A 57671-nucleotide genomic window follows, 5' to 3' on the forward strand; every position below is an offset into this window, starting at 1 on the left:
GTACCGGTGCGACGGCCGGGCGGCTCCGACCGCTTCGGTGCGGAGGTCGACACCCGTGACGGGGACCGACCTCGGGGACCGGCTCCGCGCCGGGTTCTCGCGGGAGCGGCTCACCGCTCTCGGGACGCTCGTCGTCCTCGGCCTCGGCGCGGCGGTCCTCGCCCGGGGCCTCGACGCGGACGCGGTAGTCGCGGCGGTGACGTCGGCCGACCCGGCGCTTCTGACCGTCGCGCTCGGTATCTACCTGCTCTCGTGGCCGGTCAGGGGGCGGCGGTACGGCGACGTGCTCGCGGCCATGGGCCGCCGCTGCCGGACCGGCTTCCTCACCGCGACCGTCTTCGCCAGCCAGACCGCGAACCTCGTCGTCCCGGCCCGCGCCGGCGACGGGGTCCGCGCGTACCTGCTCAAGGACCGGCGGGACGTGCCGTATCCGACCGGCGTCGCCTCGCTCGCGGTCGAGCGCGCGTTCGACCTCGTCGCCATCGGCGCGCTCGGGGGCGTCGCGCTCGCGTTCCTGCTCCTGACCGGTCGGTCGCCCGAGTCGGGCGAGTCGGTGGGCGCCGTCGCGCCGTCGACCGCGCTCGCGGCCGCGGCCGGCATCGCCGCCGTCGCCGTCGTCCTCTCGGTCGCGACCGTCGCGGTCGCCCGGAGCGACCGGCGATTCGGACCCGGGCTCCGGGCTCGGGTCGCGGGCCTCGGGCCGGACCGCTCCCGACTCGCGCGAGTCGTCGACGCCGCCGTCCGGTTCGGCGCGTCCGTCAGGGTCGTCGCCGCCGATCCGCGTCGCCTCGGAGCGGTGTTCCTCTGGAGCGTCCTGATCTGGGCGCTCGACGTCCTCACCGCCGTGCTCGTGCTCGCCGCGCTCACGGGCGGGGTCGGGGGGGCCGTCCCGACTCCGACGCTGCTCGTCGTCGGGACGCTCGCGGTCAGCGTCGGCAACCTCGCGAAGGTGCTCCCGCTCTCGCAGGGCGGCATCGGGCTGTACGAGGCGGCGTTCACCGGCCTCGTCGTGAGCGCGACGGGGCTCCCGGTCGAGACGGCGCTCGCGGCGGCGATCCTCGACCACGCGCTGAAGAACGCCGTCACGCTCGCCGGCGGTGGGGTCGCCGCGCTCGCGCTCGGAGTTTCGCCGACCGCCGGTCCCGCGGGGGACGGCGAGTCGACTCCCCCGGTGCAGGCCGACGGGGGGAGCGTCGCCGGCGACGCCGGTGCGGGGGACGCGGCCGGCGATACGGCGCCGAACGCCGCCGGAGAGAGCGAGTCGTCGCACTCCGGACCGTCAGATTTTTAGGCCAACCTAAAAACGTTGGAGTATGGAAGAACGCCGCCCAGACGCCGCGAGCGAGGACATCTGCGTGATCGTCCCCACGATCCGCGAATACGAGTGCCTCCGCGAGTACGTCGCGAACGCCCGAGAACACGGGTTCGATGTCTCTCGGCTCCACTTCGTCCTCGTCACTGAGGACTTCTGTGACGTTGACGAGATGCGCGCCATGCTCGACGACCTCGACGTCTCCGGCGAGGTCTTCGACGGCACCCGCCGCGAGGAGTGGTACGAGGCCAACGGGGTCGCGGAGTACGGCCACGTCGTCCCAGCCGCGAGCCACGCCGAGACGAGCTTCGGACTGCTCTACATGTGGGCCGACGACACCTTCGAGTACGGCGTCTTCATCGACGACGACACGCTCCCCCACGACGAGGAGGACTACTTCGGCCGTCACATGGAGAACCTCGCGTTCGAGGGTTCGATCGAGCGCGTGCGCTCCGACGAGGACTGGGTGAACGTCCTCTACGACAACGCCGACGAGCACGGGCTCTACCCGCGCGGTTACCCCTACTCGGCGATGGACGAGACGGTCGAGACCGACGCGGTCGACGTCGAGGCCGGCGAGGTCGTCGCCTCGCAGGGGCTGTGGACGAACGTCCCGGACCTCGACGCGGTCCGGATCCTGATGGACGGCGACCTCGAAGGGCAGGCGCAGACCCGGACGACCGCCGACGACTTCGGCGAGGACTTCGTCGCCGCGCGCGGAAACTACCTCACCGTCTGCTCGATGAACCTCGCCTTCCGCCGCGAGGTGATCCCCGCGTTCTACCAGCTTCCGATGGACGACAACGAGTGGGACGTCGGGCGGTTCGACGACATCTGGTCGGGCCTCTTCCTCAAGCGCGCCTGCGACGTGCTCGGCAAGCGGATCTACAACGGCGACCCGCTGTGCGAGCACAACAAGGCCGCGCGCTCGACGTTCGACGACCTCGCGAACGAGGTGGCGGGATTGGAGCTGAACGAACACGTCTGGGAAGTCGTCGACGACGAGGCTGACGACGCCGACTCGTTCGCGGCGGCGTTCGCGGAGATGGCCGACGCGCTCGCGGAGGGCGACTTCTCCGAGTGGAACAACGGCGCGTTCCTCAACCACTGCGGCGAGTACATGCGCGACTGGCTCGACTGCCTCGACGCGATCCAGAGAACGCCGGCGCCGGCGGACGACTGAATCGACACGATTAAAAGTATTTAGGTAAGCCTAAAACACATGACTGAGCACGAATCCAACGGACGCGACGTTCGGCGACGGCGGTTCCTCGCGGCGACGGCCGCGGTCGGCGCGGCGGGCGTCGCCGGTTGCATGGGCGACGACGGAGAGGACGGCGGCGACGGCGACGACGGCGGACCGGCCGTCGGCCAGATCGGGTCCGGCCGCCAGGGTCGCGGGGCCCCCGGCGGGACGTCGATGGCCGAGATGCCGGCGCTGGAGGGCGAGCTCACCGTCTACTCCGGGCGGGGAGAGTTCCTCGTCGGCGAGCTCGTCGGCTACATCGACGACCTGTACGACGACCTCGACCTCACCGTGCGGTACGGCGGCTCGACCGACCTCGTGAACCAGATCACGAACGAGGGCGAGGGGTCGCCCGCGGACGTGTTCTACTCGGTCAACTCCGGCTCGCTCGGCGCGCTCGCGGACGAGGGGCGCACGCAGGCGCTCCCGTCCGAGGTGACCGACAAGGTGCGCGAGGAGTTCCGGACCGAGCAGTGGGTCGGCACCTCCGGGCGCGCCCGGACGGTCCCGTACAACACCGACGAATTCTCGGAGAGCGAGATGCCCGACGACATCATGGCGTACCCCGAGGAGTTCGAGGGCGACCTCGGGTGGGCGCCGTCGTACGGCTCCGCGCAGGCGTTCATCACCGCGATGCGGCTCATCGAGGGCGAGGAGGCCACCCGCGACTGGCTCGAGGCGATGGTCGAGCGCGGCGCCTCGACGTACCCCGACGAGTTCGTCACCTGCCAGGCGATCGCCGACGGCGAGATCGACGCCGCGTTCACGAACCACTACTACATCCAGCGCGTGCTCGACGGGAACCCGGGGGCGCCGATCGCCACCTCGTTCACCGAGGGCGACGCGGGCGCGGTGTTCAACGTCGCCGGCGCCGCGGTCGTCGACACCGCGTCCGACGCCGACCTCGCGTCAAACTTCGTCCGCCATCTGCTGTCGGCGGAGGCGCAGGACTACTTCGCGCGCTCCACCTTCGAGTACCCGCTGATCCCCGACGTCGAGCCGATCGGCGACCTGCCGTCGATCGACGAGCTCGACGTCCCGGACATCGACCTGACGCAGCTGTCGGACCTCGAACCGACGATCGACCTCATGCGCGAGGCCGGCGTCGAGATCTGAGGATCCCCGGCGCCCGTGGCAGACTTTCCCCCGTTCGTTCGTCCCCGTCGGCTCGCGACGCGCCTCCGTGAGCGGCTCGCGCGCGCAGATCGGGTGACGGTCGCGGCCGCGCTGGTCGCCGTCGCGGCCGGCGCCCTGACGTTCGCGATCGCCGCCACCGTCTTTTCGCACCACTCCGCCAACCACGACGAGGGCGTCTACCTCACGCAGGCCGCGCTCCTCCTCGGCGGCCAGCTGGAGTTCCACGCCGGGCCGCTCGCCGACGCCTTCCACCCGTGGTTCTTCATCGAGGACGGCGGGCGGCTCTACCCGAAGTACAACCCGGTCCCGGCGGCGACGTTCGCGGCCTCGATGTGGCTGTTCGGCGAGCCGCGCGTGACGCTCGCGGCGGTCGCCGCGGGCAACGCCGCCTTAGTGTACCTGCTCGGCTCGCAGACGTTCGGTCGGCGGGCGGGGCTCGCCGCGAGCGTCCTGTTCGCCGCGTCGCCGATGGCGATCGCGACGTCGTCGGCGTTCCTCCCGTACGCGCCCACGACGTTCTTCAACCTGGTCTTCGCGGTCGCGTACCTCCGGGGGATCCGCGACCGGTCGCTCGCGGCCGCCGGCGTCGCGGGCGTCGCGATCGGGATCGCCTTCTTCTCGAGGCCGTACACCGCGGTGCTGTTCGCCGCGCCGTTCATCGCTCACGCGCTGTGGCGGGTGGGGGCGGCGGTCCGCCGCTTCGGCGCCGAGACGGGGCGCTCGACGCCGCGCGCGTTCGCGGCTCTCGGCCGCCGCGCGCTCGCGCTCGACCGGTCCGGCGAGCTCCCCGGTCCGATCCGTCGCCAAGGGTTGACGGCGCTGTTCGGCGTCCTGTTCGTCGGGGTCACGCTCGCGTACAACGCCCGGATGACGGGGTCGCCGCTCGTGTTCCCGTACCAGGAGTTCGCGCCGATGGACGGCCCGGGCTTCGGCGAGCGGCGCATCCTCGGCCACTCGGTAGAGTACACGCTCGAGCTGGCGCTGGAGTCGAACGGCTACGCGCTCGCCGAGATCGCGACGCGGTGGTTCGTCGCCGGCCCGCTCGGCACCGCGCTGGCGGTCGGGGGCGTCGCGGCCGCGCTCTGGGGGTGGCTCGCGGACGGAGACGTGGGCGGGCTCGTCGGCCGGACGTCCGGCGGCGCCGCGCGGGTCGCCGACGGCGGCGACGTCGATGAGTCGTCGGGAGCGCCCGCCCCGTCCGACTCCTCCGCATTCCGTCGGACCGCGGCCGCGCTGCTCGCCGGCGTCGCGGGCTCCGTCGTCGTCGGGAACCTGTACTTCTGGGGGACCCACAACGCGCTCGCGGACCTCTCGGACCCGACCGACGGGCTCGCGTCGCTGTTCGGACCGTTCTACCACTTCGACCTGCTCGTTCCGCTGGCGGTGTTCGGCGGGCTGGGCGTCGCCGTCGGGTGGCGGGGGCTCGTCGCGGGCCGCGAGCGGCTCGCAGCCCGCGGCGTCTCGCCCGCGGTCACCCGCGTCGCGCTCGCCGTCGTCGTCGTGAGCGCGGTCGCCGTGGCGGGCGTCGCCGCCGTGGACGCCGCCTCCGAGCCGATCGACCGGAACGCCGCGGTCGGCGAGAAGCTCGAGGCCGCGTACGCGCCGATCGACGAGACGACGTTCGAGGACGGGCTCGTGTTCCTCCCCACGCCGTACGGCGAGTGGCAGAACCACCCGTTCCAGTACCTCCGGAACGGGCCGGGGCTCGACGGCGACGTCGTGTACGCGCTCGAACGCGATCCGGTGGAGAACTTCGCCGTGTTGGACGCTTACCCCGACCGGACGCTGTACCGCTACGCCTACCACGGCGTCTGGGGCGTGAGCCCGGAGGCGCACGTCGTCCCCAAGCTGGAGGCGCTCGACCGCCGATCCGGGTCGACGATCGACGCCGAGACGACCGTCGGCGTCCCCGACCGCGTCGTCCGCGCGCAGGTGCGCGTCGACCCGCGCCGGGGCGCACCGGGCGGCCCGGACCACGTCTCCTACACCGTGTCGGACCCCGGCGAGTCGCTCGCGGTCGACTGGGCGGTGACCCCTTCGGGCGCCCGGCTGCCCGGCGCGGAGCGCGCGGCCGACGGGGACGCGAGCGAGCCGGTCCCGTTCGACCCCGACGGCGACGTGATCGCCGTGACCGTGACGCTCGTCGACCCCGAGGGCGCGACGTACACCTACCGGCAGGAGGTGACGGTGCGGGTGACCGACGACGGCGAACGCGTCGAGGCCGTCTGGCCGCCCGAGCGTTCGACCTGCCGGCTCGTCACGGAGTGCGGCAACGAGGGAACCTACCTCCCCGACGAGCCCGACACCCACCCCGAGTGGGTCGTCTTCGAGACGGACGCCGAAGCGAGCGACTAATACGTCGACTTCTTATAAATAGTGCCCAGCAGATCGGTGGCGAACGCCTCCAAAGCCCCAGCCGCTCGGCTGTACATAATTAGCTCTCGAACAGCGGAGAACGCCTCCAAAGCCCCAGTCGCGAGGACGCCGGACGCTCGTTGCGCTCCTCGCTCAGTCACTCCGTTCCTTCGCTGCGGTGCTTACGTCGCCTCCGGCGTCCTCGCGGCTGCCCCTTTGAGCCCCGCCCCCGCACCGCTCCGCACAGCACCTCGCGCCTCCCCAGCCTCGTCAGTCGCCTCCGCTCCGCTCCGGCGACTGACTCCCTCGCGCGTGCGACTCACGCCCTGCGGGCGTTCGTCGGCACGCGCCACCGCCGCGTCCATTTATAAATGATTGGCGCTGTCGCTCACGAGTTTAAAAACGTCGCCGGCGGCGGTCCACTGTGCCCACAGTGTATCCGGACCGCCGTCCGACGACGGCGTCGAGGGCGAAGCGCCTTCAGAACCGTCGGAGCTGCTCTTCGAGACAGACTGTGACGATCGACTTCGCGATGGCGGCGCCGCCGCCGATCGGGTCGAGCTTCGTCTCGCCGAGGCGCTCGGCGTAGCGGATCGGGCGCTCGCGGACGTCGTAGCCGCGCATCAGCGGCCGGATCAGCAGTTCGGCGGAGAGGCCGGTGTTCTCCGTCCAGCCGATCTCCTCGACCACGTCGCGGCGGTACGCGCGCATCCCGGTGGTGGTGTCGTGGACGCGCTCGCCCATCAGGAGGCTCGCGACCGCCGCGAACGCGTGGTTCCCGAGACGGTTGAACGCCGGCATCGCGTCCGCACCGTGGTAGAGCCGGTCGCCGCTCACCACGTCCGCGCCGTCGTTGATCTCGGCGAGGAACTCCGGCAGCGCCTCCATCGGGTAGGTGTCGTCGCAGTCGGTGGTGACGACCACCGGGCGGTCGGGCGTCAGGACCGCCTCGCGCACGGCGACGCCGTACCCCTGCGGCTCCTGCTCGACGACGGTTGCTCCGTGCTCGCGGGCGATCTCCGGCGTTCGGTCCGAGGAGCCGTCGACGCAGACGACCTCCGCCTTCCCGTCGGTGACCTCGTCGATGTCCTCTAGCACCGTCGCGATGGCCTCCTCCTCGTTGTACGTTCCCATCACGACGCTCAGGTCGTCGAAGGTGTACTGCTCGTCCGCGTCGCCGGCGTCGTCGGCGGTCGTGTCGTCGATGGTCTCGTCGGTCGCGTCGTCGTCGACGACGGCCGCGGAGCCGTTCGCCGCGTGTGCTGAGTCGCTCATTACTCACGTCTCCGTTCGCACGCACTTGAGTTTTTAGGTTTACCTAAAATAATATTGAGGACATGTCACGTCTCGTCGCCGAGCCACTCGGCGACGTCGTCCCCGACGCGGAGCGCGAGCGCGGCGATGGTGAGCGTGGGGTTCATCGCCCCGCTCGTGGGGAACACCGAGCTGGAGGCGATCCAGCAGTTGTCGAGGTCGTGGGTCCGACAGCGCGCGTCGACGACGCCCGTCTCGGGGTCATCGCTCATGCGAGTCGTTCCCATGTGGTGGTAGGCGGGACCGGTCGCGTCCGGTCCGGCGACCCACTCGACGTCGGCGCCGAGCTCCTCTAAGATCTCGACTTGGATCTCGTTGGCGCGCTCGATCGTGTCGAGCGCGCGGTCGCCGACGGTCCACTCGATCCGCGGGACCGGGTTGCCGCGGTCGTCGGTGCGGTCGTCGGCGAGCGTCACGCGGCTGTCGGCGTCGGGGAGCTGCTCGACGAGCCCGCCCATCGCGACGTGGTTCCCGTACCCGTCGCGGAGCCGCTCGAGGAGCGTGTCGCCCCAGTCGTCGCCGGTCAGGGCCATCTCGACCGGCGATGGGCCGGCGTAGTTGAAGAACTCCAGCTTGAACGGCGCCTGCGACTCGTCGGCCTCGTCGTAGAACTGGTCACAGGCGCTCGTGTAGAAGCCGACGTGGTTCTGCCGCGTCGGCTCGTCGAGGGTCCCGCCCGCGCCGGCGAACAGGTGGTCCATGAAGAACTCCCCGACGTGGCCGCTCCGGTTCGCGAGCCCGTCCGGGTAGCGGTCCGAGGCGGACAAAAGGAGGAGTCGGGGCGTTTCCACGCCCCCGGCGGCGACGACGAACGCGTCCGCCTCCTGCCGGTGTCGCTCCCCGTCCGGCGTCGCGTACACCGCGGCCGTCACCCGGTCGTCGCCGTCGTGGTCGAGCCGCTCGACCGGTGCGCGGTCGATGACGGTCGCCCCCCGCTCCTCGGCGCGCTCGACGTGGACGGTTGCGTCGTACTTCGCGCCGCTCGGGCAGACGGGCTGGCAGGTGCCGTAGCCGACGCAGGGCGACCGGTCGTCGTACGGCTCCGAGTTGCGCGCGTTCGGCACGGAGTGCATGTCGATCCCGAGCGATTCGCAGGCCTCGGCGAACAGGGAGTCGCTGTAGGAGGGCTCGAACGCCGGCATCGGATGCGGCTCCTCGCGCGGCGGCGCGTACGGGTTGTCCGACGCGCCCGCGACGCCCAGCTCCTTCTCCGCCTCGGCGTAGTACGGCCGGAGGTCCGCGTAGTCGATGGGCCAGTCCGGGCCGACGCCCCGCTCCGTGCCGGAGCTGAAATCGTCCTCGTGGAGCCGCATCACCATCCCCTGCCAGTGGAGCGTCGACCCGCCCACCCCCTTCACGCGGGCGTGGTTCAGCGGGTAGAACCGGTCGCCGGCGTTCTCGTGGGCGTCGCGCGCGCCGCCGACGCCCCACACGTCCGGCCGGCCGTAGTGGGGGCGGATCGCCCGTTCCTGTCTGGCGAGGCGGTCGGCGGGGTCGAACCGCGGCCCCGCGTCGAGCACCACCACCTCGCGGTCGCCAGCGAGCCGGTCGGCGACGAGCGCGCCCGCGGGACCCGCGCCCACGATACAGACGTCCGCGTCGGGGACGGGCGTCCGGTCGACGTCGGTCCCTCCCGCTCGCTCGTCCCCGACGCTCCCCGCGCCGCTCATCGCGGTCCCTCCTGGTAGCTCTTCGCGCCGCCGCCGTACCCCTGCGGGTTCTCGATGCCGACGAGCTCGCCGCCCGTCGGCGACGAGTACAGCGCGAGCAGCAGCTCGTTGACGACGAAGAAGCGGACGCGTTCCGCAGTCGTCCCCGCGGGGTCCTCCTCGGCCGTGTCCGCGCCGAGCTCGCGCAGCAGGTCGTCGCGCTCGGCCGCCGAGAGCTCGGCGACGGGCGCGTCGTACCACGACCGGGCCGCCGACTCCACCTCGGTGACCGCGGCGCGGACCCCCTCCGCGTGCGCCGACCCGTCGAGACGCCCGTCGAGGACGCCGTCGACGAACGCGTCGATCCCGGAGACTTCCTCGGGGTAGAGCACCCGCGCCACCGCGGTCATCGCCTCGCGGACCGCCTCGTCGTCGGGGGAGCCCTCGCCGTCCCACGACGCGTCGGCATCGATCGGTCCGTCGTCGGTCGCCCGACGGACGCCGAGCGCGACCCCGCCGGTCGCGCCGATCGCGGCCAGCGCAGCCGCCGCGTCGCGTCGCGTCAGTTCCATGGAACTTTTTAGGCAGCCCTAAATTCATATATCCGTCGGAGTGCGCTCGCCGAGCGATCGGAACCCATAACGCGGGGCGCCCCCTCAATCGGACAGAGCGACTCCGTCTCCCGCATAATGACCCTGCGAACCCGGATCCGCGACCGGCTGACCGACGGCGACGACAGGCTTCCGCTCGGGCTGACGCTGCTTTGCGCGGCGATCGCCGCCACGCTCGTGTTCCCCCTGACGTGGCTCGTGATCAGAGCGGTCGCCGTCGAGCGGAAGCGGGCGATGGATCTCCTGTTCAGCGCCGGCACCGCCGAAGTGCTCGTCAACAGCCTCCTGTTGATGGCGGGGGTCACCGCCGCTTCGATCCTCATCGGCGTACCGCTCGCGTACCTCACGGCCCGGACCGATCTCCCCTTCCGGCGGTTCTGGTCCGTCGCGGCCGCGCTCCCGCTCGTCGTGCCGAGCTACGTCGGCGCTTTTTCGTTCGTCTCCGCGTTCGGCCCGCAGGGAGCGTTCCACGACATCCTCGCCCCGCTGGGCGTCGAGCGGGTGCCCAACATCTACGGCCTCTCCGGCACGATACTCGTGATCACGCTGTACACCTACCCCTACGTCTACCTGACCACCCGGGCCGCGCTGCTCTCTTTCGACACGACGATGATCGAGGCCGCCCGAACGCTCAACCACGGTCGGATCGCGGCGTTCCGTCGGGTTACGCTCCCGACGATCCGACCCGCGATCGCCGCCGGAGCGTTGCTCTCGGCGCTGTACGCCGTCTCCGACTTCGGGACACCCTCGATCATGCAGCTCCCCGTGTTCACCCGACAGATCTACGTGGAGTACAACTCGTTCGGCAGCGACTACGCCGCGCTGCTCTCCCTCCAGCTGCTCGTCGTGGTCGTCCTCGTGCTCGCCTTGGAGTGGGCCGTCCGCTCGAACCGGAACACGAGCGGCGACGACGCGGGGCAGACGGACGACCGGGTCTCGCTCGGCCGTCTGCGCTGGCCCGCGACGCTGCTGCCGGCCGCGGTGTCAGGGGCTGCGCTGCTCGTCCCCCTGTGGATCCTCGGACTGTGGCTGCTCCGGTCCGAGTCCGGGCGCCGCCCCTCGCTGGCGTTCGAGCCGATCATGGTGGTCAACTCAGTGTCAGTCTCCGCGGCGGCGGCCGTCGTCGCCGCGCTCGCCGCGATCCCGATCGCGTACTTCGCCGCGAACTACGATTCGCCGTTCGCGGTGATATTCGAGCGAGCGACGTACGTCGGCTTCGCGGTGCCAGGCATCGTACTGGCGCTCGCGCTGGTGTACTTCGGCTCCGGCTACGCGCCGTGGCTCTACCAGACGCTCCCGCTCCTGGTGTTCGCGTACGTCGTCCGCTTCCTCCCGCAGGTGGTCGGGTCGACGCGGACCTCCATCCTTCAGATCGACCGACGGCTCGTCGAAGCCGCGCGCACCCTCGGAGAGTCGTCGACCGGCGCGTTCAGGCGCGTGACGTTCCCGCTCACGCGCTCCGGCATCGTCGCCGGCGCCGCGCTCGTCTTCCTCACGACGATGAAGGAGCTCCCCGTCACGCTCGTGCTCCGCCCCACCGGGTTCGAAACGATCGTCACGCAGATCTGGCGCGCACAGAAGAGCGTGTTCTACCAGTACGCGGTCGTCCCCACGCTCATCCTGCTCCTCATCTCCGGACTCTCGATGGTCGTCCTCCTCACGCAGGAGGGCGGCGAAGAGGGGTTGTGAGGTTCACCGAGGGCTGAACCGAGCTGCAGCGGCGCGCGTGAGGTCGTCGGGCTTCGCCCGACCGCCAGGGGCACGTCGCGCCTCGCTGTCGCCGGCGCGACGCTCCGGCTGTCAGAGAATCGAAGACCGTCGCTGGAGTCGCTGGCGGCTGACGCCGCCAGCGACAAGGCCGGGGAGGTGTGAGGTACGGTGCCGTACGGGTGGGGCTTTGGAAGTAGTCGCGGTCGACCGCTCACGAGTGGGGGCGGGGTCACCGATCTCGTTCCAATTCCACACCTACTTACACGACTCCGCCTCACGGAGTCGTATGGACCTCACCGATTCGACCGCGCTGGTCACCGGCGGCGCGGGGCTCGTCGGGAGCCACCTCGCGGCCCGGCTCCTCGACCGCGGCGCGACGGTCCGCGTCGCCGACGACCTCTCGAAGGGCGACCGCGACCGCGTCCCCGACGGCGCCGACTTCATCGAGACCGACCTGACCGACTCCGACGACGTCGCCGAGGCGGTCACGGGCGACCTCGATATCGTCTTCCACTTCGCCGCGTACACCGACACGAACTACGACGACGACCGCGAGCTGTTCGAGGACAACACGGCGATGACGTACAACGTCTTGGAGCGTATGCACGAGGTCGGTGTCGACCGGCTCGCCTTCACCTCCTCCTCGACCGTCTACGGCGAGGCGCCGCGCCCGACGCCGGAGGACCACGGCCCGCTCGAACCCATCTCCATCTACGGCTCCTCGAAGCTCGCCGACGAGGCGCTGATCTCGACGCACGCCCACTCGTACGGGGTCCGGTCGTGGGTGTTCCGCTTCGCGAACATCGTCGGCCCCCACCAGCGCGGCAACGTGATCCCCGACTTCATCCAGAAGCTCGACGAGGACCCGACGAGGCTGGAGATCCTCGGCGACGGCCGGCAGGAGAAGTCGTACATGCACGTCTCGGAGTGCGTCGACGCCATCCAGTACGTCGTCGAGCACGCCGACGACGACCTGAACGTCTACAACCTCGGGACGCGCACGACCACCTCCGTGACGGCCATCGCCGACATCGTCGCCGACGAGCTGGGCGTCGCCCCCGAGTACGCCTACACCGGCGGCGACCGCGGCTGGACCGGCGACGTGCCGAAGATGCGCCTCTCCATCGAGCGGCTCGTCGACCTCGGCTGGGAGCCCGCGATCGAGAGCGACGAGGCCGTCCGGCGGAGCGCGAGCGAGCTGATCGACGAGATCGTGCAATAGAGTGTAGTCGATTCGGCTCTGTCGAACTAGTCGGTCGCAGATGGTCTGTCTGAGGTGACGCTGCATACGGGGCGCGGAACTCGCGTCTGCTTCCGCTTTCGAACCTTCAGCCGTGATCTCAGCGGCAATTCTTCTATTTGATATGGTCTCCCATACACATATCAGTGGCCGAGCCATCGTCCCACAGGAATGGCTGGCACGATTGACACGATCAACGTCCTCCACGTTGATGACGAACCGGAGTTCGCAGATCTCACCGCGACGTTCCTCGAACGTGAAGACGACCGATTCGAGGTCGAAACGGCGACCAGTGCCAGCGAAGCCCTTGCCGACTTTGCAATCTCGACGTTCGATTGTATCGTCTCCGATCACGATATGCCAAGCATGAACGGTATCGAGTTCCTCGAAGCGGTGCGCGAGGAACATCCGGATCTCCCGTTTATTCTATACACCGGCAAGGGGTCTGAGGAAGTCGCTTCGGACGCGATCACCGCGGGGGTCACTGATTACCTTCAAAAAGAGAGCGGAACGGACCACTACACGCTCTTAGCCAATCGCATCGAGAACGTCGTCGAATCACGCCGGTCTCAACAAAAACTGGCCGAACGAGACCGCGACCTCCGACGATACAAACACATGATCAACTCGATGTATGAATCCGCTTGCCTCTACGATGAACACGGCCGCTTCGAAATCGTGAACGAGTATCTGGCCAACTGGTACAACACGACCCGTGAGGCGCTCGAAGGCGAAGAGAGCAACCTTATCCGGATAATCCAAGAGGAGGCCGAAACCGGAGACCCCTATCAGGCCCTTCTCAACGGACGGCGCGACCAACTGTCGGGGGAACTCGAAGCGGAGTTTCCCAACCACGGATACGCGGTGTTAGAGTACCGACTGACCCCGCTCACGATCGACGGGACTGTTGAGGGTGTCGTCGGGGTCACCCGAGATATAACTGCACAGAAACAACACCAACGGGAACTCGAACAGACCAACGCACTGCTTTCGACGCTCTTCGATGCACTCCCGCAGGGAGTGCTGGTTGAAGACGAATCTCGGAACGTCTTGGCGGTCAACCAGCAGCTGTTCAGGCTCTTTGAGCTGCTGGGCTCGCCCGAGGGAGTCGCCGGTGCGGACTGTGAGCGTCTGGCCGAAGATCTCAGCGATATGTTCGCTGACTCTGAGCAGTTCGTCGAGCGAATCAACGAACTGATCACTGAACGCGAACAGGTAGACGAAGAGGAACTGACACTCGCCGACGGACGAACGTTCGAACGGACCCACCGACCGATCGAGCTCCCGGACGGCGGGGGGCATCTATGGGTGTATCGGGACGTGACCGCTCGCAAGGCCCGCGAACGGGAGATCGAAACGATCCAGCGACGGTTCGAAGCCGTCCTTGAGAACACGCCGACACCGATGTTTATGAAGGACGACGAGGGCGAGTACATCTTCGTCAATCAGGCATACCGCGACCTCTTCGACCTACGAGACGAGGAAATCGTCGGGCGGACGGACCACGAGATCCACCTCTCGGAGATGGCCACCGAAGTCCAAAAGAACGACCGGGCCGTCATCGAGCGTGGCGAACCGATCGAGGCCGAGGAACCGATCGTTGTGGACGGTGACGAGCGGATCTTCCTGACCACGAAGGTTCCCATCTACGATACGGGGGAACGGTCCGACCCGGATTCGCCCGTTGCCGTCTTCGGCGTTGCGACAGACATTACCGAGCGCACGGTCCGCGAGCAGCAGCTCGAAGCGTTGAATCAGGTTACTCAAGAGCTGATGCGTGCGGACACGCGGGATGAGGTCCTCGAAATCGGTATCGAGACGACCAGGGACCTGCTGGGAATCGAGCTCAACGCGATCCACCTCTACGACGAGGACGCAGCGGGGCTCGTCCCGGCCGCAGCCACCGACGCCGTATCCGATCTCATCGGCGATCCCCCGGTATTCACCGCCGAGGACAGCATCGCCTGGCGCGTCTACCAGCGAGGAGAGCCGCGCGCGGTCGACGATGTCCACGAAGACCCGGATCGGTACAACCCGGACACGCCGGTTCGGAGCGAACTCTACCTCCCGCTCGCGGACCACGGGATCCTGATCGCCGGGTCACCGTCACCGGAGACGTTCGACGACGAGGACAGACTCCTGAGTGAGATTCTGGCTGGCGGGTTAACGAGAGCACTCGAACAGGTCGAACGGACCGAGCAGCTCCGGGCTCGCGAGCGGGAGCTCACCGAGCAAAACGACCGGCTCGAAGAGTTCGCCAGTATCGTCTCTCACGACCTTCGGAACCCGATCAACGTGGCCGAAGGGCGCTTGGAACTGGCTGCGACGGAGTGCGATAGCGAGCACTTGGAACACGTGGGGCGCGCCCACGAGCGGATGCGGACGCTGATCGAGGACCTCCTGACGTTGGCCCGCGAGGGCGAGACGGTCACGGACTTCGAGGCGGTCGCGTTGACCGCACTTGTCGAGAGGTGCTGGGCGAACGTCGAAACGGACGAGGCCACGCTAGTCACCGACACTGAACGGACCGTACAGGCCGACAAGAGCCGTCTGAAACAGCTGTTCGAGAACCTGATTCGGAACGCTATCGACCACGGTGGCGGGGACGTGACCGTAACGGTCGGAGAGATGGACACGGGGTTCTACGTCGAAGACGACGGGCCCGGAATCCCTGCGGACGAACGCGAAGCCATCTTCGAAGCCGGCTACTCGACGAGAGCGGACGGAACCGGCTTCGGATTGAGTATTGTCAAACGGATCGTCGAGGCCCACGAGTGGGAGATCGACGTGACGGACGGTGGCGAGGGCGGCGCACGCTTCGAGATAACCGGTGTCGAGTTCGGTGCTGAATGACGGTCTCTACCGGTCGCGTGGGCACTGACAGAGCCCGCGTCGTTCCAAACGCCGCGCCGGAGCCCGTGTCGTTCCAAACGCCGCTGCCGAACAGAGGGCGCGTATCCCTCTCGGCACGAGACGGTGGAGCTCGATTGCTCGGATTGCTACGGATTAGCTTAGCTAGGCGAAGAGTTAATTCACATACTGTTGACCGCTCGGTATGGACAACCGACGTAACCTGTATGTAGCCGCGTTTGTCGGGGCGTCGTTATCGTACATTTTCAACGTCCTCGCGTTTACAGGTACGTTCGATGCCTTTCGTTGGTTCGTCTTCGCCGTGATCTTCCTCGGATTCACGTACGGATTCGAGACGTTCATCGGCTGGCAAACTGGCTCAGCTTGATTCCCGCTGTGCCGACGTGTAGGGCCTCGAAAGCCCCGGCCTCACGCCTCTCCAGTCTCGTCGCCGGACTCCCCCCGGCTGTCCGTGACGTGTAGCCCACGCTGTCACCGGCGCGTCGCGCCGGCGACCTCGCACGCGCGTCGCTTCGGAAGGGCCTTTTAGGCCGACCGACGAACGGACGGTATGTTCAGGCAGTTCCGGTCGGAGGTGGCCGACGCGCTCGGTGACGCGCTCGCCTCGCTCGACCTCCCGACCGACGACCTCGGTATCGAACGCCCGCCCGACGACATGGACGCGACGCTCGCCTCCAGCGTCGCCTTCCGGCTCGCGGGCGAGGTCGGCGACGCGCCGCCGAACGTCGCGAGCGAGGTCGCCGACGCGGTCGACGTTTCCGGCCACGACTACCTCGCCGCGGTCGACACCGCCGGCCCGTACGTCAACTTCCACGCCGGCGAGCGCTACCTCGTCGACACGCTCGACGCGGCCGCCGCCGACGCGGGCTACGGCGCGCTCCCCGACCGCGACGCCTCGGTCGTCGTCGAGCACACGAGCGCGAACCCGACCGGCCCGGTCCACGTCGGCCGCGCGCGCAACCCGATCGTCGGCGACGCGGTCGCGAACCTCATGGCGTACGCGGGCTACGACGTCGACCGCCACTACTACGTCAACGACGCGGGCCGCCAGATGGCGGTGTTCACGTGGGCGTACGAGCGGTTCGACGAGTCCGACCTCGACGCGGAGCCCGCCCGCGACCGCGCCGAGTACGACCTCGTTCGCTACTACCGGAAGGGGAACGCCTTCTTAGAGGAGGCCGACCCCGCCGAGGTCGACGCCGCCGAAGCGGAGATCTCCGCGATTCTGCAGGGGCTCGAGGCCGGCGACGAGGAGACGTACGAACGGGTCGGCGAGGTCGTCGACACCGTCCTCGGCGGGATGAAGGAGTGCCTCGCGCGGCTCCCCGCGGAGTTCGACGAGTTCGTCAAGGAGACGCGGTTCATGCGCGACGGCTCCACCGACGATATCGCCGCGCGGCTCAAGGAGACCGAGCACGCGGTGTACGAGGAGGACGCCTGGCAGCTGGAGCTCGACGAGTGGGGGATCGACAAGAACCTCGTCTTCCTGCGCTCGGACGACACGAGTCTCTACACCACCCGCGACCTGGCGCACCACGAGTGGAAGTTCGACAACTACGACCGCGCCGTCACCGTGCTCGGCGAGGACCACAAGCTGCAGGCCGACCAGCTCGACGCGACCTTAGAGCTGCTCGGCAACGACACCGACCGGCTCGGCCACGTCATCTACTCGTACGTCAACCTCCCCGACGGGAAGATGTCCACCCGGCGCGGGACCGGCGTGATGCTCGACGACCTGCTCGACGAGGCGATCGACCGCGCCCGCGAGGCCGTCGAGAGCCGGATGGACGACCGCATCCGCGACGACGACCTCACCGACGAGGACGTCGAGCGCATCGCTCACCAGGTCGGCATCGGCGCGGTCCGGTACGACATCGTCTCGAAGCAGCCCGCGAAGGCGATCACCTTCGAGTGGGAGGACGCGCTCGACTTCGAGGCGCAGTCGGCCCCGTTCGTCCAGTACGTCCACGCGCGCTGCGCCGGCATCCTCGACGAGGCCGCGGCCGCCGGCGTCGACGTGCCGGGCGTGACGGCGGACGCCGGGTCCGACGGCGCCGTCGACGCCGACGCCCTCGACGTCGACGCCGCGGCCCTCGAGACCGACGCGGCCCGCGAGCTCCTCCGCGAGGTCGCCCGCTTCCCAGCCGTCATCGAGGCGGCGGCCGACGACCTCGAGCCGCACACGGTCGCGACGTTCACCCGCGAGTTCGCCGACGCGTACAACGCCTTTTATAGGGAGTGCCCGGTCGTCACCGCCGAGGACGACGAGCTCCGGGCCGCCCGCGTCGCGCTCGTCGCGGCCGCGAAGCACACGATGGCGAACGCGCTGGACGTGCTCGGGGTCGAGGCGCCCGAGTCGATGTAGGATCGGTACTGTCGAAGTCGTCGATCGATTTTGTTCGCCCGTGGTGTCGCCGTCGGCGGTGCGGTGAACTCTGTCAGAGTCCCAGCCGATCGCTTATAAATAGTCGATTCGGGATCGTCGGTGTACACTGCCAAAGCCCCAGTCGCGAGGACTCGCGCGGTTCGTTGCGGTCCTCGCTCGCGTCGCTCGCTGCGGTCCTTACGTCACCGTGCTTCGCCCTCGCGACTGCCCCTTTGAGTCCCTCCCCGCACTGCACCGCGACCGCAACCTCACGCCTCCCCAGCCTCGTCACCGGCGCTACGCGCCGGTTGCAAGCGAGAGCAGAGCTCTCGCCCTGTCGGCCGCCCTCCGCTTCGCTCCGGGCGACCGACTCCCTCGCACGCGCTCCTCACGGCCGCCTTCGGCGGCCGCTCAGAGGCGCGCGCCTCCGCTCATTATTTATAAACGCCCCCGCGATCGAACGCCCGTGTGATCCGGTACCGTCGCGCTGCCGGGAAGGTCAAAGCTTACTTACACGCACGCCGCCGTAGTTCGGGTAATGAGTAGCGACGCCCAAGAGGCGAGCGACGACCGGCGGAAGTACGAGTTCCGCAAGGTCATCGAGGAGCTCCGCGACTTCGAGGGCTCCGGCACGCAGCTCGTCACCATCTACATCCCCGAGGATCGGCAGATCTCCGACGTGGTCGCGCACGTCACCCAGGAGCACAGCGAGGCGTCCAACATCAAGTCCAAGCAGACTCGGACGGCCGTCCAAGACGCGCTCACCTCGATCAAGGACCGCCTCCGCTACTACGACACCTTCCCGCCCGAGAACGGCATGGTGATCTTCTCGGGGGCGATCGACGCCGGCGGCGGCCAGACCGACATGGTCACCCGGACGCTGGAGTCGCCGCCCCAGCCCGTCGAGTCGTTCCGCTACCACTGCGACTCCGAGTTCCTCACCGAGCCGCTCGAACACATGCTGGAGGACTCCGGGCTGTTCGGGCTCATCGTCTTGGACCGCCGCGAGGCCAACGTCGGCTGGCTGAAGGGCAAGCGCGTCGAGCCCGTCAAGTCCGCCTCCTCGCTCGTCCCCGGCAAACAGCGGAAGGGGGGACAGTCAGCCCAGCGATTCGCCCGCCTCCGCCTCGAAGCGATCGACAACTTCTATCAGGAGGTCGCCGGGATGGCCGACGACCTGTTCGTCGACAAGCGCCACGAGCTCGACGGCATCCTCGTCGGCGGCCCCTCCCCGACGAAAGACGAGTTCCTCGACGGCGACTACCTCCACCACGAGCTCCAGGACAAGGTGCTCGGAAAGTTCGACGTGGCCTACACCGACGAGTCCGGCCTGAAGGACCTCGTCGACAACGCCAGCGAGGCGCTCGCCGACCAGGAGATCGTCGAGGACAAACGTCACATGGACGAGTTCTTCGAGAAGCTCAACACCGGCGAGGAGGCCACGTACGGCTTCGAGCAGACCCGCCGGAACCTGATCATGGGGTCGGTCGACCGGCTGCTCATCTCCGAGGACCTCCGCTCCGACGTCGTCGTCTACGAGTGCCCGAACGGCCACGAGGAGTACGAGGTGATCGACTCGCGGCACTCGACCCCGGACCACGAGTGCTCCGAGTGCGGCGAGCCGGCCGAGGTCGACGAGCGCGACGACGTGATCGAACACCTGATGAGCATCGCCGAGCAGCGCGGCACGGACACGAAGTTCATCTCCACGGACTTCGAGAAGGGCGAGCAGCTGCTCGACGCGTTCGGCGGCATCGCGGGCATTCTGCGGTACTCGACGGGCGTCTAAAGCCGCCGGACGGGTACCGACCGCCTCAGTCCGACTCGACGGGCGCCATCGCGACCTCCAGACACGCGCAGGCGTCCGTCTCGGGGTCGAAGCAGTCCGGACACTCCGGCTGGCGGTCGATGATCGTGTCGAGTCGCTCGGCGACGGTGTCGTCGATGACGGCCTCCAGCTCGTGGGCCTCCTCGCGGAACTCCTCGACGCCGAGCACGTTCGCGAGGAACCGCTCGATGATGCAGTACGTCTGGAGGGCGTCCCGCGCCCGGATGATACCGTCGTCGGTGAGCCGGACGCCCTTGTACTTCTCGTGTTCGGCGAGTCCGCGCTCCTCTAACTTGCCGATCATCTCGTTCGCGCTCGCCGGGCTCACGTCGAGGGCGTCGGCTATCGACCCCGTCGAGGCCGGGCCGTCCTCCTGTTCCTGTACGACGTATATCGTCTTGAGGTACTGGTCTGCGGTGTTCACGGCTCTCCTCCGTCGGGGCTCGTCGTCGGTTCGATACGCCGGTTCATCGTCGCTCCATGACCTCCGTGACCTCGCTGACGCCCTCGGCCTCCTCCTCCCGGATCGTTTCCAACGTCTCCAAGAGGCGCTCCCGGTCGACCGAGAACTCGGCGTCGGACGCCTTGATCGCCTCGATGAGGTCGTCGTAGAACTTGTACGCCGTCTCCTCGTTGCAGAGCTGGTCGTATAAGATCCCGTCGAAGTCCTCGGGCTTGGTCCGCCCGTAGCGGGCGTCGACGAGCGACTCGATCTCGTCGAACGGGACGCTGTCGACCCCGAGTCCGGAGATGAGCGACTCCAGCCGCTCGCGGTGGTCCGCGGACTCCTCGGCCGCGTCCGCGAGCAGGGTCTCGATCTCGTCGTCGAGTTCGGCGTCGAGGCGCTGGTAGTGGTGGTGCGCCCGCGCCTCGACCACCTCCTCCAACACGATCCCGATCTGCAGCAGCCGAGCGAGCTGGTCGTCGGAGGCGATCCGCTGGCTCACGCTCACGGCGACCACCCGTCACCGCTCGATACGCCCGTTCGCATACATGCGCCCTCGGGCGTAGTCCGACTTAAGGAGTTCCCCTTCAGCCGGGGCTCGTCGTCGCGAAAAAACGGAAAATCCGTCGTCACCGCCCCCAGTGGAGGACCGAGACCCGCGGGTTACTGGAGGCGCTGGAGGACGAGCTCCTGGACGTCGTCGCGGAACTCGTCGACCGCGATCTCCTCTAACACGGGGACGAAGAAGCCCTCGACGAGCATGTTCCGCGCCGTGCGGGAGTCGATCGTGCGGCTCTCGAGGTAGAACAGGTCCTCGGCGTCGACCTGTCCGACCGTCGCGGAGTGCGACGCCTCGGTGTCGTGGTTGTGGATGATCAGCTTCGGCGACGCGTCGGCCTCGGCGTCGTCCGACAGCATGAGCGTGTTCTCGCGCTGGTAGCTGGAGGTGTTCCACGCGTCCTCGCCGACGTCCTGGACGCCCTCGTAGACGGAGCGGGCCACGTCGTCGAGCACGCCGCGCGTGACGAGGTCGGCCGTCGTGTGCTCGGCCTGGTGCCAGACGCGGGCGTTCAGGTCGAAGTGCTGGTCGTCGGTGCCAAAGAACGTCCCGACGATCTGGCTCTCGGAGCCGTCGCCGCTCAGCTCGGTCTCGACGTCGGAGCGGGTGAGCTTCGAGCCGAAGTTGCTCTCGATCCAGTCGATCGTCGCGTACGCGTCCGTCACGCCGCGCTTCAGCGAGTAGGTGTACGAGTCGTCGTCGAGGTTCTGGAGCGAGCCGAACTGGACGTTCGCGTTCTCGCCCGCCGCGATCTCGACGAGGTTCGAGAAGTACCGGTCGCCGTCGACGCTTCCCTCACCGCTCTCGATCGACTCGAGGATCGTCACCGACGACGACTCCTCGGCGACGACGAGCGTCTGGCTGAACAGCGAGCGGGAGTTCATCTCCGCGCGGACCGTCACGTCCTCGACGTCGACGCCCTCCGGGACGTAGACGAACGTGCCGGTGGTAAAGAGCGCGACCGACAGGGCCGTGAGGTAGTTGTGCTCGGGGTCGAGCACCGAGCCGAAGTTGGCCTCGATGACGTCGCCGTACTCGTCGAACGCCTCGGTGAACGGGAGGACGACGACCTCGTCGTCGCCGGCCGTCCGCTCCGTGGCGTCGGACTGGTCAAGCGGGTCGACGAGCGCCTCGAAATCGAGCGCCTCCAGGTCGGTCCAGCGGCGCCCGGGCGTCTGGATGACGTCGGGCAGCTCGGCCGTCTCCAGCGCGGACAGCGCGTTCAGACGGGTCTCGAGGAGCCACTCGGGCTCGTCGCGTTCGTCGGCGATGCGTCGTATCGTGTCCTCCGAGAGGCTCTCGATTGCTTGCGTGCTCATGTTATCCGAGCGAGCCCTCCATCTCGAGTTCGACGAGCCGGTTCAGCTCGACGGCGTACTCGATGGGCAGCTCCTCCGTGATGGGCTCGATGAAGCCCGAAACGATCATCTGTTTGGCGTCGTCGTCGTCGAGGCCGCGCGACTGCAGGTAGAAGATGTCCTCGTCGCCGATCTTCCCGACGGTCGCCTCGTGGGCGACGTCGACCTTCGACTCGTTGATCTCCATGTACGGCATGGTGTCGGAGGTCGACTCGTTGTCGAACATCAGCGCGTCGCACTCCACGGCCGTCGAGGAGTTCTCGGCGCCGTCTGCGATGTGGACGAGACCGCGGTAGTTCGTGCGGCCGCCGTCCTTCGCGATCGACTTCGACTCGACGGTCGACTTGGTGTCCGGCGCGTTGTGGTACACCTTCGCGCCGGTGTCGATGTCCTGGCCCTCGCCCGCGAAGGCGATGGTGATGTGGTTGTCGGAGGCGCCGCGGCCCTTCAGGATCGTCGAGGGGTACAGCATCGTCGCCTTCGACCCCATCGACCCGGAGATCCACTCCATGCGCCCGCCCTTCTCGGCGATGGCGCGCTTCGTGTTCAGGTTGTACGTGTTCTTCGACCAGTTCTGCACGGTCGAGTACTGGACGTGCGCGTCCTCGCCGACGAACACCTCGACGCCGCCGGAGTGGAGGTTAAAGGCCGAGTACTTCGGCGCCGAACAGCCCTCGATGTAGTGGACCTCGGAGCCCTCCTCGGCGATGATGAGCGTGTGCTCGAACTGGCCCATCCCCTCGGAGTTCATCCGGAAGTACGCCTGCACCGGCATGTCGACGGTGGTGTTCTCCGGCACGTAGACGAACGAGCCGCCCGACCAGATGGCGCCGTGGAGCGCCGCGAACTTGTTGTCGCTCGGGGGGACGCACTTCGTCATGAAGTGCTCGCGGACGATCTCCTCGTGCTCCTGGACGGCCTCGTCCATGTTACAGAAGATGACGCCCTTCTCCTCCCACCGCTCCTGCATGTTCTGGTAGACGACCTCCGACTCGTACTGGGCGCCGACGCCGGAGAGCGCGTTCTTCTCGGCCTCCGGGATGCCCAGCTTGTCGAAGGTGTCTTTGATCTCGTCCGGGAGCTCCGTCCAGTCGTCGACGCCGGCGCGGACGTCCACGTCGGGTCGGATGTACGGGATGATCTCGTCGATGTCGACCTCGCTCAGGTCCGGCTGCCCGGGCCAGTCGGTCGGCATCGGCATCTCCTGGAACTGCTCGAGCGCGCGCAGGCGCCGCTCCAGCATCCACTCCGGTTCGTCCTTGTCCTCCGAGATGACGCGGACCGTCTCCTCGGTGAGGCCCTTCTCGGTCTGGAAGGCGGACTTCTCCTCCTTCTTGAACTCGAAGCGGGCCTCGGTGTCTGTCTCTTTGAGGTCGTCTTGTTGTGAACTCATGGTAATGTGTTACGTGTTCCCCCGTTTATTCCTGTTGCGTGACCATTTGTGGTTACGCCGCCTCGAACGCGTCCTCGCGGACCCAGTCGTACCCCTTGTCCTCGAGCTTCTCGGCGAGCTCCGCGCCGCCGCTCTTGACGACCTTGCCGTCAAGCATCACGTGGACGTGGTCGGGCTCGACGTAGTCGAGGATGCGCTGGTAGTGGGTGATCTGGAGGACGCCCGTGCCCTGTTCGTCACGGAGCGCGTTGATCCCCTTCGAGACGTCCTGGAGCCGGTCGATGTCGAGCCCGGAGTCGATCTCGTCGAGCACGGCGATCGCGGGCTCTAACATCGCGGCCTGCAGGACCTCGTTCTGCTTCTTTTCGCCGCCGGAGAAGCCGGCGTTGAGGTATCGCTGCATGAACTTCTCGTCCATGTCGAGCAGCTCCATCTTCTCCGAGAGGATCTGCTGGAATTCGGCGACGCCGATCTCGCCGTCGTCGGCGGGGCCCTCCATCGGGGAGGTCTCGTACCCCTCATCCTCGTCGTCCGCGTCGGCCTCCTCGGCGTCCTCGTCCTCGAACAGCTCCTCGCGCTCGTCCGCCTTGGCGTTGAGCGCCTGCCGGAGGAAGTTCGTCATGGTGACCCCCTCGATCTCCGCCGGGTACTGGAAGCCGAGGAAGATGCCGAGCGCCGCGCGCTCGTTCGGCTCCAGCTCCAGCAGCTCCCAGTGGTAGTCCTCGTCGTCGAGGTCGGCGTCGACGTCGGCGACGTCCTCCTCGTCGAGGTGGAGCAGGACCTCGCCGCCGGTGACCTCGTACGCCGGGTGGCCGGCGATGACCTTCGCGAGCGTCGATTTCCCGGAGCCGTTCGGCCCCATCAGCGCGTGGATCTCGCCGGTCTCGACGGTCAGATCGACCCCGAGAAGGATGCGTTCGCCGCCCTCTTCCGCCACTCGTGCGTGAAGATCGTTGATTTCGAGAGTAGCCATGTGTATTCTCGTGCCTCGTACCTCGATGGTAGTGGTTGAGGAGGTTAATGGTTACGCATCTACCCGTCAAAAATCCCAAATCCGATAAGAATTTTTCCAACGATCGAAAACTGCTTTCCAAGATGCGACTCTGCTACATGAACGAGCCGAGTCCCGTCTGCTCTTGGCCGGTCTTGACCTCCTCCCACGACATCCCGAGCGCCTCGATCACGCGCTCGATGGGCCCTTTCAGCGTCTTGTCCAGCATCTTCTCCCAGTCGACCTCGAACTCGTCGGGGACCTGGTCGGCGTACTCGAAGCAGATCACGTCCGGGTCGCGCTTGAACTCCCCGTACAGGTGGTCCCGCTGCGGGTCGAGTCCCTCCTCTTCTTCCATCCGCTGCCAGAAGTCGGGGTGGACCTTCTCGATGTAGAGCCGCTTCGGCTTCGACCCGCTGCCGAAGTTGGTCCCGAGCATGAGGTTCGCGTACTTCGCCCCGCGGACCTGCGCGGTCGGGGTGTCGTAGGCGTCCAGCTTCTTGCCGATCCCCCCCGGGATCCCGATCTCGTCGAGGTCCATCTCGCCGTCGAGGACGCGCGCGATGACGTCCACGAGGTACGCCTTCACTTCCTCCATGTCCTCGTCGATGTCGTCGCCCGTGACGATCGTCTCGATGACGTTCTGCTGGACCTCCTTCGTGATCTGTGCGATGTCGGAGCGCTTGTACTCGAAGCCGGTGATGTCGATGTCGTCGACGTCTTTCCCCTCCTTCCAGATGATGTGGCCGGCGTACCGCTTCTTCTTGCCCGCCTGGAAGAACCGCCGGTAGAGCTTCTCGAACTCGATCTGAAAGCGGTGGAACTCGGCGTTCAGCTCGTCGCGCGCGAAGTCGTCGTACCGCTCGTTGATGTGGTCCTCGATCTCGAAGGAGGTCTCGATCGCCTCTTGCTTATCTACTTCTTGGCCCAGGGACAACATGACCGAATCGGTGTTATGTAGGACGATACCGCCGACACCGTCGACGAAGTTCTCGTTCTCGGCGACGCTGAGATCGTACACGTACCCGTCGTGATCCACTTCCTCGACGACCGGGTCTCGTCCGCCGCGATAGTAATCACACGTTCGAATCGTGTAGCTTCCTTTGCTCTCTCTGTACTTCAGCGAATGCTTCTCCCCACGCTGGGTAAGAAGGGTCGAGAGGCCCGCCGCGAGTTCTCGGCTCGTTGTCTCGAAGTCGAAGTTTCGCTCGCAGTATTCGGTCGAGTATCGCGGGAATTCGCGTGAGCCGTCGCCCTCCACGAGCACGTCGACGAAGAGCTGTTGGAGATCCTCGGGGAGATTGAACACGAACCCCGGAATACGCTTTCCACGCGACGTTTGTCCGGCGAATTCACGGAAGAACACCGCCGAGAGTTCGTTCATCATCTGGAGCTTGTAGGTGCAATCGTCGTACGTAACCGACTGATCTCCGTCGTCCGTTTCGTACTCGACCGTTCGCTCGTCAGACGTGTTTGACGCGATGACACTTGCAGTCGCTCCGTCGAATAGACGGAGGTAGTCGTCTCGAAGGCTTTCTAGCCACTCCGTTCTGGATTCGGCGATGCTCGCACCGAACCTGGAATCGGTCGTCTCAATCGTCGACGCGCTCCCTTCGGTGACGTACGCGGCGAGCAGCCGTACGAGCGCCCGTCCCTCTTCGGAGTCTAACTCGACGTGTCGCTGTACCTTGATACTCCGCTCTATCGTGTTGTGGTGCTTGTGGCCAAACCAGACCCAGTCATCGTTTGCGTGGACTTGCTTGACTTTCGTCTCCGCGCTCTCGCTGCCGACGCTTCGGCCGTCCTCGTACTCGCGTGTGTACCCCTCCAACACCTCGTATATGTCGACTGTTTCCACCGTTTCGACTTCGGGGAGACCAGGTACCCGAAGTGGTTCTTTGACGTCTCCCGGCTTCGTTTCGACGAGGTCGCCGTCCTCTTCGACGACGTACGAATGATCTCTGGTCGTCGTGGACTCACCGAACTTATGCTGGAGGTTGACAACCGGTTTGTCGGTCTCGTGTCGGATCACCTGCTCGATCGGCTGCCACTCCGGTTCGCCGTCTTCGGCCACCGAAAGCGCCTCCCACTCGTCCACGTCACCCCGTTCCTTCTCGATCGACACCGAAGCGACAGGCCCGCCGTCGGCAGTCACAATCAGATCCTCGCTCGCAGTCGCGTCCGAGCGCTCGAAGAGATCGGCAATCGGCACGATTCGAACGATACCCTCGGGATCGCGCACGACGACGGGTCTGTCGCCTGTGATACTGTCCCCGTACGCAACGTCGTGGCCGAGCTCGTTCGCGGCCTCCTCGGTGAAGTCGATGACCTCGCGACCGGTCGCCGTGACGGCCGCCGCGCCCTCTTTGTCGTAGAGGCGGAACCGATCCCATCCCGTCACTCCATACAGGGACTGTCCGACGAATTGGAACTTCCCGTTCCGCCCGGCGAGAAGCGTGTGGTTGTCCTTGACGGTCACGCAGTAGACACCGTCCTCGGCCTCGCTTCGAGTGCTACTCCGATGCATCCGAAGCGTGTTCTTCGCCGCTTCCGTGACGTAGATCCGCCAGCTCCCGCTGTCGTGGTTGTAGTTCGCGGTAAGCCCGAGGTGGGCACACAGGCGGAGCACGTCGTCCCGAAGCCGCTCACTCGAGGTCGTGTATCGCCACGATCCCGTCTGGCGGTCTCCGTCGCCGTCGATCAGCGTTTCCAGGAACGCGCGTTTCTGTGCCGTGTTCGCCTCAAAAACGCGATCCGGAATTCGTTTCTCGAAGCTCCCGTCGCCACAGCAGTCCCGGAGGAGATCCCCGAGTAGCTCCGAGGTGAACTGGTAGCTTCGGTCGTCGACGTAGTAATCCAATCCCATTCGATCGAGGAGTTGGCCGATCGTCTCGTGGTCGGAGTCGCCGCCGTCGGCCACGGCATCCTGCGCGATCTGTACCGTGGTTGCGGAGCCGCGGAGGTTGTCGCCGAACTGCTTCTCCTCGGACGTGTACACGTTTCCTTCCGTGACGTACCACGCGAGCAGTTCGAGGAAGTCGTCCCCGTCGTAGGTCCGCGGAATCCACTTCCGTCCGGACTCGCGGTGAACGTAGCTCGTCTCGCACACCGACTCGACGTACTCGCGATGTTCCTCGAACTCGGCCGCCGTGAATACGTAGCCGGTCTCGCCGACATCTGCCTTCGGCACGCGCCGCGGCGTCCAGCCAAGCTCAGCGGTGAACGTGTGGCCGTGGACGCTGGGTCGGATCCACACCTCGTACTTGCCGTCGACGAGTTCGGTCAGATCGACCTCGTCGATCCGTTCGCCGTCCGGTCCGTCCCAGTCGTGGGGCAGTTCGTAGTTTGTCGCCCGGTCGAGGTCGCCTGCCTCCACGAAACTGTACCCGTCCTCGGTGATCCCGTTCGTCTCGTTCTTTCGGACGAGCATCCGGTGGTTCGGCGTCACCCGGAAGTCGATCTTCGACGTTTCAATATCGACGAGTTCGTCCCGGTAGTCCGGGTACGCGTGGGTCTCTTCGACGGTCTTCACCTCCATCTCCTCCGTATCGGGATCGAGAGAGTACACGTCGTCGCCGACCTCCAACTCCGTAATCGACCGAACGCCGCTGGGAGTCACGACCTCGGTGTCCGGCGTGAAGCAGTTCATAATAACCTTGACAGCTCCCTGCTGTCGGTCGTACTGCTCGTACGGCTCGGTGCCGGGGTCGTGGTCGTTCCGGAGCGCCTTCTTCTCCTCGCGCTCGGAGAGGAGCTCGTCGACCATCTCGCGCATGATCCCGTCCGGCTCCTTCTGGAAGTGCGTCCCGTTGGGCGCGACGTACGTCTCGCCGTCGTACTCGGCGGGGTCGACCTTCGTCTCCGGACCGGCGTTGATCGTCACCATGCACATCGGGTAGAGGCTCTTTAAGTCCTGGACCGTCACCATCTCCTTGACGCCCGTGATCGGGTCGAAGACGGCGCCGCCCTCGAACTCCTCCGACTCCTGTTGGCCCTTCGTCGGGAGCGCAAACTTCCCGAACGCCTTGTGGAGGACGTACATGTCGACGGTGTCGCCCGGCGTCGGCGCGTCCTCGATCTTGCAGCCGACGAAGGTGCGCACCTCGTCCCAGAAGGCGATCACGTCCTGTTTCCGGTCGATCTCGACGCACAGCTCCACGTCGCGGATGCTGTACTCCAGCAAGCGCTCCGGGTCCTGCTCCCAGAGGTCGCCGATGTCTCCGGTGTACCGCTCCTTGCCGACGCCGAGCTCGCGCTCGCCGACTGCGTCGAGGCGGTACGACTCGAGCTCCGTGAACATCGTCCGCTTGTACGCGTACAGCAGGTCGAAGACGACCCGGCCCTTGATGTCGGGGCCGCCCCAGCCGGAGCGCCACACCTCGCCGATTCGGGAGAGTCGGTCGACAGAGAGGTCGTACTGACTCCCGTCGTCGAGCACCTCCAGCCGGTCCAAGACGTACGGCGCGTCGAAGTCTTCGAAGTTCCACCCCGTCAGGAGGTCGGGGTCGGTGTCGTCGATGTACTCGACGAACGCGTCGAGCATCGCGGCCTCCTCCTCGAAGGTGCGCACCCTGAAATCGAGCTCCTCGCCGTCGCCCACGATCCCCTCGTAGTCGGGGAGGTCCTCGGGCGGCGGGATCTCGGCCTCGGGGGCGTCGTACAGCCAGACGACGTACTCGTCGTCGTAGGAGTCGTGGCTCGTGAGACAGATGATCGGCTCCTCGCCGTCCTCGGGGAAGCCGCGCCGGTCGTCGACCTCGATGTCGAAGGTGTTCACACGGAGGTCGGCGTCGACCTCGGCGGGCTCCAGCTGCCCCTCGTGGACCTGTATCGTTCCGGAGCCGTCGTCGAGCCGGCGCTCCTCGACCCGCATCCCGCCGTTGAGCCCGTTGTCGATAAGGAAGCGGTTCGGGAAGAGGATGTCCGCCTCGAAGCTCGTCTCGAAGTCGTCCCGAATGGTCCCGACGTCGCGGGGTGTCCGCGTCACGATCCGAGTGAGCGGCTCGCCGCGGATGCTCTCGTACGGCTCTCCCTCGGCGTCCTCCTCGCGCGTGCCGATCACGACGTCGTACGCCTCGACGGGGTCGCGGTCGAGGTCGGCGGTGGGGACGTAGAAGTACGGCTCGACGCCCAGCACGCGGACGTGCTCGCGGACGTCGTGCTCGACGTCCCCGTCAACGTTCTCCGCCGGCCGCCGGCCGAAGACGTGGACGACGGGGTACTCGTCGCTCCCGTACCCCTCCACGGCGTAGTCGATCTGGGTGATCATCAGCTCGACGGTCCCGGCGGAGTCCGGGAACTTCGCCTCGTCGACGTCGACGACGTCGCTGACGCGCCCCCGTCCCCCGCCGGCGACGACGGCCGCCTCCTGCGCGGCGAGGTCCTCCCGTTCGGCGTCCGTGCCGTCGTTCCCCCCGCCGCCCGCGTCTCCGGTCGACGAGAAGTCCGACAGCCCCGACTGAGTCATATCCGTCCTTCGGCGTCACCCGGCTAAAAAACTCGGCTTTCGGGTGCGGCGAGGAGTCCCGGCACGGAAAGGCATTTAATGTGTGATGACTTACCACGGTCTATGTCTTCGGACCCACGTTCGGAATCTAAGGCGGCTCGCCCGGCCGAGCGCGACGCGGACGCCGAGGTGGAGGTGTACGAGGACGACGGGAACGTGGTGTTGTTCGACGCCGCGAACCCCCTCGCGTGGGTTGAGGCGAGCCGAACGGTCCGGCTCGCCGACGCCGTCTGATCCGACGGGTCGTCGCTCTTTCTCTCAGAGACGAGTCTCCGATCCGACCCCTCGAACCGGGGCGGAACCCCTTTCCACCGTCCCCGCGTACGACCGCACGTGTTCAGCCTCGACGAGGACGACGAGGGCGAAGTCTCCTTCGGCGAGAGCTCCGACGCCGAGCGGGAGATGACGCCGGAGATTCCGAAGGCCCCCTCGGTGAAGACGTTCGACGACGGGGGCGACTTCGAGGGCGCGAGCGACGTCGACTCCGGCACGCTCCGCGCGTTCGTCGTCGCGGTGATCTACGCCAACGCCGCGGTGCTCCTCGTCGCGCTCGGCCCGATGGTGTGGTACTTCGAGGGGTGGTCGCGGATCGGGCCGGTCCTCCTCGTCGCCGGGCTCCTCGCCGGCGTCCGGACCTACCAGACGTACCGCGCCTGGGAGCGCTCGCGAGACGGAGCGGCGGAAGGCGAGGCAGTCGAAGCCGATGCGGTCGAAGCCGAGGCCGATGCGGCCGCCGACGACTCCGCTCCCGCCGACGGCCGCGATCCGTAGGCTCCCCGGAAGCGTAATGCCTCGGGGCCCCTCTCCTCTACCCATGCAGACGGTTCGCGACGCCGACGGCGAGACGTACCTCCTCGTGAAGCGCTCCGCGGAGTCGAGTCGGGTCCGCGACCCGGCCACGGGCGCGGAGCGCTACGTCGACAACGAGGAGCTCAGCGTCGTCGACGGGGAGTCGCCGCTCGCGACCGCGGCCTCCGGGATCCCCGAGCCGGTCCGGCGGACCGTGCGGGCGGTCCACGACGACCGGTCGCTCGGCCTGCTCGCCGTGGTCGTCGACGAGGGGCCGCTCTCCGCGATCGAGCTGCTCGACACGGCCGACATGTGCGAGTCCGACCTCCACGGAACGGTCACCGAACTGCGCGCCGCCGGGTTGATCGACGAGGTCGACGTCGGGGGACGACGCGGATACGCGGCGACGGACGCCGCGAGCGAGGCGCTCGAACGGCTGCGGGGCGGATCGAGCGGGGAGAACGACCGCGCCGCGGACGAGTAGACGATCAGTCGTCCGCGAGTTCGGCGACGTCGAGCTCGGCGGCGTCCGCGCGACGCACCGTCGAGCGGTTCGAGCGCGGCTCCTTCTCGACGGTGACCAGCTCGTCGGCGGCGCCGACCAGCTCGTCGTCGTGGCTGACGATGAGGATCTGCTCCACGCCGAAGCCGCGCATCTCCTCGACGAGCCGGACGAGGCGGGAGACGTGCCCGGAGTCGAGGAAGACGGTCGGCTCGTCGAGGATGAGCGGCGGCGTCGGCGCCGCGCCCTCGATCCCCTCGGAGAGCAGCCGGTAGATCGCGCAGCGCAGCGAGAGGTTGAACAGGGCGCGCTCGCCGCCGGAGAGCTGCTCGGGGTCGAGCGCCTCGCCGTCCTTCTGGTAGACGGTGAGCGCGTACTCGCCGTCGAGCTCGATGTGCGAGTAGGCGTCGTTGCCGTACACCAGGTCGAACGTCTCGTTGAGGGTGCGCTCTAACTCGGCGACGTTGCGCTGCCGGAGCTCCGCGCGGAGGTCGCCGTACATCGCCTCCAGATCGCTCGTCTCCTCGTGGAGCCCCTCGAGCGCGTCGACGGTCGCGGCCAGCTCCTCGCGCTCCGCGCGGAGGTTCTCCAGCTCCCGTATCTCGCCGTTGACGCTCCCGATGGCGTTCTCCAGCTCCGTGCGTCGCTCCGCGAGCCGGTCCAACTCCCCGTCGACGCGTTCGAGGTACTCCTCGGCCTCTTCCTTCCGCTGTCTCGCCTCCTCGACCGCCGCCTCGTCGACCGCGGCCGCGAGCTCGTCGCGCCGCTCGCGCTTGTCGGCGAGCCGGTCGCGCCGCTCGTCGTTCAGCTCCGCGAGGGTCTCCCGCTTCTCGCGGCGGCGCTCGATCTCGGCTTCGGCCTCTGCGATCGCCGCCGTCCGCTCCTCGACAGCGTCCACCGCCTCACGGACGTCGTCGACCTCGGCGAGCGCGTCCTCGAGCTCCGCGACCCGCTCCGCGGCCGACTCGGCAGCTTCCCGCTTCTCCGCGGCGACCTCCCGCGTCTCCTCGGCTTCCTCGCGCTTCGTTTCGGCTTCCTCGCGCTTCGTTTCGGCTTCCTCGCGCTTCGTTTCGGCTTCCTCGCGCCGCTCGTCGACGCGCTCTTCGAGCATCTCGACGGTCTCGTCGATCTCGTCGAGCCGGTCCGCGGCGTCGGCGAGGCCGTCCAGCTCCTCGATCCGGTCGTCGAGGTCGTCCTCGCGTTCGCGGGTCGCCTCCAGTTCGGTCTCCAGCTCGGCGACCTGTTCGCGGTCCTCCTCGATCCCCGCCGCGTGCGGCGAGTCCTCGACGGGCTGGCCGCACTCGGGACACCTGCCGGCCGCGAGCAACGCCTCGGCCTCGTCGACGCGCTCGCGGGCGTTCTTCAGCTCCGCGGACAGCTCCGCGATCCGCTCGCGGACCTCGCCGCGTCGCTCGCGGAGCCGGTCGCGCTCGTCGGCGACGCCGTCGCGGTCGACGTCGGCGGTCGCGAACCGCTCGCGGACGGTCTCGGCCTCCTCGCGGAGCCCCTCGATCGACGACTCGCGCTCGTCGGCCTCGTCCGCGGCCGCCTCCGCCTCCTCGGCGAGCTCGTCGGCCTCGGCTTGCAGCTCCGCGGCGCGCTCGACGAGATCGTCCGCCTTCCCGGCGAGGTTCGTCGCCTGATTTCGGAACGCTTCGGCGCTCACCCGCTCGTCGTCGAGCTCCTCGCGGACCGCTTCCTCCCGATCGTCGAGCTCCTCGCGGCGGGCCGCGATCGCCTCCTCGGCGGCCGCGTCGAGGCCGGCGTCATCGAGCCCGTCGTCGATCGCGGCCTCGATCTCATCGATCCGCTCGCGGGCCTCCCGGATCGCGTCCCGGTGCTCGTCGCGCTCCCGCTCCGCCTCGCGGATCGACTCCTCGATCTCGCCGATCTCTCCTTTGACCGACTCCAGCTCCTCACGCTTCTCCGCGTGGGTCGAGAGCGTCTCCGCGGCCTCCTCGCGCGTCTCCGTCGCTCGCTCGCGCTGGTCCTCGTAGCGTTCGATCTCGTCGGCGACCTCGGCGAGGTCGCTCTCGAGCCCGTTGAGCCGCTCGTGGAGGTCGCGCTCCTCCTTCGCCTCGATCTGGTCGTCGAGCTGGTCGAGCCGCCCGCGGCGGTTCTCCAGCACGTCCTCGACGCCGAGGCGCGCGTCGCCGGCGCGCTCGCGGTACTCCTCTAGCTTCCCGAGCTGGAGCAGGTCGTCGATCGTGTCCTGCCGCTCCCGCGGGGTGGCGTCGATCAGCTCGTTCACCTCGCCCTGCCGGACGTACGCGCAGCCGACGAACGCCTCGGCGTCCATCCGGAGCAGCTCGGTGACGAACTCGCGCACCGCCCGCGCGCCGTCGCGGCTCACGTCGCTCCCGTCGGTCGACTCGAGCGTGCACTGGTGGTCGATCCGGTCGTCGTACACCCGGAGCCGCCGCTCGATGCGGTACGATCTCCCGTCGTGGGTGAACCACAGCTCCACTTCCGTCTCCTCCTCGCCCTTGGTGACGACGTCGTCGAGGGTCCCGTCGAGCGCCTTCGACCCGTACAGCGCGAAGAAACAGGCCTCCAGCAGCGACGACTTGCCGCTGCCGTTGAGCCCGTGGATGACCGTGACGCCCTCCGTCAGCCGGAGGTCGGCGTTGCCGTACGGCTTGAAGTTCGAGAGGCGGATGCGGTCGAAGTTCACAGGTAGTCCTCCATGGACACCTGGCCGTCGGTTCCGGGCGTCTCGGAGCTCCGTTCATCGGCGGGGTCGCTCTCATCGGCGGGGTCGCTCTCATCGGCGGGGTCGCCCTCATCGGTGTCGCCCTCGTCGGTGTCGCCCTCGTCGGTGTCAGCGTCGGTGTCGGCGTTGTCCTCGCTCGCGTCGTCGTCCGCCTCGTCGCTCTCGGCGTTCTCGGCGTCTCCCGTGTCGTCACCGCTCGCCTCGCTTCCCGCGAACGCGTCGAGGTCGTCGATCCGCTCCTCGATCCGTCCCTTCACCGTCGCTCTGACGTTGCTGTCGGGGAGCGTGTCTGCACGGACCGCCTCGTCGACGTCCCGGGCGGCCTCGGAGAGGGCCATCTCCTCGACCCGCTCCCGCACGGCGTCCTCGGGGTCGGCGAAGCTCACGTCCACCTCGGCGTCCGTCTCGACCTCGCGGCGGTCGGTGACACGGGCGATGAGCGCGCCCTCGTCGGTCGCGAACTCCTCGATCGCGGCCGGGGTGACGGGGTCGCCGTCGCCGGTCACGTCGACGAGCACGACGGCGTCGTCGAGGTCGTGCTGGCGGACCTTCTCGCGCACCCGGGCCGCGCCCTCGCCCTCGCGGAGGTCGACCTCCACGAAGACGAACGGGCGCGTGTCGAGCGCGCGCCGCCGGATCTCCACGCGGTCGTCGCCGCCCGCGGCGTCGGCGTCGAAGGTGACGAGGTTGTAGCCGCGTCCCTCCTCCTCGCTGGCGCTCGCGCGCTCGGTGGACCCCGGGTAGGTGACCCACGTGTCGGCGACCTCGGCGACGTCTGGCGTGTGGTTGTCGCCGAGGAGCATCGCGTCGAACTCGACGTCGCTCTCTGCGAGCACCTCCTCCGTGTCCCAGTCGGCGTAGCCGAACGGCTCGAAGAGCCCGTGTGCGACGAGGGCGGCGTAGTCGGCGTCGTGGTCGGCGAACGCGTAGTCGAGGTCGTCGCGGCGGGAGACGGGGACGTGGTCGAGGCCGTAGAAGGCCGTGTCGCCGACGACGGTCGGCTCGTCGCCGAGGCGGGTGGCGAGCCCCAGCCGCTCGAACAGATCGAGCCACTGGCCGCCCCGCGTCGACTCGTGGTTCCCGACGACCGCGAGGAAGGGGATCCCGGCGTCGTCGAGCCGCCGGAGAATCGATATCGTCCCCATCAGGTCGGCGAGCTCGGGCCGCCGGTCGTGAAAGAGGTCGCCGGCGTGGACCACCGCGTCGACGTCGCCGTCGATCGCGTCGTCGATCACGGCGTCGAAGGCGTCGAGGAAGTCTTGGCGTCGAACCGGCGAGTGGTACTGCGCGTACCCGATGTGGGTGTCGCCGGTGTGGATCACCCGTGTCATCTGCCCGGTCCTTGGCCGGTATCGGGTTTAGGGGTTCCGGGGGCGGAGTGAAAGTGGTCGAGGGATCGCTCCGCTCAGTCCTCCCCGGCCGCCGCCTCGCGGAACGCCCGATAGGCCGCGAGCGCCGCGCGGCCCCGCTCGGCCGCGGCCTCGTCGCCGTCGCGCTCGGCGGCCGCGACCGCCTCCGAGAGCCGGTCGAGCCCGACCGAATCGGCGAACGCCGCGGCGCGTCGCAGGTCGGTTCGCGCGGCCTCGGCCTCGTCGATCACGGCGAGGTACGGTCGGGTCGCGGTGTCGGTTCGCGTCGCCAGCGCGGTCAGCGCCCGTTTGACGGCGGTAGTCGAGACCACGGCGTCCCTGCGTCGGCATCGGTGATAAGGTGGGCCCCGTCGCCGCTCGCCCACTCCCCGTTCCTCGCTCCTCGCCGCCGACGGCCGACCTACACCGCGAGCGTGTACAGCCGCTTCCGGGCGTCGGTGAAGGAGAACCGCGAGTCGACGACGTCCTCCTCCTCCAGCCGCGAGAGCGCGTACCTGACGGTCCGGGGCGGGAGCAGCGTCTCCTCGGCGAGCTCGCTCTGCGTCAGCGTGTCGTTGTAGTCGAGGACCTTCGCCACGAGCTTCGCGCTCGGGGGCAGATCGCGGACGGCGTTCCAGCGGTCCGCGACGTCCTCGTCGGCGGTGACGGCGTCGGTAGTGCTCATGCGTGTCTCCACATATCTCATACCGACAAATAATATTTACTATCCTGTTTAATTACCACTAAGCATTTAAATCGCACTCGGTCTCGTCTGCCTCTCCCCCACCCGAAACCTCTTACGCGCGAGACGCTTTATTACGCGTAATGACCGACACCGTCGACGACGTCGAGCTCCCCTACGACGAGGGGGCGGCGTCGAGACAGGAGAAGATCGAGTCCCTCCAGGAGGAGCTCGACGTGCTGGAGTCGCAGAACGAGGAGATGCGGGACAAGCTCCTCGACGCGAACGCGGAGAACAACAAGTACCAGCAGAAGCTCGAACGGCTCACCCACGAGAACAAGAAGCTGAAGCAGTCCCCGCTGTTCGTGGCGACCGTTCAGGAGATCACGCCCGACGGCGCCGTGATCAAACAGCACGGAAACAACCAGGAGGCGCTCACGGAGATCACCGCGGAGATGCGCGAGAAGCTCGACCCCGACGACCGGGTCGCGGTCAACAACTCCCTGTCCGTCGTGAAGAAGCTGGAGAAGGAGACCGACGTGCGGGCTCGCGTGATGCAGGTCGAGCACTCGCCGGACGTCACCTACGCCGACATCGGCGGGCTCGAAGACCAGATGCAGGAGGTCCGCGAGACCGTCGAGATGCCGCTGGAACACCCGGACATGTTCGAGGACGTCGGCATCACGCCGCCGAGCGGCGTCCTGCTGTACGGCCCGCCGGGGACGGGGAAGACGATGCTCGCGAAGGCCGTCGCCAACGAGACGGACGCGACGTTCATCAAGATGGCCGGCTCCGAGCTCGTCCACAAGTTCATCGGTGAGGGCGCGAAGCTCGTCCGCGACCTGTTCGAGGTCGCCCGCGAGAACCAGCCCGCCGTCCTCTTCATCGACGAGATCGACGCGATCGCCTCGAAGCGGACGGACTCGAAGACCTCGGGCGACGCCGAGGTCCAGCGGACGATGATGCAGCTGCTCTCCGAGATGGACGGCTTCGACGAGCGCGGCGAGGTCCGGATCATCGCCGCGACCAACCGCTTCGACATGCTCGACCCCGCAATCCTCCGTCCCGGCCGGTTCGACCGCCTCATCGAGGTGCCCAAGCCGAACACGGAGGGCCGCGAGATCATCTTCCAGATCCACACCCGGAAGATGAACCTCGCGAGCGACATCGACTTCGACGAGCTCGCCGAGATGACGCCGGACGCGTCCGGCGCCGACATCAAGGCCATCTGCACTGAGGCCGGGATGTTCGCCATCCGCGACGACCGCACCGAGGTGACGCTCGGCGACTTCCTCGAGGCCCACGAGAAGCTCCAGCAGGACGACGACGGCGGCGCCGACGACTCGCTCGCGTTCGCCTGAGGCCTCGCGCTCGGCCGCCGTTTTTCGCAGTTACAGTCCTCGAACGATCAGGTACGGCACCACGAACAGCAGGAGGAAAATCAGTCCGGTCGCGAGCGCGTAGCCGACGCCGACGCCCGCGAGCGCGCGCCAGCCGTCGTCGATCGGGAGATCGAGGGGCATACCGTCAGCTTCGCGGCCTGGTAATTAAATACTGGCACCGGCCGCGGCCTCCCTCCCCGCGATTCGGCGCCGGTCACACGTCGCCGGCCATCGCCCGGAACAGCGCGTCGGCGAGCTCGTCCCGGTCGACCGTCTCCGGCTCCCCCTCGCCCGTCGGGTCGATCCGCGGCGCGACCGTCCCGCCGCCCATCCGCGAGTGGCCGCCCCCGTCGCCGTTCTCGACGTCCGCGAGCACCGAGTCGATCGCGTTGCCCATGTGGACCCGATCGTCCCGGGAGCGCCCGGAGAGGTGAACCGTCCCGTCCCGCTCGCCGATCACCACGACAGCGCTGACGCCTTCGAGCTGGATCAGCTCGTCGGCCGCCTGCGGGATCGCGTCCACGTTGTTCACGCCGCCGACGTCGGCGACCGCGAACGACCCCTCGATGCGGCGCCCGGCGATGGCGCGCGCCTTCACTTCCAGCACCTCGGCGTCGACCGCGGGGTTGGCGATGCGGTCGAGGCGGTCCTGGTCGACGCCGGGGTACAGGTACGCGGCGGCCGCGAAGTCCGACTCGCTCGCGCCGACCGTGAGGTGTTTCGTGTCGGAGAGGATCCCGTACAAGAGCCCGGTTGCGGTGTCCGTCGGGAGGGTGAGGTCGCTGTCGGTCTCGCTTGCGTGCTTGTCCGGCGGAACCGGAGTCGCGTCGTTCTCCTCGAAGTACTCGGCGACGACGGACGCGGTCGCTCCGTAGTCGGTGCGGACGTCCGTGAACTGCTCTCCGGCGCCGTCCCCGGGGTGGTGGTCGACGACCGCGACGGGGAGCACGCCGTCCGCCCCGGCGAACCCCCGCGGCTCGTTGTGATCGACCAACACCACGGACTCCGCGGCGAGGTCGCTCACGTGTTCGATCGGCTCCAGATCCAGATCGAGCACCGTTCGGAACGCGCGGTTCTCCTGATGGCGGATCTGTCCGGGGTACTGCACCGTCGCGTCGACGCCGACCTGCGACGCGAGCGACGCGACGCCGAGCGCCGCCGACATCGCGTCCGGGTCGGGGTTCGGGTGCATCAGCACCGCGATCTCCTCTTGATCGGCGAGGAGCCGTCGGAACCGGATCCCTGTCGTCCAGCGAACCCGGAACAGGAGGTACCCCCCTGCGAGCGCGACGAGCGCGACGACGACGGCAATCGCCGTCAGCTCCGGGTTTTCCCGAAGGAGCGTCTCCGCCTGCGAGAGCCGCTCGTCGGCCACGCTCAGGCTCCACATATGTCTTCGGGACTCCCTCCCCCCACATGAAGGTTCGTTACTGTTCCGACCGGTCGACAACGACGGGACCGGGCGCCGCGCTCACTCCTCGGGTCCGCCGAACGACCGCACCGCGTCGCGGTATCCCTCGCGGAAGGTCGGGTACGCGAACTCGTAGCCGAGCGCACGCAACCGGTCGTTCGAGCAGCGCTTGCTCGTGCGGATCCGCCGTTCGGCGGCCGCGGAGAGCTCTCCGGCCGCGATCCGTTCGGCCTTCGACCGCTTCTCCGGCCGCGGGACGCCGCACTCGTCGGCGAGCCAGTCGGCGAACGCGTGCTTGTCGACCGGCTCGTCGTCGACCACCACGACGGGTTCGTCCCGAGCGCGATCGGTCTCGAGGAGGTACCGAATCGCCCCCGCGGCGTCGTCCCGATGGACCATGTTGAGGTAGCCGGCGGTGACGGGACCCTCGACGTACCGCTCCAGCCGGTACCGGTCCGGTCCGTACAGCCCCGCGAACCGGGCGACGGTCCCGTCGATCCCGGCGTCTCCGGCCGTCTCCAGCGCGATCCGCTCCGCCTCGGCGAGCACCCGCGTCTTCTCGGTGGTGGGGTCGATCGGCGTCTCCTCGTCGACCCACGCGCCGTCGTGGTCGCCGTACACGCCCGTCGACGACGTGTATACGAGCCTGTCCGGCGGCGACGACCGCGCGGCGTACGCCTCGATCACGTTCCGGAGCCCGTCCACGTACACCTCGCGGGCCGCCTCTGCGCCGCGTCCCCCGGAGCTGGCCGCGAAGACGACGGCGTCCGCGTCGGGCAGCGCGTCGAGCGACGCCGGGTCGGTCGCGTCCGCTCGCACCGCATCGACCTCGCCGTCTTCGACCCGCTTCCCGACCGCTTCGACGGCGTCGAGGCCGGCGTCCGATCGCCGCACGCCCGTCACCGCGTGGCCGAGCTCGGCGAGCTGCTCGGCGAGTTCGAGTCCGACGTAGCCGCAGCCGACGACGACGACCCTCATCGCTTGCGGCGCTCGATGACCGCCATGACCTCCGCGAGCTGTCCCACCGTCATCCCGGCGCGGCCCTCCAGCGCCTGTTGAACCTCCTGTCCGGTGAGATCCGCGTCGATCGCCGCCGCGAGGGTGTCGACGTCGAGCACCGCCGTCGCCATCCCCATCAGCAGGTGGTCGCGCAGCTCCGCGACGACCGCGTCGGCGTCGCGGTCGGCCGTCACGGCGACGATCGCCGCCGCGTCGGTGACGCTGATTCCCGACACGTCGCCCGCGGCGGCCGCCTCGATCGACGCCTCATCGACGTCGGTTTCGTCTCTCATGCGCTCCCGGCCGGCCTCGGCCACCGACTCGCTCAGTAGCGCCTCGAACGCCGAGCGCAGCGCCGCCGGGGTCACCTCGTCCGCGTCGGCATCGGCGACGCCGGCCCCGGAGACCCTCCCGTCTTCGACGACCTCGTGAAACATGGTCGCCCTCGGTCGGCGTCTCTCAAAACGGCTGCGGTCGACTCACGGGAGCGACGGCCGCGGCCGGTTCACGAGGCTGTACACGCGCCGTCGCCTCCGCGTGACGCCTCTGCCACGCCCGGACACGGCCACCCGTCCGAGGTCTCGTCCCGAGTGCCGTCGACGTCGCCGACGCCCGGCGGGCCGGCGGGCACCGCCACCGCGACGACGGTCTCCGTCTCGAACCGGACCGGCTCCGTCGCCCCGAGGCGAACCGCCTCCCCGTCGAGTTCGAGCCGCACGTCGCCCTCCTGTCGAACGTACTCGAACGATTCCGTCGGCGTGCCGACGTCGGCGCGGAGCGCGAATCGCGGGTACTCCCCGCGGACCTGCACCCGCCAGGCGTTCAGCGTCGCTACCCAGTAGCCGGGGACCGGCGCGACCGGCACCCCCGCGCCGACGCTCCGAGCGGGCTCCAACGACCACTCCTCGCCGAGCTCTTCGGCCGCTCTCTCGCTCAGCGCCCCGGTCGCGGCCTCTCCGGCGCGCTTGGCCTCGTTCTCGATCGCGCTTTCCATACGGTCTCTGAGCAGGGCCCGCGCCCCGTCCGTCGACCGCTTCACGAAGCGCGTCCGGACGCGCGCCTCGTCACGACCGGCCGCTCGCCGGGTTACGACGCGGAGGTGCGCGGCCAGCGACGCCTCCGACGCGGTCGAGAGCGACCCGGCAGAAGCGACCTCGCTCGCGACCCGCTCGGCGTACTCCCCGTCCGCGACCGCGGCCGCTCGGTCGCCCGCGGAATCGTAGGACGCGGCGGCCGCGCCGATCGCGTCGCGTCGCTGCTCGCGCGACAGCGACGTTCGGTCCCCGACCACGCCTACGAGCTCGCTATCGACGGCGCGCAGCGATCCGTCCACCCGTTCCGCGAGCGCCTCGCGGTCGGCGCGGAGGTCCGGGTCGTCGCCCGCCGCCAGCGCCTCGTCAGCGAGCAGGAGCGCGCGTCCGGCGGTGCCGATCCGGACCGTCTCACCGGCTCCGAGGAGGCGGTCCACGATCCCGCTCGACAGCTCGCCGTACGGCACGGTGGCGTAGTTCACGTTGCGGACGGCGAGCGGTCGCGTCGATCCGCCGCCCCCGCCCTCCACCCGTTCGCCCTCGACCGTCGTCCGCGGGAGGTACCCCGGAGACCCGCGCGGCGAGAACGTCACCGCGCCGCCGGGCCCGTCGCCGGCGACCGTGTACGTGCCCGGATCCTTGGCGGCCTCGCGTGCGGCGATCGCCTCGCCGACTGACGGGCCGCCGAACGCGCCGTCCACCCGATCGAGAAACCCGTCCGTCGCAGTCTCGCGATCGTCTGCGGCCGTCTCCAGTTCCTCGATAACGGCGTCGACGTACGCCGCGCGGGCGGCGACCCGCGCCCGGTCGGTCGCGCCGTCGTACGTCGCCGGCGCGTCGACGAGCGCCGCGCGGCGGTCGCGGACCACGTCCGCGAGCTCGGCGTACGGCTCCGCCTCGCCGACCGTCGCCGCCTCCATCGACGCGTCGGTCTCGAACTCCCTGACCTCGGCGGCGAGCGCGGCGACGTCCGCGGCGATCCGGTCTCGTTCGTCGTCAGACGGCGACCCGTGGACGACCGTCGACTCGTCGATGTCGCCGCTCTGGACGGCGTCGCGCGCCAGCCGGTCGACGCCGACCGCCGTTCCGACGCCGAGCGCCGAGCGCGCGGCCGCCGGCGTTCCGCGCAGGTCTGCGACGTCGTCCGGGCTCCCGGCTCCGAACGTCGCGGCGGGCCGGTCCGGCGCGCCGTCGGTCGGCGCGTGCCGGCCCGTCACCGAGACCCGGACCCGGTAGCGGTCCGTCGCCTCGTCGCTCGTGGTCGCCCGGTGGACGGTCCGATCGACGACGCTCCCGTTCGGGCCCCGCTCTATGACCTCCCGTTCCCACGTCGCGGTCGCCTCGCGCTCGACCGTCACGTCGCGGCTCGCGTCACCGAAGGAGACCGTCTCCCCGGGATCGACGACTCCCGAGGGAACTCCCCGCGGCACGTCGCTCCCCGAGACGCCCGTCAGGCGTTCCGACCGCGACACGTCGACGCGCTCCCACTCCCCGGCCGCCGTGTCCGGAACCGGCGGTGAGGCCCGTCCGCCGTCCGCGACCTGCGCCGTCGCGGTCTCCACGTCGGCCTCGACGCGGTACGCGCCCTCGATCACCGCGTCGAGATCGTCGTGGACGCGGGTCGCTCCGACGTCCGCCGCATGTCCGACCGGGACTGACGTCTCCTCGTCGGTCCGGTCTCGCTTCGGCTCGAACGCGGCGTCCTCGCTCGCGTCCCCGTTCGAGACCGTGTCGAGATCCCCTCGCGACGCGGGGGTACCGGACCCCGTCGGCGTCGGTGCCCCGAGCACGGCGTCGGTCCACGAGGCCTCCTTGAGCCCGGTCGGCGCGAGGAGGTCGGTCGCGCCGGTGCGCGCCGTCGCCCGCGCCACCCCGCCGCGGGCGTCCGGGTCGCTCGTCCCGAAGACGGCCCGCTGGGTCCGGACGATCCCCGCGTTCGTCGACAGCTCCACGTGTCGATTCGCGAGGACGTTCTCGACCGGCGCGCCGGCGTACTGCGCGTATCCTCGCGCCCACGTCATCGGATAGAGGCTCGCGGTGAGCTGTCGCCCGAGCCCGGGCCCTTCGACCGGACCCCTGTCGAGACGCTCCTCGAACCGCTCCGTCCGCTCGTGGGCGGCGAGCGTCGGCACGGCCACCACGACGGTCCTGTTCTCGGTGCGGTCCACGACCGTTCGTCCGTCTCGGGTCGCGGTCGTTTCGACCCCCTCGAAGGTCACGCGCGTGGCCGTCCCGTTCGCCGCCGGCTCGACGCGCACGCGGTCGCGGGCCGCGGCGAGGTCCCCCCGGTCCTCGACCGCCGGGAGTGACGCCGTCGCCGTCACCGTTCCGACCTCGGCGTCGACCGCGGAGAGCGCGTCTGCGCCGGCGACCGCGAGCCGGATCCGGAACGCGTCCTCGAAAGCGGACCCGTCGCGCACCGCCGCGGTTCCGGTGCCGGCCTTCGGCGCCCGCGTCACCGGCTCGGCCGCCGCGTCGTGCGCCGCCTCGCGCGCCGCGGCCCGCAGCGCGGCGGTGGCGTCCGCGTCGACGCGCTCGACCGCCCGCTCGACGCTCCGGTCCTCGCCGACGAGCCCCTGGTCCGCGACTCCCGCGGCGTACGTCGTGCTCGACACGAGGAGCAGCACACCGATCAGCGCGAAGGGGACGCGCGCCCGCTCGTCGACTGTGAAGCGCCGTCCGTTCCGCTCGCCGTCGAACGTCTCGGTGCGTGCTGGCACGCTCACCACCTCCGCACGACGATCCGGACCGGTTCGTCCGTCTCGGCCCCGCTCGGCGCCGGGTGCGACACGACCGCCGTCGCGACGTCGGCGTTCCGCGGCGGCTCGGGACCGACGGCGACCGTCCCCACGCTCTCCGTCGTCGACCGGCGTTCATCGTTCTGCCGCGGTCCGATAGCGGTACCCATCCGATGAGGGGCTCGCGGCGCGTTCGGCGTCCCGGCCGCGGCTATCGGGCCGGTCGACCGCCGAACGACGCGGTGGTCCGCGGCGCGTCGGTCGGTGGCCGCCCGCTCCGCGTCGCCCTCGGCGCTCGCGTCCGTCGGTACCGTCGCGTCGATCCGCGTCCTTCCGTCGATTCCCGCGGCGACGACCTCCCTCGATCGCGACTCGAACGCGTTCCCAGTCGCACCGTCGTGACGCTCGACGCTATCCGATCCCCCGGCGCCCGCGACGAGCAGCGCGAGCAGCTCGGCCCGCGTCGCGTGTACCGTCCGGGTCCCGTTCGCCGCCTCAGGCGTCCGATATCGCACGGTCAGCGTTTCGGTCACCAGTCGGTCGGCCGTCTCGTCGGCGGTCGGTGCCGGCCCCCCGACATCGCCGCCGACGCCACCGAGCGCGACGACGCTCGCCGACACACACAAGAGCAGGACCGTCACGTCGAGCACGGTGCTCGTCACCGGCGGATCACCACGCGAAGCGTCCCGCGGACGTTCCGGCCCGGAGCGACCCGTACGGTGACCGCGCGCTCGGCGACTGCCGCGGCACTGCCGTCTCCGACTGCGGCGGGCTCGGGCGCCGAGGTGCCCGACTCGATCCGCCACGTTGCCCCGTCGGCGATCACGGTCACCGTCGTCGCAGAGCGAAATCCCTCGACGTCGCGAAGCCGGTCCGGCTCAACGACACCGCCGACCGTGATCTCTCTCTCGATTCGGTCGAGAGTCGGCTCGGCGGCCGGCCGCTCCCGATCGACCGTCGCGCCGTCGAGCGCGACGGTGTACAGCCCCAACGCCGCGCCGACGGCCAGCACCGCAACGAGCGCGGCGAGCGGCTCGACCGCGGCGCGGTCCGCGGCCGCGTCCCGATCGTCGGACGATTCACCCGACGAGCGTGACATGCACTCCTCCGTAGTGAACCCGTCTCACGGTGAGCCGCTCCGGCGCCGGTCGCCACTCGTGATCGGCCCTCCGCGCGCGCTCCGCCGCCGCCGCCAAGATGTTCGGATCGTCGAACGCGGCGTCCGGCGGAACGCCGTCGAGCACTCGGCGGAGCCGGTCGTCGCCGGTCCCGCCTCGTCCGCTCGGCGGAACCGGTGTTATCCGCGGGGCGTGAAGCGGAGCCCGAGCGCTCCCGCCGTCCCCGTCGAGGGAGACCGACCGCGGCGTGAGCCGGATCCGATCCGCCGCGACCCCGTGTTCCGCCGTCGCGGGATACTCTCCGTTCGCGACCGTTTCGACCGTGTGTGCGACGCCCGCCGCGTCCGGCGGCGGTGACGCCGGAAGCGTCGCGGCGACGCCGGCCGTCGCGACGCTCACCACGGCGAGACCGAGCCACGCGTACGTCGCGTCGAGGTTCGTCTCGAACACGGAGCGGCTGGCCGCGGCTTGGTATTTAAAACGTCGCCCGTGGACGCGAGTCGGCCGCTACAGCAGCGCCCCCGCCCCGGCGAACGCGACGAGGTACGTCGCCGTCGCGGTCGGCAGCGCGATCCCGACGCGGTAGGCCACCAGCGTCCGGTCGAAGCCCCGCTCGAGCCCGGTCGCCAGCGCGGTGAGCAGCGCCGCGAGGATCAGCACGTAGGTCCCGACGACCCGACCGAGCATCGGGACCGAGAGCGTTCCGGCCCCGCCCGATCCGCCGGCGGAACTCCCCGCCGTTTCGACCGCACCGGTCCCCTCGACGCCGGCGGTGCCGCCGCCGAGTCCGAGGGCGTCCGCACCGGCGGTCGCTCCGGCGTCCAGCCCGCCGACGTCGACGGTATCGATCCCCGTTGCGAGCGCGACCGTCGCGCCGCCGACGAGCGGCGCGAACACCGCGGCGGTGTTCGTCAGCGTGCTCGTCACAGTCGCCAGCTGGCGTCGTGCGTCGGTCTCCAGCGCCCGGAGCTCCTCCAGCTGATCGGCGAGTTCGAGGAGCACGTCGCCCGCCGGGCGGCCCTCCCGCGCGGCGACGGCGAGCAGGGCGACCGCCCCGCGGACCCGCGGCGACGGGACCGGGACGGCCGGGCCGCCTCGGCCGAGGAACGCCTCCCGCACGCTCACGCGGAGGGTTTCGCTTCGACGGCCCGAGCGCTCGAACAGCTCTCCGGTCGCGCCGTCGAGTCGCTCGCCGGCGTTCGCGATCGCCGTCTCGACGGCGACCCCCTCGGCCACGTCGCCGCCGATGACCGTCATGGCGTCGGGGAGCCCGCGTTCGACGTCGCGGATCTCCGAGAGCGCAGCACGCCGGTGTCGCACGCCGACGAGGAGCGCGGCCCCCGCTCCGACGCCGACGCCGGCCACGGGCGCGGCCCACCCGGCGACCAGCCGCGCGGCGAGCACGGCCGCGACGACTCCGGTGAGCACGCCGACCACGGCGGCGTGTCGCGCCCGCTCCGGCACGTCGGGGTGGTCGCCGTCGATCGACGGCGGCGCGAACGCGACCGGTCTGCGCGAGAGCAGCCACGCCGACGCGGCGAGCAGCCCGGCGGGGAGCACGCCGAGATACAGTCCGACGACGACGGCCGACCCAACCGGAACGCCGGACGCGGCCGCCGCGGGCAGCAGAGCGATCAGGGCCAGTGGGAGGAGCACTCCGAAGGCGTACAGCGCCGAGACCGGGCCGCGGACCTCGCCGACGAACGACGCGAGCCGGTCGGTCGTCCCGGCGATGGTCGCGTCGAGCGCGCGGTCCAGACAGCGTCCTCGCCGCTCCGCCGGCGCCGACGCGGCCGTTCGGACCAGCGCTGCGGCGCGGTCGATCGCCGGGAACCACGGCCGCCACTCGCGGGCGAACGAGCGGAGCCCGCTCGTCGGTCCGTCCGCGCTCCCCCGCTCGTGGCGCGCCAGCCCGTCGGCGAGCGGTCCGTCTCCGGTGCGGGCGGCGAACCGGACGGCGCGCTCCGCAGAGGGGTCCAGCCGCATCCGCAACACGAGGCGGCCGACGAGCCCGGGCGCGGCACCGAGCGCCCGCGTCCGTCGGAGTTCGGCGAGCCACACCGGCGCCCGATGGACAGCGTGCGTCGCCGCCAATCCCCCGGTGAGCCCGCCGAGCGCTCCCGGAACGGGACCGACGCCGACGGAGAGCGCGACGACACAGAGGAGACCGACACCGACCCCGACCCGGTGTCCGCGTTCGACGACCCGTTCGGCCGAGATCTCCCAGTCGAGGAACGCGATCGACCGTCGCAGCTCGGCCGACCCGGTCGCGCTGTCGCCGTCCGCCTCCCGACGCGCCGAGCCGTCGCCCGCGTCGTCGAGCGCCCTCGTCATTCGCCTTCACCGTCCGCGCTGACGGACTCGCTGTACCGCTCCGGACCCGTTCGCCCGGCGGCGACCGCTTCGCGGATCCGCTCGCCGCGTACCTCCGCGGCCGCCCTTGCCGCGGCGTACGATTCGTCGGTCTCCGCGAGACGCTCCACGAGCCGACTCTCGCCGCGGTCGATCCGTCCGGTCGGGGTCAACCCCTCGGCCGTGCGCTCGAACAGCGGGTCGAACGAGGCGCCGTCGCCGCGGGCGGTGACCTCGGCGATCGCGTCGACGCGGTGGTCGTCGAGCAGGACGATCAGGTCGGTCGCGGCGAACGACGACGGCGACACGCCGAGGTCGGAGACGACCCGTTCCCGGACGGCGGCCGGATCCTCTCCGTGGATCGTCCCCAGCACCGTCTCGCCGGTCGCGCCGACGCGCATCGCCTCGTAGAGCGCCTGCGCCTCCTCGCCGCGGACCTCGCCGACGACGATCGCACCGCCGCCGAGCCGGAGCGCGGTCCGGACCGCGTCGCTCGGCGACGGCTCCGCTCCGTCGCCGACGCGGAGCCGCTGCGCGTCTCGCCCGGCGGTCGCCAGGGCGCTCGCCGGGAGTTCGGGGGTGTCCTCTATCAGTATTGACCGGGTCTCCGCGGGGAGCTCCCACAGGAGCGCGCCGAGCGCGGTCGTCTTCCCCGCGCCCCGCCCGCCGGCCACGAGGCCGGTCACGCCCCGCTCGACGGCGACGGAGAGGAAACCGGCGGCCGCCGGCGTGAGCGTTCCCGCGTCGACGAGCCGCGCGAGGGTCCACGCGTCCGGGTCGCCGCGGCGGAAGGCGAACGAGAGCCCGTCGCTGGCGGGGTCCGTCGTCGCGGCGACGCGGACGCGCCCGGCGTCCGTCTCCAGCGTCGCGTCGAGCGTGGGGCTCGCCCGGGAGAAGCCGCGCCCGCTCGTCCGTCGGAGCCGGGAGGCGAGCGTGGCGGCCCCCTCGGGCGGGAGCCTGACGTTCGTCCGACACCGCTCGCCGTCGACGACGACGCGCAGCGGGTTCTCGGTCACCGGCGCCGACAGCGTCGCGTCGCTCACTCGGTCGTCCGCGAACACGTGCTCGAACGCGCCGTAGCCGCGCGTGTGTCGCCGGAGCACCTCGGCGAGCGTCGACACCGGATCGCCGTCCTCGGCCGCCGCTCGGGCCGCGCGACCGGGCGCCCTGTCGCCGCCGGTCGCCCCGTCGAGCAGCCGGCGCTTGGCGTCGTCGAGCCGCTCGACCGCCCCGTCGTCGAGCTCCCGGACCGGCGGCGTGAGGTGGTACGTCCGGAGCGGTCCAGCCCCCTCGTACAGCCGGACGATCGCGCCGGTGTCGAGCTCCCAGCGGTCGACGAGGGCGGCCTCCGGCGGCGGCGCGGTCGCGACCCGCGCGGCCGCGATCCGCGGCCCGGCGTGCGCCCGCAGCACGTCTCCGACCTCCTCGGCTCCCTCGACGACCGTCGATAACCCCGTCTCCGCGGCGATCCGGGCGGGCGGTCCCTCGCGTCCGGTCGCTTCCCGGGCGGCGCCGACCGGGTCGCGCAGCACGCGATCGGCGAGCCGCGTCTCGTGGAAGCCGACGCGCTCGCGGAACCGCCCCGCCGCGACCAGACACGCGGCGGCCCGCCCGGCGTAGGCCCGCTCCCGACCCCGATGGCGGGTCCTTATCACGTCGGCGTCGCGCTCGGACAGCGCCTCGACCGCGGTCGCCAGGCAGTCCGGGCTCTCGGCGAGGTCGCCGCGTCCGGGACACTCCTCGGCGTCGACGTCGAGCACGACCCGGTCGCCGACGCCGGTCCCGACGGGCTCCCGGAACGACGGCTCGCACCGACAGTCGCGCTCGTCGTCCGTCCACGGCAGCGCTCGCAGCGAGGGGTCGCCGTCGCCGATACGCGAAAGCGAAGGGATGTCGAGGTTCACGGCGGGCGTGCTCCCGGCATTATTTATAAACGCTCACCCGACTCTGGCGATCCGGACGGTCGGGCCGCCGTCGTCGACGAACCGGAGCGAAAGCCGGCTCTCGCCGCCCGGCCGGAGCGCGACCGCGCCCCCGTCGACGGCGACGGCGGATTCCACGCCTCCGGGGACGATCGGGACGGTCCGCTCGGGCCCGCCGCCGATCCGGTAGCGGAGCGCGACCTCCGTCTCCGTGGTGTCCGCCTCGCTGCCACCGTCGGTCTCCGCGAGCGCGACCCGGTCGATCGGCGCCGCGGCGAACCCGCTCGGGACGTCGACGGTCACCGTCGTCCGCGCGGCGAGCGCGGGGTCCGCGACGCTCACGGACCCGGAGACGAGGCCGCCGACGGCTCGCTCGACGCGGTCCGCCTCGGTGTCGAGGCGTTCGACGGTCGTCTCCGTCCGGGCGTCCTCCAAGGCCGGCATCGCCGTCGCGAGGAGGGCGACGGCGACGACGACGGTGAGGACGACGCGGATCACGGGTCGGCCGCCTCGCGGCTCGTCCGCGTCCCGGTCCGCGACCCCGCCGTACGGTCCGCCCTACAGGGACTCACGGAGTCGGTCCAGCGCCTCGTCTCGCCACGATCCGTCCGCCTCGTCGTCTCCCGCCGCGGAGTCCCAGTCGGTCGACGCTCGCGCGTCGTCTCGGCGGGCGTCGTCCGCCGGGACGGCGGCGTCGAGGGCCGCCTCGCTCGGTACCGCCTCGCCGGGGACGGCTCCCGCTGGGTCCTCGGCGGCGAGGGCGTTCTCGTCGGTGATGGTACCCTCGTCGGTGATGGCGGCCTCGTTCGGAAATTCGGCGTCTCCGACGGCGTCTCCGCCGCGACTCGCCCTCGCCAGCGCGAGATCGGCCCGCCGCTCGACTTCGCGGTTAACGGCTCGGACCGATCCCACGTATCCCCTGATCGCCTGCGTGGCGGCCTCCAGTTCCTCGACGCGCGATTCGAGGTCGGCCACGCGCGACGCCAGCGCGTCGCGTTCCGCCGCGGCCGCCGCGTCGTCGCCGAGGTCCGCGACGGTCGCGTCAGATCCCGTCAGGGCGCGCTCGACCGCGCGGAGGCGCTCGTCGATCCGGTCGGCGTCGCTTCCCTTGCTCGCTTCGCCGGACTCGGCCGGGGATCGGCGCTCTCCGCGCTCTCCCGTCCGACTGCCGTCGTCGGTGGCGTTCGACATGCCCGCGACTGGCCGCGATTCCGCATTTAAATCTCGGGGGAAAGCGTAATACGCCGGATTGGTTACTCTGCAGTCATGAAGACAGTCCTCCTCGGCGTCGGGCAGGCGGGCGGGAAGCTCGCGACCGCCCTCGCGCAGTTCGACGCCGACGCCGGCTACGGCGCGGTGCTGGACGCGCTCGCGGTCAACACGGCGGCGGCGGACCTCGACCCGCTCCCGCTCGACACGGTCCTCGTCGGCCAGTCGCGGGTGAACGGCCACGGCGTCGGCGGCGACAACGAACTCGGCGCCGAGGTAATGGACGAGGACGCGATCGAGGTGCTGGACGCGCTCGCGTCGAAGGTGACCGCGGAGGCCGAGGCGCTGTTCGTGGTCGCCGGGCTCGGCGGCGGCACCGGCTCGGGCGGCGCGCCGGTGCTCGTCCGGGAGCTGAGCCGGGTGTACGACGTGCCGGTGTACGCGGTCGGCATCCTCCCCGGCCGCGACGAGGGGGCGATGTACCAAGTGAACGCGGGGCGGTCGCTGAAGACGCTGGTGCGCGAGGCGGACGCGACGGTCCTGCTCGACAACGACGCGTGGCGCTCGTCGGGGGAGTCGGTGGAGGGCGGCTTCGCCGCGATCAACGAGTCGATGGCGCGACGCGTCGGCCTCCTCCTGGCCGCCGGCGAGTCGGTCGAGGGCGTCCCCGAGTCGGTCGTCGACACGAGCGAGGTGATCAACACGCTTCGGGCCGGCGGGATGGCGGCGGTCGGGTTCGCATCGGCGCCGGCTGCGGAGGACCCCGGGGAGAACGTCACGACCGTGACCAGCGCCGTCCGGAGCGCGGTGATGACGGGGATGTCGCTCCCGAACGCGACCGACGCCGACGCCGCCCTCGTCGCCGTCGCCGGCGACCCGGACCGCATCTCGCGGAAGGGCGCGGAGAAGGCGCGCAAGTGGGTACAGGAGGAGACGGGGTCGATGCAGGTACGCGGCGGCGACTTCCCGCTCGACTCCGACCGGATCGCGGCGCTCGTGCTGCTCGCCGGCGTCGAGCGCTCTCGCCGGATCGAGGCGTTCCTCGAACGCGCCCGGCAGGCCGTCCGCGACGAGCCGGCGGAGACGCCGGACCCCGCCGAGGCCTTCCGGAACGACGAGATCGACGACCTGCTCTGAGCAGCGCGTCGGCCACCTCGGCGCGTTGGCCGGAACGACGAGCGGGGCCGCTCGTCCGGGGAGCGGCGAGATAGCTTCCGCACCTTTTTGGTGCCGCCCGGTGGAGTCGTTCCCGATGAGCAACCCGTGGGACGACTGGGACCACGTGCTGAAGGTCGATCCCGACAAGGAACTGCGGGACGGCGAGACCTTCGAGGACGTCTGCCGCACCGGAACCGACGCGATCGAGATCGGCGGGACGCTCGACGTCACCGCGGAGAAGATGACGCGCGTCGTCGACGCCGCGGCCGAGTACGACGTCCCGCTGTACCAGGAACCGTCCAACCCGGGCGTCGTCATCGACTCGCCCGCGCTCGACGGCTACCTTATCCCGACGGTGTTCAACGCCGGCGGGCCGTTCTGGATCACGGGCGCGCACAAGGAGTGGGTCCGCATCGACGACCTCGACTGGGAGCGGACCCACACGGAGGCGTACATCGTCCTCAACCCCGACGCCGCGGTCGCGCAGCTGACGGACGCGAACTGCGATCTGGCGGCCGACGACGTCGGGGCCTACGCGAAGGTCGCCGAGCGGATGTTCGGCCAAGAGATCGTCTACATCGAGTACTCGGGTACCTTCGGCGACACGGAAAAGGTCGCGGCCGCCCACGACGCGCTCGACGACGCCACCCTCTTCTACGGCGGCGGAATCTCAGACTACGAGTCCGCGAACGAGATGGCCGCCCACAGCGACGTGATCGTCGTCGGCGACCTGCTCCACGACGAGGGGGTCGACGCGGTGCGAGAGACAGTGAAGGGCGCGAAGGACGCCTGAGACGGTCGGAAACCCGGGAAACGGACTACTCCCCGTAACCGTCCACCATGTTCTCGACGTACTTCGCGATCACGTCGACCTCCAGGTGGACCGGGTCGCCGACCGACTTCTCCGAGAGCGTCGTGAGCTCGTAGGTCGTCGGGATGACCGCCACGTCGAACTCTCCGTCGCGCTTCTCGGCGACCGTCAGGGAGATCCCGTCGAGCGTCACCGACCCCTTGTCGACGAGGTAGTCGGCGTGGCCCTCGGGGATCGCGAACGCGAACCGCCAGTCCTCGCCGACGCGCTCGATCCCCGTCACCTCGGCGACGGTGTCGACGTGCCCCTGTACGACGTGGCCGTCGAACCGGCCGTCCGCCGGCATCGCGCGCTCGACGTTGACCGGGTCCCCCTCGGCGACGTCGCCGAGGTACGTCTTCGCGACCGTCTCGCTCGCGAGGAACACCTCGAACCAGCCGCCGTCGGCGGCCTCCCCGTCGTCGGCCGCGTACTCCTCGACGGTCAGACAGACGCCGCTGACGCTTATCGACTGGCCGTGGTGGAGGTCGTCGAACCCCTCGACGCCGATCCGAAGCCGGAGCCCGTCCGCGGTCTCGGTCCGCTCGCGGACCGCGCCGGTACCCTCGACGATGCCGGTGAACATACCGGATCTGCGCGCGCGCGACACATATCGGTTCGGTGTTCGGGCGGGAGCCTCGGTCGAGTGTCGCCGCCGTATCCGTTGGTCGCCGCCGCGTCCCTTTTGAACGCCGGGCGCCAATCCGCTCCTAATGAATCTCGGGCTGATGGACATGATCGGGTTGGCGGCGTCGCTCGTGTTCGCGCTGCCGCTCGCGAACTACGCCGTCATCCGGCTGTTCGCCGGCGAGGTCGCGCTCGGCGCCGGGCTGCTCGTCGTCGCCGCCGCGATGGTCGTGCTCCCGCAGTACTTCCTCGATCCGGGTCGGATCCTCCGCGGGCTGGTCTCGGGGCTGCTCCCGCGACAGCTCCGGCGAGAGGACGACGCCGCCGCCGGCTCCGAAGGGGAGTCGATCGAGAAGTAGCCCGGTCCGGCCTCCTCACTCCCGCCGCCGGGCGGCGAGCGCGACGACGAGAACCGCGAGTCCGCCGGCGACGACTCCGAACCCGGGGGTCTCGACGTCGAGGCCGCCGCTTCCCTCGACGCCGATCTCCTCGTCGACGACGAGTACCTCGCGGGAGTCCGACTCGTTGACGGCTTCGTTCCCGCGGACGGTCAGTGTCGCGCGGTCCCCGTGGGCCGCCCGGCTCAGGTCGAACGTCGCGCTCGCCGTCCCGTTCTCGACGGTCGTCTCCTCCGTCATGAGGAAGGCCGGGCTCGCGTCTCCGGCCGAGCGGATCCGGAGGCTCACGGTCTCGCCGTCGTCGGCTTCCACCGGAACGCTCACCTCGGTCTCCGCCGGCTCGACGACGAGGTCGGCCTCCTCGACGTCAGCCTCGGTGACGGTGGCTGGCTCGGCCGACCCTCCGTCGCTTCCGTCTGCGTCGTCTCCGTCGCTTCCGCTCTCCCCGCCCGTTGCGTCTTCGACGACGAGGGTACCGACGTCGACGGTGTCGCCGCCGACGAGCACCTCCGCGTCGTAGCTACCGGGAGCGATCTCCCCGCTGAGAGAGGTCTCGTAGTCGGTCTCGACTTCGGCGCCGCCCTCGGCCGTCAGCGGGGCGCCGTCCCCGCCCGTCTCGGCGTGGTCGAAGACGAGGGTCGCGACGCCGTCGTCCGCGGGTGTCACCGTCGCGCGGAGCTCGTATCCGGTCTCGTCCTCGTCGCCGACGGCGATCTCGAACGCGTCGACGCCGTCGGTTTCGACGGGAATCTCGGCGGTTCCGTCCTCGCTCACGGTGACGACGTCCGCGTCGAGATCGGCGGTCCCGTCGGCGGCAACGGTGCCGGCCCCGACGAGCGAGACGCCGACGACCGCGATCGCGGCCGCGAGGAGCGCCGCGGCCGCCGGAACTCCCTTCGTCACGATACGTCCGATCGGTTCGCGCTCGTCGCTGTCGTCGACTGCGGTGGAGGGCTCGGATCGCATGCGGGTCGACCTTCGACCGGTACTCAAAAAGAGACGCCGATAGCTCAAACAGCGGTCGTAGCTATCTCCCGGTCACCCGCGCTCTTCGGGAACGATCCCGAACGGGTACTCCGCCAGTAGCTCGTACCCGTCGTCGGTGACGACGACGAGGTCCTCCAGGCGGACGCCGCCGACGTCCGGGTCGTAGACGCCGGGTTCGACCGTCACGACGTGGCCCGGCCGCAGCTCGCCGGCGCCCGTCAACGACGGCGGCTCGTGGAGGCTCACGCCCACGCCGTGGCCGGCGCCGTGCGTGAATCCCGTCTCTCCCTCGCCGGCGTTCGGATCGAACCCGTAGGCGGCCAGCTCCGCGGCCGCCTCGCCGTGGACGGTCTTGGCGGGCACGCCCGGTTCGACCTCCGCGAGCGCGGCCTCGCGGGCGGCCTCGACCGCGACGTACGCCCGGCGCGCCCACCCGCCGTCGCCGTCGACGACGAACGTCCGGGTCATGTCGCCGCGGTAGCCGTCCGGGCCGCGCGGCGAGACGTCCAGCAGTACCGTCTCGCCCGGCCGGATCGGGTCGTCGCCGACGAAGTGGAGGTCCGCGGCCGACGGGCCGGCGCCGATCACGGTGTCGCCGGCGTCGCGGACGCCTCGGGCGGCGAGGGCCGCGTTCACCTCGCGGCGGAGCCGCTCGGTCGTCAGGGGTGCGCCCTCCCAGCGGACGATCGGGCGCCCCGCCCCGTCCTCGGCGACCCCGCTCGCCGCCAGCACGGTCTCGGCGCGGGCCATCCCCGCCGCCGTCGCGCGTTGCACGCGGCGGAGGCGGTCGAGCTCGGCGTCGGCCTTCCGGGCCCGCGCCGTCGTCACCGCGTCCGTCGACGCGAGCTCGTTGCCGTCGCGCTCGAGGTAGACGGCGGCGTCGTGGGGGATCGACGGCGGGACGAGGAGCACGGGATCGGCGTGGCTGTCGGACTCACCGAGCAGCGCCGCGACCGTCGCGGCCGCGCGCTCCCCGGCGTGGTCGCCGACGTTCTCGGTCCGTACCTCGCGGGCGACGCCGTCGTGGAATTCGCGGTCGCGGTCGCTGCCGGCGTGCTTCTCACCCCCGCTTCGGACATGTGCGCCCGCGACGAACTCTCGCTCGGCCTGTTCGGCAAACAGCGCGGGGGCACAGCAGACGGCGCGGCCGGTCGCGTCGTCGCCGTCGCTGGCCGGGACCACGACCAGCGCGTACGCCCGGTCGGGGCCGGCGAAGCGCGTGAGGTACCGCAGGTCGTCGTCGAAGCGGTCGCCGACCGCGACGAACGCGTCGGCGTCGGCGGCCTCGACCGCTTCGACGACCGGCGTGAGATCGGTCCGGAGGTGGCGCAGGGAGGGGGCGCTCCCGTCGAGCCCGCCGTCGCCGCTCCCGTCGCTCACGGCTCCGGTTCGGGGACCGCCAGCTCGGCCTGGGCCTCCTCGACGAGCTCCTCGGGGGTCTCGTCGCGGAGCTCGTTGAACAGCAGGACGCTGATCGGGAGCGTCGGCGCGCCGCTTATCAGGCTCTCCATGATCACGAGCCGCTCGCGGGCGCGGGACATCCCGACGTAGAACACCCGGCGCTCGTTGTCGGTGAGGACGGGGACGGGGCTCGTCGACTTCGTGAACTCCTCGACGCCGTCGACGTCGGTCGGGTCCTCGATGGAGGCCGCCATCTGCTCGACGACCTTCTCGGTGAGGTCGGTCGCGACGAACACGTGGTCGGCCTCGCGGCCCTTCGCGGAGTGGATGGTGCCGACGCGGACGCGGGTCGGGTCCATCCCCTCGTAGTCGCCGTCGAAGTACGCGCCCATCGACTTCCGCTGGAAGCTCGTCACTTTCCGGACCATGTCGTCGGCGCTCGCGGTGTCCGGCATAAAGGGAATGTGCTCGTCGAGCTCGTCGGCCGTCACCTCGATCAGGGAGACGTCGTCGGCGTCGGCCGCCTCCTCGCGGTCGTCGAGGAAGTCGTAGAACTCGTCGCGGTCGTGGGTCCCGAACGCCGAGTCCTGGAGCATGTCGGCGAGGCGCCGGGCCTCCAGCCCGTTCACCGGGTCGCCGGCCTCCGCCTTCTCGATGGCGCTGACGTAGTCCTGCACGCGGTCGGTCCACATCCGGCCGTCGGTCAGCATCGTGAACGGGATCCCGTGGTCGATGAACTCGTCGATGAAGTCGAACATCTGGTAGCGGGCGCGGAACAGGCACATGATGTCGCCCTCGTCGTCCTCGACGGTGTACCGGACGTTCCGGACGAGCTCGATCATCGACGGCGACTGGATCGCCTCGACGGTGCCGCCCTCCTTGCGCGGGTGGAGGTCCTTCTCCTGGCGCTTGTCGATGTGGCGGATCTCCGCGTTGACGACGTTGAGGATCTCGGAGGGGAGCCGGTAGGAGTTCGGGAGCACCACGTCCTCGTCGACGTCGGTATCGAGGAGGAGGTCGGGGTCGGCGCCCTGCCACGCGTAGACGACCTGGTCGTCGTCGCCGGCGATGAGCACCTTCTCCATGTGCGGGCGCCACTCCTCGAAGACGTTGTACTGCAGCGTCGTGATGTCCTGGAACTCGTCGATGATCAGGTAGTCGACGTTGGGGACGAGCGAGCGCTGCGCGACCCGTTCGAGCATGTCGGCGAAGCCGACGAGGTCGTTGTCGCCCTTGTAGCCGCGCCACGCGCGGATCGTCTCCGGGATGTCGATCCGGTCGTCGTCGGAGGGCCACGTCGGGGTGTACTTGTTCCCCTGCTGGGCGTTGGGGTCCTCCTCGGGGGGCAGCCGGACCTCCTCGACGTTCCACTGGAAGGGGACGTCGTACCAGTCGGCGACGTCGCGCTCGGTGCGCTGGAGCCACTGTGAGGTGGCGATGATCTTGTTGCCGATCGTCGTCGACCGGGCGGTCCGGCGGCCGGCGCCGCCGTGCTGGTCCTCGAACTCGATGCCGTACTCCTCGCAGAACGCCTCCTTGTCGTCGTCGCCCACGACGTCGCCTCGGGAGAGGTCGAGCAGCTCGTACGCCTTCGCGTGCATGGTGCTGACGTTCCCCTGGAGGCTGCGCGGGGAGACGTCGAGCCGCTCCGCGAGGCGCTCGCGGATCTCGGCGGCGGCCGCGCGCGTGTACGAGACGACGAGCACGTCGCGGACGTCGGCGTCGTCGTCTTCGAGGATCCCTTCGACGCGATCGAGTAGCGCCGTGGTCTTCCCGCTGCCCGGACCGCCGAACAGTCGCGTCACCGTGGGCTCGGTCATTATTTATCCCTGGTCCCGGTTCTCCTTAAACGCGGTGACTCGGGGCCGCTCTGGAGGGAACGCTCCGATCGGGTCGGCGGTCCCGCTTCGATCGATGCCTCGGCCGATCAGTTGCTGCGCGTCGCGCGCGCTTCCCGGACGTCGGCGCCGTCGCGGACGAGGTCCTCGCAGGCGGGGCAGACGCGAGGACGGTCGACCTCGTTCGGGGTGAACACCCGAACGTAATCAGTCGTGACGAACGAGCCGCAGTTCTGGCAGGTCGGCATAGTCGACTGTATCGATTGATCACACATAATACTGCCGCCAAACGTAATCGAAAGAAAACAGCTAACCGCCCGTGCGC

At 69.7% G+C, this 57671-nt stretch carries 46 protein-coding genes and 1 pseudogene; 17 read left to right on the forward strand and 30 right to left on the reverse strand.

Annotation, left to right across the window (positions count from 1 at the left end):
- Positions 1-55 precede the first annotated feature (55 nt).
- The 4 genes from B4V06_RS09955 (at position 56) to B4V06_RS09970 (ending at position 6050) form a co-directional block, all read left to right on the forward strand.
- Positions 56-1291: a lysylphosphatidylglycerol synthase transmembrane domain-containing protein gene (locus B4V06_RS09955; protein WP_498169563.1), complete on the forward strand. Its 1236-nt coding sequence runs from the start codon at positions 56-58 to the stop codon at positions 1289-1291.
- Positions 1292-1313: 22 nt separating this feature from the next.
- Positions 1314-2495 carry an alpha-1 4-glucan-protein synthase gene (locus B4V06_RS09960; protein WP_498169566.1) on the forward strand — a complete coding sequence of 394 codons (1182 nt, stop codon included), beginning with the start codon at positions 1314-1316 and terminating at the stop codon, positions 2493-2495.
- 39 nt (positions 2496-2534) lie between these two features.
- A complete protein-coding gene (locus tag B4V06_RS09965; RefSeq protein ID WP_123113717.1) occupies positions 2535-3674 on the forward strand; it encodes an extracellular solute-binding protein in 1140 nt (379 codons plus the stop codon).
- Positions 3675-3767: 93 nt separating this feature from the next.
- Positions 3768-6050 (forward strand): ArnT family glycosyltransferase, encoded by a 2283-nt coding sequence (locus tag B4V06_RS09970; protein WP_498170060.1) that lies wholly within the window; start codon positions 3768-3770, stop codon positions 6048-6050.
- 480 nt (positions 6051-6530) lie between these two features.
- Here the strand turns inward: B4V06_RS09970 and B4V06_RS09975 are convergent, their stop codons facing one another.
- The 3 genes from B4V06_RS09975 to B4V06_RS09985 all read right to left on the reverse strand — a co-directional run bounded on the left by B4V06_RS09975 (position 6531) and on the right by B4V06_RS09985 (position 9585).
- Positions 6531-7325 carry a dolichyl-phosphate hexose transferase gene (locus B4V06_RS09975; protein WP_123113721.1) on the reverse strand — a complete coding sequence of 265 codons (795 nt, stop codon included), beginning with the start codon at positions 7323-7325 and terminating at the stop codon, positions 6531-6533.
- A gap of 65 nt (positions 7326-7390) precedes the next feature.
- Positions 7391-9034, reverse strand: a complete 1644-nt coding sequence (locus B4V06_RS09980; protein WP_498169570.1) for a GMC family oxidoreductase — start codon at positions 9032-9034, stop codon at positions 7391-7393.
- The gene (locus tag B4V06_RS09985; RefSeq protein WP_123113723.1) at positions 9031-9585 is read right to left on the reverse strand and encodes a gluconate 2-dehydrogenase subunit 3 family protein; all 555 of its coding nucleotides are present in this window, start codon (positions 9583-9585) and stop codon (positions 9031-9033) included. The genes B4V06_RS09980 and B4V06_RS09985 overlap by 4 nt, the downstream gene beginning before the upstream one ends.
- Before the next feature lie 117 nt (positions 9586-9702).
- Here B4V06_RS09985 and B4V06_RS09990 point away from each other — a divergent pair, with 117 nt between their 5' ends.
- The 6 genes from B4V06_RS09990 to prf1 all read left to right on the forward strand — a co-directional run bounded on the left by B4V06_RS09990 (position 9703) and on the right by prf1 (position 19599).
- A complete protein-coding gene (locus B4V06_RS09990; RefSeq protein ID WP_123113724.1) occupies positions 9703-11313 on the forward strand; it encodes an ABC transporter permease in 1611 nt (536 codons plus the stop codon).
- 307 nt (positions 11314-11620) lie between these two features.
- Positions 11621-12556 (forward strand): NAD-dependent epimerase/dehydratase family protein, encoded by a 936-nt coding sequence (locus B4V06_RS09995; RefSeq protein ID WP_498169573.1) that lies wholly within the window; start codon positions 11621-11623, stop codon positions 12554-12556.
- Between the two features lie 189 nt (positions 12557-12745).
- Positions 12746-15427 carry a PAS domain-containing sensor histidine kinase gene (locus B4V06_RS10000; RefSeq protein ID WP_498169576.1) on the forward strand — a complete coding sequence of 894 codons (2682 nt, stop codon included), beginning with the start codon at positions 12746-12748 and terminating at the stop codon, positions 15425-15427.
- Positions 15428-15629: 202 nt separating this feature from the next.
- Complete coding sequence (locus tag B4V06_RS10005) at positions 15630-15812, forward strand: hypothetical protein (protein WP_123113727.1); 183 nt, start codon at positions 15630-15632, stop codon at positions 15810-15812.
- A 183-nt stretch (positions 15813-15995) separates the two neighbouring features.
- A complete protein-coding gene (gene argS / locus B4V06_RS10010; protein ID WP_498169579.1) occupies positions 15996-17810 on the forward strand; it encodes an arginine--tRNA ligase in 1815 nt (604 codons plus the stop codon).
- Between the two features lie 538 nt (positions 17811-18348).
- The gene (prf1, locus tag B4V06_RS10015; protein WP_498169582.1) at positions 18349-19599 is read left to right on the forward strand and encodes a peptide chain release factor aRF-1; all 1251 of its coding nucleotides are present in this window, start codon (positions 18349-18351) and stop codon (positions 19597-19599) included.
- A gap of 25 nt (positions 19600-19624) precedes the next feature.
- Here the strand turns inward: prf1 and B4V06_RS10020 are convergent, their stop codons facing one another.
- The 6 genes from B4V06_RS10020 to B4V06_RS10045 form a co-directional block, all read right to left on the reverse strand.
- Positions 19625-20062: a metal-dependent transcriptional regulator gene (locus B4V06_RS10020; protein ID WP_123113730.1), complete on the reverse strand. Its 438-nt coding sequence runs from the start codon at positions 20060-20062 to the stop codon at positions 19625-19627.
- Positions 20063-20105: 43 nt separating this feature from the next.
- Positions 20106-20591 carry a ferritin-like domain-containing protein gene (locus B4V06_RS10025; protein ID WP_123114902.1) on the reverse strand — a complete coding sequence of 162 codons (486 nt, stop codon included), beginning with the start codon at positions 20589-20591 and terminating at the stop codon, positions 20106-20108.
- Between the two features lie 155 nt (positions 20592-20746).
- The gene (sufD, locus tag B4V06_RS10030) at positions 20747-21961 is read right to left on the reverse strand and encodes a Fe-S cluster assembly protein SufD (protein WP_123113731.1); all 1215 of its coding nucleotides are present in this window, start codon (positions 21959-21961) and stop codon (positions 20747-20749) included.
- Position 21962: 1 nt separating this feature from the next.
- On the reverse strand, positions 21963-23393 hold the full coding sequence (gene sufB, locus B4V06_RS10035; RefSeq protein WP_123113732.1) for a Fe-S cluster assembly protein SufB: 1431 nt from the start codon (positions 23391-23393) through the stop codon (positions 21963-21965).
- 52 nt (positions 23394-23445) lie between these two features.
- Positions 23446-24366: an ABC transporter ATP-binding protein gene (locus B4V06_RS10040; protein WP_123113733.1), complete on the reverse strand. Its 921-nt coding sequence runs from the start codon at positions 24364-24366 to the stop codon at positions 23446-23448.
- Between the two features lie 133 nt (positions 24367-24499).
- Positions 24500-29851: a DNA polymerase domain-containing protein gene (locus B4V06_RS10045; RefSeq protein WP_123113734.1), complete on the reverse strand. Its 5352-nt coding sequence runs from the start codon at positions 29849-29851 to the stop codon at positions 24500-24502.
- 102 nt (positions 29852-29953) lie between these two features.
- Between B4V06_RS10045 and B4V06_RS10050 the strand changes: the two genes are divergently transcribed.
- From B4V06_RS10050 to B4V06_RS10060, 3 genes are all read left to right on the forward strand, one after another.
- Positions 29954-30124 (forward strand): DUF7331 family protein, encoded by a 171-nt coding sequence (locus tag B4V06_RS10050; RefSeq protein ID WP_176329371.1) that lies wholly within the window; start codon positions 29954-29956, stop codon positions 30122-30124.
- Positions 30125-30223: 99 nt separating this feature from the next.
- Positions 30224-30661: a DUF7322 domain-containing protein gene (locus B4V06_RS10055; RefSeq protein WP_123113735.1), complete on the forward strand. Its 438-nt coding sequence runs from the start codon at positions 30224-30226 to the stop codon at positions 30659-30661.
- A 43-nt stretch (positions 30662-30704) separates the two neighbouring features.
- Positions 30705-31163 carry a DUF7346 family protein gene (locus B4V06_RS10060; protein ID WP_123113736.1) on the forward strand — a complete coding sequence of 153 codons (459 nt, stop codon included), beginning with the start codon at positions 30705-30707 and terminating at the stop codon, positions 31161-31163.
- A 4-nt stretch (positions 31164-31167) separates the two neighbouring features.
- On the opposite strand, the gene rad50 is transcribed toward B4V06_RS10060, so the two are convergent.
- The 4 genes and pseudogenes from rad50 to B4V06_RS10080 form a co-directional block, all read right to left on the reverse strand.
- Positions 31168-33855 carry a DNA double-strand break repair ATPase Rad50 gene (rad50, locus tag B4V06_RS10065; RefSeq protein WP_123113737.1) on the reverse strand — a complete coding sequence of 896 codons (2688 nt, stop codon included), beginning with the start codon at positions 33853-33855 and terminating at the stop codon, positions 31168-31170.
- A complete protein-coding gene (gene mre11 / locus B4V06_RS10070) occupies positions 33852-35225 on the reverse strand; it encodes a DNA double-strand break repair protein Mre11 (protein WP_123113738.1) in 1374 nt (457 codons plus the stop codon). Before mre11 ends, rad50 begins: the two co-directional genes overlap by 4 nt.
- Positions 35222-35575: pseudogene (locus tag B4V06_RS10075) on the reverse strand (DUF7966 family protein). Before B4V06_RS10075 ends, mre11 begins: the two are co-directional and overlap by 4 nt.
- Positions 35576-35664: 89 nt before the next feature.
- Entirely contained in the window at positions 35665-35928 is a 264-nt protein-coding gene (locus B4V06_RS10080; protein WP_123113740.1) for a MarR family transcriptional regulator, read from the reverse strand.
- A gap of 140 nt (positions 35929-36068) precedes the next feature.
- Between B4V06_RS10080 and pan1 the strand changes: the two genes are divergently transcribed.
- The gene (pan1, locus tag B4V06_RS10085) at positions 36069-37286 is read left to right on the forward strand and encodes a proteasome-activating nucleotidase Pan1 (protein WP_123113741.1); all 1218 of its coding nucleotides are present in this window, start codon (positions 36069-36071) and stop codon (positions 37284-37286) included.
- Between the two features lie 30 nt (positions 37287-37316).
- Here pan1 and B4V06_RS10090 read toward each other — a convergent pair whose 3' ends face one another.
- The 12 genes from B4V06_RS10090 to B4V06_RS10145 all read right to left on the reverse strand — a co-directional run bounded on the left by B4V06_RS10090 (position 37317) and on the right by B4V06_RS10145 (position 50069).
- Complete coding sequence (locus B4V06_RS10090; protein WP_255212570.1) at positions 37317-37448, reverse strand: hypothetical protein; 132 nt, start codon at positions 37446-37448, stop codon at positions 37317-37319.
- Positions 37449-37521: 73 nt separating this feature from the next.
- On the reverse strand, positions 37522-38697 hold the full coding sequence (locus tag B4V06_RS10095; protein ID WP_123113742.1) for a DHH family phosphoesterase: 1176 nt from the start codon (positions 38695-38697) through the stop codon (positions 37522-37524).
- An 81-nt stretch (positions 38698-38778) separates the two neighbouring features.
- Positions 38779-39696, reverse strand: a complete 918-nt coding sequence (locus B4V06_RS10100; RefSeq protein WP_498169594.1) for an NAD-dependent epimerase/dehydratase family protein — start codon at positions 39694-39696, stop codon at positions 38779-38781.
- Positions 39693-40154 (reverse strand): DUF5791 family protein, encoded by a 462-nt coding sequence (locus tag B4V06_RS10105; RefSeq protein WP_123113744.1) that lies wholly within the window; start codon positions 40152-40154, stop codon positions 39693-39695. Before B4V06_RS10105 ends, B4V06_RS10100 begins: the two co-directional genes overlap by 4 nt.
- A gap of 68 nt (positions 40155-40222) precedes the next feature.
- Positions 40223-43477 carry a DUF7286 family protein gene (locus B4V06_RS10110; protein ID WP_498169597.1) on the reverse strand — a complete coding sequence of 1085 codons (3255 nt, stop codon included), beginning with the start codon at positions 43475-43477 and terminating at the stop codon, positions 40223-40225.
- Positions 43471-44148 carry a DUF7284 family protein gene (locus B4V06_RS10115; protein WP_123113746.1) on the reverse strand — a complete coding sequence of 226 codons (678 nt, stop codon included), beginning with the start codon at positions 44146-44148 and terminating at the stop codon, positions 43471-43473. Before B4V06_RS10115 ends, B4V06_RS10110 begins: the two co-directional genes overlap by 7 nt.
- Positions 44145-44585, reverse strand: a complete 441-nt coding sequence (locus B4V06_RS10120) for a DUF7285 family protein (RefSeq protein ID WP_123113747.1) — start codon at positions 44583-44585, stop codon at positions 44145-44147. Before B4V06_RS10120 ends, B4V06_RS10115 begins: the two co-directional genes overlap by 4 nt.
- Positions 44566-45054, reverse strand: coding sequence for a DUF7283 family protein (locus tag B4V06_RS10125; protein ID WP_123113748.1), 489 nt, complete (start codon positions 45052-45054; stop codon positions 44566-44568). Before B4V06_RS10125 ends, B4V06_RS10120 begins: the two co-directional genes overlap by 20 nt.
- A 57-nt stretch (positions 45055-45111) precedes the next feature.
- Positions 45112-46938 carry a type II secretion system protein gene (locus B4V06_RS10130; RefSeq protein ID WP_498169602.1) on the reverse strand — a complete coding sequence of 609 codons (1827 nt, stop codon included), beginning with the start codon at positions 46936-46938 and terminating at the stop codon, positions 45112-45114.
- Complete coding sequence (locus B4V06_RS10135) at positions 46935-48860, reverse strand: ATPase, T2SS/T4P/T4SS family (protein ID WP_498169605.1); 1926 nt, start codon at positions 48858-48860, stop codon at positions 46935-46937. Before B4V06_RS10135 ends, B4V06_RS10130 begins: the two co-directional genes overlap by 4 nt.
- Before the next feature lie 33 nt (positions 48861-48893).
- On the reverse strand, positions 48894-49376 hold the full coding sequence (locus B4V06_RS10140) for a DUF7311 family protein (protein ID WP_123113751.1): 483 nt from the start codon (positions 49374-49376) through the stop codon (positions 48894-48896).
- Positions 49377-49436: 60 nt separating this feature from the next.
- Positions 49437-50069, reverse strand: a complete 633-nt coding sequence (locus B4V06_RS10145) for a DUF7310 family coiled-coil domain-containing protein (protein ID WP_498169608.1) — start codon at positions 50067-50069, stop codon at positions 49437-49439.
- 75 nt (positions 50070-50144) lie between these two features.
- On the opposite strand from B4V06_RS10145, the gene B4V06_RS10150 reads away from it, so the two are divergent.
- On the forward strand, positions 50145-51224 hold the full coding sequence (locus tag B4V06_RS10150) for a tubulin/FtsZ family protein (RefSeq protein WP_123113753.1): 1080 nt from the start codon (positions 50145-50147) through the stop codon (positions 51222-51224).
- 115 nt (positions 51225-51339) lie between these two features.
- Positions 51340-52038: a phosphoglycerol geranylgeranyltransferase gene (locus B4V06_RS10155; RefSeq protein ID WP_123113754.1), complete on the forward strand. Its 699-nt coding sequence runs from the start codon at positions 51340-51342 to the stop codon at positions 52036-52038.
- 25 nt (positions 52039-52063) lie between these two features.
- Here the strand turns inward: B4V06_RS10155 and B4V06_RS10160 are convergent, their stop codons facing one another.
- Complete coding sequence (locus B4V06_RS10160) at positions 52064-52681, reverse strand: riboflavin synthase (RefSeq protein WP_123113755.1); 618 nt, start codon at positions 52679-52681, stop codon at positions 52064-52066.
- A gap of 127 nt (positions 52682-52808) precedes the next feature.
- Here B4V06_RS10160 and B4V06_RS10165 point away from each other — a divergent pair, with 127 nt between their 5' ends.
- A complete protein-coding gene (locus B4V06_RS10165) occupies positions 52809-53081 on the forward strand; it encodes a DUF7533 family protein (protein ID WP_123113756.1) in 273 nt (90 codons plus the stop codon).
- A gap of 15 nt (positions 53082-53096) precedes the next feature.
- On the opposite strand, the gene B4V06_RS10170 is transcribed toward B4V06_RS10165, so the two are convergent.
- The 4 genes from B4V06_RS10170 to B4V06_RS10185 all read right to left on the reverse strand — a co-directional run bounded on the left by B4V06_RS10170 (position 53097) and on the right by B4V06_RS10185 (position 57594).
- Complete coding sequence (locus B4V06_RS10170; protein ID WP_498169613.1) at positions 53097-54086, reverse strand: BGTF surface domain-containing protein; 990 nt, start codon at positions 54084-54086, stop codon at positions 53097-53099.
- Between the two features lie 72 nt (positions 54087-54158).
- Positions 54159-55487 carry a M24 family metallopeptidase gene (locus B4V06_RS10175; RefSeq protein WP_498169615.1) on the reverse strand — a complete coding sequence of 443 codons (1329 nt, stop codon included), beginning with the start codon at positions 55485-55487 and terminating at the stop codon, positions 54159-54161.
- Positions 55484-57328: a UvrD-helicase domain-containing protein gene (locus tag B4V06_RS10180; protein WP_498169618.1), complete on the reverse strand. Its 1845-nt coding sequence runs from the start codon at positions 57326-57328 to the stop codon at positions 55484-55486. The genes B4V06_RS10175 and B4V06_RS10180 overlap by 4 nt, the downstream gene beginning before the upstream one ends.
- A gap of 107 nt (positions 57329-57435) precedes the next feature.
- Positions 57436-57594, reverse strand: coding sequence for a DUF7563 family protein (locus tag B4V06_RS10185; protein ID WP_008002314.1), 159 nt, complete (start codon positions 57592-57594; stop codon positions 57436-57438).
- Positions 57595-57671 lie beyond the last annotated feature (77 nt).

Source organism: Halorubrum sp. B53, from assembly GCF_059752395.1.

Excerpts from the sequence above, each read along its gene's own strand:
- B4V06_RS10185 (WP_008002314.1), bottom strand. The coding sequence starts at position 57,594 with ATGCCGACCTGCCAGAACTGCGGCTCGTTCGTCACGACTGATTACGTT.
- B4V06_RS09975 (WP_123113721.1), bottom strand. The coding sequence starts at position 7,325 with ATGAGCGACTCAGCACACGCGGCGAACGGCTCCGCGGCCGTCGTCGAC.
- B4V06_RS10095 (WP_123113742.1), bottom strand. The coding sequence starts at position 38,697 with ATGTGGAGCCTGAGCGTGGCCGACGAGCGGCTCTCGCAGGCGGAGACG.
- B4V06_RS10100 (WP_498169594.1), bottom strand. The coding sequence starts at position 39,696 with ATGAGGGTCGTCGTCGTCGGCTGCGGCTACGTCGGACTCGAACTCGCC.
- B4V06_RS09960 (WP_498169566.1), top strand. The coding sequence starts at position 1,314 with ATGGAAGAACGCCGCCCAGACGCCGCGAGCGAGGACATCTGCGTGATC.
- B4V06_RS10090 (WP_255212570.1), bottom strand. The coding sequence starts at position 37,448 with ATGCCCCTCGATCTCCCGATCGACGACGGCTGGCGCGCGCTCGCGGGC.
- B4V06_RS10060 (WP_123113736.1), top strand. The coding sequence starts at position 30,705 with ATGCAGACGGTTCGCGACGCCGACGGCGAGACGTACCTCCTCGTGAAG.
- B4V06_RS10160 (WP_123113755.1), bottom strand. The coding sequence starts at position 52,681 with ATGTTCACCGGCATCGTCGAGGGTACCGGCGCGGTCCGCGAGCGGACC.
- B4V06_RS09965 (WP_123113717.1), top strand. The coding sequence starts at position 2,535 with ATGACTGAGCACGAATCCAACGGACGCGACGTTCGGCGACGGCGGTTC.
- sufD (WP_123113731.1), bottom strand. The coding sequence starts at position 21,961 with ATGAGCACGCAAGCAATCGAGAGCCTCTCGGAGGACACGATACGACGC.
- mre11 (WP_123113738.1), bottom strand. The coding sequence starts at position 35,225 with ATGACACGGGTGATCCACACCGGCGACACCCACATCGGGTACGCGCAG.
- B4V06_RS10150 (WP_123113753.1), top strand. The coding sequence starts at position 50,145 with ATGAAGACAGTCCTCCTCGGCGTCGGGCAGGCGGGCGGGAAGCTCGCG.
- B4V06_RS10080 (WP_123113740.1), bottom strand. The coding sequence starts at position 35,928 with ATGAGCACTACCGACGCCGTCACCGCCGACGAGGACGTCGCGGACCGC.
- B4V06_RS10045 (WP_123113734.1), bottom strand. The coding sequence starts at position 29,851 with ATGACTCAGTCGGGGCTGTCGGACTTCTCGTCGACCGGAGACGCGGGC.
- B4V06_RS10145 (WP_498169608.1), bottom strand. The coding sequence starts at position 50,069 with ATGTCGAACGCCACCGACGACGGCAGTCGGACGGGAGAGCGCGGAGAG.
- B4V06_RS10000 (WP_498169576.1), top strand. The coding sequence starts at position 12,746 with ATGGCTGGCACGATTGACACGATCAACGTCCTCCACGTTGATGACGAA.
- B4V06_RS10130 (WP_498169602.1), bottom strand. The coding sequence starts at position 46,938 with ATGACGAGGGCGCTCGACGACGCGGGCGACGGCTCGGCGCGTCGGGAG.
- B4V06_RS10105 (WP_123113744.1), bottom strand. The coding sequence starts at position 40,154 with ATGTTTCACGAGGTCGTCGAAGACGGGAGGGTCTCCGGGGCCGGCGTC.
- B4V06_RS10165 (WP_123113756.1), top strand. The coding sequence starts at position 52,809 with ATGAATCTCGGGCTGATGGACATGATCGGGTTGGCGGCGTCGCTCGTG.
- B4V06_RS10050 (WP_176329371.1), top strand. The coding sequence starts at position 29,954 with ATGTCTTCGGACCCACGTTCGGAATCTAAGGCGGCTCGCCCGGCCGAG.
- B4V06_RS09980 (WP_498169570.1), bottom strand. The coding sequence starts at position 9,034 with ATGAGCGGCGCGGGGAGCGTCGGGGACGAGCGAGCGGGAGGGACCGAC.
- argS (WP_498169579.1), top strand. The coding sequence starts at position 15,996 with ATGTTCAGGCAGTTCCGGTCGGAGGTGGCCGACGCGCTCGGTGACGCG.
- B4V06_RS10040 (WP_123113733.1), bottom strand. The coding sequence starts at position 24,366 with ATGGCTACTCTCGAAATCAACGATCTTCACGCACGAGTGGCGGAAGAG.
- B4V06_RS10155 (WP_123113754.1), top strand. The coding sequence starts at position 51,340 with ATGAGCAACCCGTGGGACGACTGGGACCACGTGCTGAAGGTCGATCCC.
- prf1 (WP_498169582.1), top strand. The coding sequence starts at position 18,349 with ATGAGTAGCGACGCCCAAGAGGCGAGCGACGACCGGCGGAAGTACGAG.
- pan1 (WP_123113741.1), top strand. The coding sequence starts at position 36,069 with ATGACCGACACCGTCGACGACGTCGAGCTCCCCTACGACGAGGGGGCG.
- B4V06_RS10120 (WP_123113747.1), bottom strand. The coding sequence starts at position 44,585 with ATGTCACGCTCGTCGGGTGAATCGTCCGACGATCGGGACGCGGCCGCG.
- sufB (WP_123113732.1), bottom strand. The coding sequence starts at position 23,393 with ATGAGTTCACAACAAGACGACCTCAAAGAGACAGACACCGAGGCCCGC.
- B4V06_RS09990 (WP_123113724.1), top strand. The coding sequence starts at position 9,703 with ATGACCCTGCGAACCCGGATCCGCGACCGGCTGACCGACGGCGACGAC.
- B4V06_RS10170 (WP_498169613.1), bottom strand. The coding sequence starts at position 54,086 with ATGCGATCCGAGCCCTCCACCGCAGTCGACGACAGCGACGAGCGCGAA.
- B4V06_RS10005 (WP_123113727.1), top strand. The coding sequence starts at position 15,630 with ATGGACAACCGACGTAACCTGTATGTAGCCGCGTTTGTCGGGGCGTCG.
- B4V06_RS10180 (WP_498169618.1), bottom strand. The coding sequence starts at position 57,328 with ATGACCGAGCCCACGGTGACGCGACTGTTCGGCGGTCCGGGCAGCGGG.
- B4V06_RS09985 (WP_123113723.1), bottom strand. The coding sequence starts at position 9,585 with ATGGAACTGACGCGACGCGACGCGGCGGCTGCGCTGGCCGCGATCGGC.
- B4V06_RS09995 (WP_498169573.1), top strand. The coding sequence starts at position 11,621 with ATGGACCTCACCGATTCGACCGCGCTGGTCACCGGCGGCGCGGGGCTC.